This is a genomic window from Streptacidiphilus jiangxiensis, assembly GCF_900109465.1.
In the GTDB taxonomy this organism is placed as follows: domain Bacteria; phylum Actinomycetota; class Actinomycetes; order Streptomycetales; family Streptomycetaceae; genus Streptacidiphilus; species Streptacidiphilus jiangxiensis.
On record NZ_FOAZ01000005.1, the window covers coordinates 242,368 to 300,038 of the forward strand.

At 72.9% G+C, this 57,671-nt stretch carries 45 protein-coding genes and 1 pseudogene (2 of these 46 only partly in view); 31 read left to right on the forward strand and 15 right to left on the reverse strand.

The annotated features are described in order from the left end of the window. Positions 1–749, forward strand: the 3' portion of a protein-coding gene (groL, locus tag BMY61_RS12435; RefSeq protein WP_042451833.1) for a chaperonin GroEL. The gene continues 886 nt to the left of window position 1, outside the view; the window shows 749 of its 1,635 coding nt (coding positions 887–1,635); its start codon lies off the left edge, out of view; it ends in the stop codon at positions 747–749. A 66-nt stretch (positions 750–815) separates the two neighbouring features. On the opposite strand, the gene BMY61_RS12440 is transcribed toward groL, so the two are convergent. After that, positions 816–1,469: an MOSC domain-containing protein gene (locus BMY61_RS12440; RefSeq protein ID WP_042451835.1), complete on the reverse strand. Its 654-nt coding sequence runs from the start codon at positions 1,467–1,469 to the stop codon at positions 816–818. A 173-nt stretch (positions 1,470–1,642) separates the two neighbouring features. Between BMY61_RS12440 and BMY61_RS12445 the strand changes: the two genes are divergently transcribed. Next, positions 1,643–2,530, forward strand: coding sequence for a LysR family transcriptional regulator (locus BMY61_RS12445; RefSeq protein WP_042451837.1), 888 nt, complete (start codon positions 1,643–1,645; stop codon positions 2,528–2,530). 55 nt (positions 2,531–2,585) lie between these two features. Here BMY61_RS12445 and BMY61_RS12450 read toward each other — a convergent pair whose 3' ends face one another. Further along, the gene (locus BMY61_RS12450) at positions 2,586–2,903 is read right to left on the reverse strand and encodes a WhiB family transcriptional regulator (RefSeq protein WP_042365498.1); all 318 of its coding nucleotides are present in this window, start codon (positions 2,901–2,903) and stop codon (positions 2,586–2,588) included. A 464-nt stretch (positions 2,904–3,367) separates the two neighbouring features. Here BMY61_RS12450 and BMY61_RS12455 point away from each other — a divergent pair, with 464 nt between their 5' ends. The 16 genes from BMY61_RS12455 (at position 3,368) to BMY61_RS12530 (ending at position 25,974) form a co-directional block, all read left to right on the forward strand. Continuing rightward, a complete protein-coding gene (locus BMY61_RS12455; RefSeq protein WP_030251459.1) occupies positions 3,368–3,979 on the forward strand; it encodes a response regulator transcription factor in 612 nt (203 codons plus the stop codon). 186 nt (positions 3,980–4,165) lie between these two features. Then, positions 4,166–4,795 (forward strand): sigma-70 family RNA polymerase sigma factor, encoded by a 630-nt coding sequence (locus tag BMY61_RS12460; RefSeq protein ID WP_042451839.1) that lies wholly within the window; start codon positions 4,166–4,168, stop codon positions 4,793–4,795. A gap of 238 nt (positions 4,796–5,033) precedes the next feature. Beyond that, positions 5,034–6,536: an IMP dehydrogenase gene (guaB, locus tag BMY61_RS12465; RefSeq protein ID WP_042451840.1), complete on the forward strand. Its 1,503-nt coding sequence runs from the start codon at positions 5,034–5,036 to the stop codon at positions 6,534–6,536. A 229-nt stretch (positions 6,537–6,765) separates the two neighbouring features. Continuing rightward, entirely contained in the window at positions 6,766–7,878 is a 1,113-nt protein-coding gene (locus BMY61_RS12470) for a GuaB3 family IMP dehydrogenase-related protein (protein WP_042451843.1), read from the forward strand. Positions 7,879–8,137: 259 nt separating this feature from the next. Then, positions 8,138–9,847 (forward strand): glycerol-3-phosphate dehydrogenase/oxidase, encoded by a 1,710-nt coding sequence (locus BMY61_RS12475; RefSeq protein ID WP_042451844.1) that lies wholly within the window; start codon positions 8,138–8,140, stop codon positions 9,845–9,847. Between the two features lie 415 nt (positions 9,848–10,262). Continuing rightward, positions 10,263–11,978 carry a serine/threonine-protein kinase gene (locus tag BMY61_RS12480; protein ID WP_042451846.1) on the forward strand — a complete coding sequence of 572 codons (1,716 nt, stop codon included), beginning with the start codon at positions 10,263–10,265 and terminating at the stop codon, positions 11,976–11,978. A gap of 4 nt (positions 11,979–11,982) precedes the next feature. Beyond that, positions 11,983–13,251, forward strand: coding sequence for a protein kinase family protein (locus tag BMY61_RS12485; RefSeq protein ID WP_052438981.1), 1,269 nt, complete (start codon positions 11,983–11,985; stop codon positions 13,249–13,251). A 179-nt stretch (positions 13,252–13,430) separates the two neighbouring features. Then, on the forward strand, positions 13,431–15,455 hold the full coding sequence (locus BMY61_RS46080; protein ID WP_236656205.1) for a serine/threonine-protein kinase: 2,025 nt from the start codon (positions 13,431–13,433) through the stop codon (positions 15,453–15,455). A gap of 71 nt (positions 15,456–15,526) precedes the next feature. Then, positions 15,527–16,927 carry a dihydrolipoyl dehydrogenase family protein gene (locus tag BMY61_RS12495; protein ID WP_042451848.1) on the forward strand — a complete coding sequence of 467 codons (1,401 nt, stop codon included), beginning with the start codon at positions 15,527–15,529 and terminating at the stop codon, positions 16,925–16,927. A gap of 127 nt (positions 16,928–17,054) precedes the next feature. Continuing rightward, positions 17,055–18,677: a succinic semialdehyde dehydrogenase gene (locus BMY61_RS12500; protein WP_042451851.1), complete on the forward strand. Its 1,623-nt coding sequence runs from the start codon at positions 17,055–17,057 to the stop codon at positions 18,675–18,677. A gap of 89 nt (positions 18,678–18,766) precedes the next feature. After that, positions 18,767–20,575 (forward strand): GMC family oxidoreductase, encoded by a 1,809-nt coding sequence (locus BMY61_RS12505; protein ID WP_042451853.1) that lies wholly within the window; start codon positions 18,767–18,769, stop codon positions 20,573–20,575. Between the two features lie 148 nt (positions 20,576–20,723). Beyond that, positions 20,724–21,374: a TMEM175 family protein gene (locus BMY61_RS12510; protein WP_052438986.1), complete on the forward strand. Its 651-nt coding sequence runs from the start codon at positions 20,724–20,726 to the stop codon at positions 21,372–21,374. Between the two features lie 1,059 nt (positions 21,375–22,433). Beyond that, positions 22,434–22,817: a chorismate mutase gene (locus BMY61_RS12515; protein WP_082015249.1), complete on the forward strand. Its 384-nt coding sequence runs from the start codon at positions 22,434–22,436 to the stop codon at positions 22,815–22,817. Positions 22,818–22,907: 90 nt separating this feature from the next. Then, positions 22,908–24,503 carry a glutamine-hydrolyzing GMP synthase gene (gene guaA, locus BMY61_RS12520; RefSeq protein WP_042451858.1) on the forward strand — a complete coding sequence of 532 codons (1,596 nt, stop codon included), beginning with the start codon at positions 22,908–22,910 and terminating at the stop codon, positions 24,501–24,503. Between the two features lie 102 nt (positions 24,504–24,605). Continuing rightward, positions 24,606–25,403 (forward strand): class II aldolase/adducin family protein, encoded by a 798-nt coding sequence (locus BMY61_RS12525; RefSeq protein WP_042451859.1) that lies wholly within the window; start codon positions 24,606–24,608, stop codon positions 25,401–25,403. Between the two features lie 70 nt (positions 25,404–25,473). After that, complete coding sequence (locus BMY61_RS12530; RefSeq protein WP_042451860.1) at positions 25,474–25,974, forward strand: DoxX family membrane protein; 501 nt, start codon at positions 25,474–25,476, stop codon at positions 25,972–25,974. Here BMY61_RS12530 and BMY61_RS12535 read toward each other — a convergent pair. Together BMY61_RS12535 and BMY61_RS12540 are read right to left on the reverse strand one after the other, a co-directional pair. After that, a complete protein-coding gene (locus BMY61_RS12535; protein ID WP_042451863.1) occupies positions 25,917–26,153 on the reverse strand; it encodes a hypothetical protein in 237 nt (78 codons plus the stop codon). The two genes, BMY61_RS12530 and BMY61_RS12535, sit on opposite strands and share 58 nt — an antisense overlap. Next, the gene (locus tag BMY61_RS12540) at positions 26,150–27,502 is read right to left on the reverse strand and encodes a PspC domain-containing protein (protein ID WP_161791296.1); all 1,353 of its coding nucleotides are present in this window, start codon (positions 27,500–27,502) and stop codon (positions 26,150–26,152) included. The genes BMY61_RS12535 and BMY61_RS12540 overlap by 4 nt, the downstream gene beginning before the upstream one ends. Positions 27,503–27,705: 203 nt before the next feature. On the opposite strand from BMY61_RS12540, the gene BMY61_RS12545 reads away from it, so the two are divergent. Together BMY61_RS12545 and BMY61_RS12550 are read left to right on the forward strand one after the other, a co-directional pair. After that, positions 27,706–29,049: an ATP-binding protein gene (locus tag BMY61_RS12545; protein WP_042451941.1), complete on the forward strand. Its 1,344-nt coding sequence runs from the start codon at positions 27,706–27,708 to the stop codon at positions 29,047–29,049. Continuing rightward, positions 29,046–29,714: a LuxR C-terminal-related transcriptional regulator gene (locus BMY61_RS12550; protein ID WP_042451868.1), complete on the forward strand. Its 669-nt coding sequence runs from the start codon at positions 29,046–29,048 to the stop codon at positions 29,712–29,714. Before BMY61_RS12545 ends, BMY61_RS12550 begins: the two co-directional genes overlap by 4 nt. Here BMY61_RS12550 and BMY61_RS12555 read toward each other — a convergent pair. The 4 genes and pseudogenes from BMY61_RS12555 to BMY61_RS12570 form a co-directional block, all read right to left on the reverse strand. Further along, entirely contained in the window at positions 29,680–30,351 is a 672-nt protein-coding gene (locus BMY61_RS12555; protein ID WP_143094300.1) for a hypothetical protein, read from the reverse strand. The genes BMY61_RS12550 and BMY61_RS12555 overlap by 35 nt on opposite strands. A 90-nt stretch (positions 30,352–30,441) precedes the next feature. Then, on the reverse strand, positions 30,442–31,359 hold the full coding sequence (locus BMY61_RS12560; protein ID WP_042451871.1) for a PhzF family phenazine biosynthesis protein: 918 nt from the start codon (positions 31,357–31,359) through the stop codon (positions 30,442–30,444). 90 nt (positions 31,360–31,449) lie between these two features. Then, a complete protein-coding gene (locus BMY61_RS12565) occupies positions 31,450–32,508 on the reverse strand; it encodes a C40 family peptidase (protein WP_042451874.1) in 1,059 nt (352 codons plus the stop codon). A 194-nt stretch (positions 32,509–32,702) separates the two neighbouring features. Next, a pseudogene (locus BMY61_RS12570) lies at positions 32,703–33,286 on the reverse strand (RNA 2'-phosphotransferase). Positions 33,287–33,400: 114 nt separating this feature from the next. Here BMY61_RS12570 and BMY61_RS12575 point away from each other — a divergent pair. After that, positions 33,401–33,889 (forward strand): low molecular weight protein-tyrosine-phosphatase, encoded by a 489-nt coding sequence (locus BMY61_RS12575; RefSeq protein WP_169791873.1) that lies wholly within the window; start codon positions 33,401–33,403, stop codon positions 33,887–33,889. 43 nt (positions 33,890–33,932) lie between these two features. After that, positions 33,933–36,560, forward strand: coding sequence for a DNA helicase PcrA (gene pcrA, locus BMY61_RS12580; protein WP_042451876.1), 2,628 nt, complete (start codon positions 33,933–33,935; stop codon positions 36,558–36,560). 27 nt (positions 36,561–36,587) lie between these two features. On the opposite strand, the gene BMY61_RS12585 is transcribed toward pcrA, so the two are convergent. Together BMY61_RS12585 and BMY61_RS12590 are read right to left on the reverse strand one after the other, a co-directional pair. Further along, positions 36,588–37,802, reverse strand: coding sequence for a M23 family metallopeptidase (locus tag BMY61_RS12585; protein WP_052438983.1), 1,215 nt, complete (start codon positions 37,800–37,802; stop codon positions 36,588–36,590). 107 nt (positions 37,803–37,909) lie between these two features. Further along, positions 37,910–38,707, reverse strand: coding sequence for an alpha/beta hydrolase family protein (locus tag BMY61_RS12590; protein WP_042451877.1), 798 nt, complete (start codon positions 38,705–38,707; stop codon positions 37,910–37,912). Between the two features lie 425 nt (positions 38,708–39,132). Between BMY61_RS12590 and icmB the strand changes: the two genes are divergently transcribed. Then, complete coding sequence (icmB, locus tag BMY61_RS12595; RefSeq protein WP_042451879.1) at positions 39,133–39,546, forward strand: coenzyme B12-dependent isobutyryl CoA mutase small subunit; 414 nt, start codon at positions 39,133–39,135, stop codon at positions 39,544–39,546. A 69-nt stretch (positions 39,547–39,615) separates the two neighbouring features. Here icmB and BMY61_RS12600 read toward each other — a convergent pair whose 3' ends face one another. Together BMY61_RS12600 and BMY61_RS12605 are read right to left on the reverse strand one after the other, a co-directional pair. Next, on the reverse strand, positions 39,616–41,301 hold the full coding sequence (locus tag BMY61_RS12600) for a DUF5691 domain-containing protein (protein WP_425314680.1): 1,686 nt from the start codon (positions 41,299–41,301) through the stop codon (positions 39,616–39,618). Further along, the gene (locus BMY61_RS12605; protein WP_075003873.1) at positions 41,238–42,662 is read right to left on the reverse strand and encodes an SWIM zinc finger family protein; all 1,425 of its coding nucleotides are present in this window, start codon (positions 42,660–42,662) and stop codon (positions 41,238–41,240) included. Before BMY61_RS12605 ends, BMY61_RS12600 begins: the two co-directional genes overlap by 64 nt. A gap of 205 nt (positions 42,663–42,867) precedes the next feature. On the opposite strand from BMY61_RS12605, the gene BMY61_RS12610 reads away from it, so the two are divergent. From BMY61_RS12610 to BMY61_RS12620, 3 genes are read left to right on the forward strand one after another with little or no spacing between them, the layout of a single operon-like run. Further along, complete coding sequence (locus BMY61_RS12610) at positions 42,868–44,001, forward strand: ATP-binding protein (RefSeq protein ID WP_042456368.1); 1,134 nt, start codon at positions 42,868–42,870, stop codon at positions 43,999–44,001. 17 nt (positions 44,002–44,018) lie between these two features. Then, entirely contained in the window at positions 44,019–46,670 is a 2,652-nt protein-coding gene (locus BMY61_RS46085; RefSeq protein WP_082015495.1) for a DUF5682 family protein, read from the forward strand. Beyond that, the gene (locus BMY61_RS12620) at positions 46,667–47,848 is read left to right on the forward strand and encodes a VWA domain-containing protein (protein WP_042456371.1); all 1,182 of its coding nucleotides are present in this window, start codon (positions 46,667–46,669) and stop codon (positions 47,846–47,848) included. Before BMY61_RS46085 ends, BMY61_RS12620 begins: the two co-directional genes overlap by 4 nt. Before the next feature lie 18 nt (positions 47,849–47,866). Here the strand turns inward: BMY61_RS12620 and BMY61_RS12625 are convergent, their stop codons facing one another. Beyond that, positions 47,867–48,532, reverse strand: coding sequence for an ATP-binding protein (locus tag BMY61_RS12625; protein WP_052439279.1), 666 nt, complete (start codon positions 48,530–48,532; stop codon positions 47,867–47,869). Between the two features lie 554 nt (positions 48,533–49,086). On the opposite strand from BMY61_RS12625, the gene sucC reads away from it, so the two are divergent. Together sucC and sucD are read left to right on the forward strand one after the other, a co-directional pair. Beyond that, positions 49,087–50,262: an ADP-forming succinate--CoA ligase subunit beta gene (sucC, locus tag BMY61_RS12630; RefSeq protein WP_042456374.1), complete on the forward strand. Its 1,176-nt coding sequence runs from the start codon at positions 49,087–49,089 to the stop codon at positions 50,260–50,262. Positions 50,263–50,279: 17 nt separating this feature from the next. Then, positions 50,280–51,161: a succinate--CoA ligase subunit alpha gene (sucD, locus tag BMY61_RS12635; RefSeq protein ID WP_042456377.1), complete on the forward strand. Its 882-nt coding sequence runs from the start codon at positions 50,280–50,282 to the stop codon at positions 51,159–51,161. An 86-nt stretch (positions 51,162–51,247) separates the two neighbouring features. Here the strand turns inward: sucD and BMY61_RS12640 are convergent, their stop codons facing one another. Further along, the gene (locus tag BMY61_RS12640) at positions 51,248–53,290 is read right to left on the reverse strand and encodes a hypothetical protein (protein ID WP_143094302.1); all 2,043 of its coding nucleotides are present in this window, start codon (positions 53,288–53,290) and stop codon (positions 51,248–51,250) included. Positions 53,291–53,414: 124 nt separating this feature from the next. On the opposite strand from BMY61_RS12640, the gene BMY61_RS12645 reads away from it, so the two are divergent. After that, on the forward strand, positions 53,415–54,956 hold the full coding sequence (locus tag BMY61_RS12645) for a cell division protein PerM (protein ID WP_052439280.1): 1,542 nt from the start codon (positions 53,415–53,417) through the stop codon (positions 54,954–54,956). Positions 54,957–54,999: 43 nt separating this feature from the next. Here the strand turns inward: BMY61_RS12645 and BMY61_RS12650 are convergent, their stop codons facing one another. Next, positions 55,000–55,926: a hypothetical protein gene (locus tag BMY61_RS12650; RefSeq protein WP_052439281.1), complete on the reverse strand. Its 927-nt coding sequence runs from the start codon at positions 55,924–55,926 to the stop codon at positions 55,000–55,002. A gap of 349 nt (positions 55,927–56,275) precedes the next feature. Between BMY61_RS12650 and purN the strand changes: the two genes are divergently transcribed. Then, positions 56,276–56,950, forward strand: coding sequence for a phosphoribosylglycinamide formyltransferase (gene purN, locus BMY61_RS12655; protein ID WP_236656584.1), 675 nt, complete (start codon positions 56,276–56,278; stop codon positions 56,948–56,950). A gap of 75 nt (positions 56,951–57,025) precedes the next feature. After that, positions 57,026–57,671, forward strand: the 5' end (the start) of a protein-coding gene (purH, locus tag BMY61_RS12660) for a bifunctional phosphoribosylaminoimidazolecarboxamide formyltransferase/IMP cyclohydrolase (RefSeq protein ID WP_042456383.1). The gene runs 938 nt beyond the window's last position; the window shows 646 of its 1,584 coding nt (coding positions 1–646); it begins with the start codon at positions 57,026–57,028; its stop codon lies off the right edge, out of view.

Genomic DNA, 57,671 nt, shown 5'->3' on the forward strand with positions numbered 1-57,671 from the left:
CCGGCGCCACCGTCATCGCCGAGGAGGTCGGCCTCAAGCTCGACCAGGCCGGCCTGGACGTGCTCGGCACCGCCCGTCGCGTGACCGTCTCCAAGGACGACACCACGATCGTCGACGGCGCCGGCTCCTCCGAGGAGGTCGCCGGTCGCGTCGCCCAGATCAAGGGCGAGATCGAGGGCACCGACTCCGACTGGGACCGCGAGAAGCTGCAGGAGCGCCTGGCCAAGCTGGCCGGCGGCGTCTGCGTCATCAAGGTCGGCGCGGCCACCGAGGTCGAGCTCAAGGAGAAGAAGCACCGTCTCGAGGACGCCATCTCGGCGACCCGCGCCGCGGTCGAGGAGGGCATCGTCGCCGGCGGTGGCGCCTCCCTGGTCCACGCGCAGAAGGTGCTCGACGGCGGCCTCGGCCTGGCCGGCGACGAGGCCGTGGGTGTCGCGGTGGTCCGCCGCGCCCTGGTCGAGCCGCTGCGCTGGATCGCCCAGAACGCGGGCCTCGAGGGCTACGTCATCACCACCAAGGTGGCCGAGCTCGGCGACGTCCGCGAGGGCTACAACGCCGCCACCGGCGAGTACGGCGACCTGGTCAAGGCCGGCGTCATCGACCCGGTCAAGGTGACCCGCTCCGCGCTGGAGAACGCCGCGTCCATCGCCTCCCTGCTGCTCACGACCGAGACCCTGGTCGTCGAGAAGAAGGAGGAGGAGCCGGCCGCGGCCGGTCACTCCCACGGTGGCCACGGCCACTCGCACTGACGCTGCCTGATCGCGTCGATCACGCGGAAGCCCGGCCCCCCTCGGGGGTGCCGGGCTTCCGGCGTCTCAGACCCCCAACCGCTTCGCGGCCGACTCGCGGTGCCCCTCGGCCAGGCCGGGCAGATCCAGCATCAGGGGGAGCACCTCCGGCGCACGGGAGTGCAGCGCGCGGAAGACGTCCGCCGAGCTGACGCCGTGCTCCGGCGTGTGCACCACGGTGATCGCGTCGCCCGAGCGGATCACGCCGGGCGTGAGCACCCGCAGGTATGCGCCGGGGCGCGCGCGGTCCGTGAACGTCCTGACCCAACGCTCCTGCTCCATCCAGCCGGCGAAGGTCCGGCACGGGATGCGGGTCGCGCTCACCTCCAGCAGCAGCGTCTCGCCGATCCGCCAGCGCTCCCCGATGACCGCGTCGGAGACGGCGAGCCCGGTGGTGGTCAGGTTCTCCCCGAACACCCCGTCCGGCAGCGCGCGGCCGAGCTCCTCGGCCCACACGTCCAGCTCCTCGCGGGCGTACGCGTACACGGCCTGGTCCACCCCGCCGTGGTGCCGCACGTCGCAGATCGCGTCCCCGGCCAGGCCGCTGACGCCCTTGCGCTCGGTCGGCGCGGTGACCTCGACGGGGCCGTCCACGGGCTTCTTCCCGATGGCGGTGACGCCGGGATCGGAGTACTCGGTCGGCTCCGGCCGCCCGACGTTGACGGAGATCAGGGTTCCCATGGCAGACAAGGCTAAGTCGCACCCTCCAGGAGGCACAGCCTCCAGGGGCGCGAGGCGCTACCTGTGCGGCTCCGCCGCGTGGGCGCGACAATCCCCCGGCCGAAGGCCGGGGGAGGGTTCCTCGCGCGGTTCCTCGCGCCCCTGAGGTCGTGCGACGTCCCTAAGCTGGCCCCGTGATCGAGGCCAGACATCTCCGCGTGCTGCGCGCCGTGGAACGCCAGGGCAGCTTCTCCGCCGCCGCGCGCGAGCTCGGGCTGACCCAGCCCGCGATCAGCCAGCAGATGAAGGCACTGGAGCGCTCCCTCGGCACCCCGCTCGTGGTCCGCGTCGGGCGCGGCGTCGCGCTGAGCGAGGCCGGCCGCGTGCTCGCCGAGCACGCCGCGGGCGTGCTCGCGGGGCTCGCCGCCGCGGAGGACGCCGTCGCGGGGATCGCGGGGCTGCGGACGGGCCGGGTGCGACTGGTCTCGTTCCCGACCGCGAGCGCCACGCTCGTGCCCGCCGCGGTGGCCGCGCTGCGCGTGGAGGCGCCGGGGGTGCAGGTGTCGCTGACCGAGGCCGAGCCGCCGGCCTCCGTCGGGATGCTGCGGGCCGTCGAGTGCGAGCTCGTCCTCGCCTTCCGCTACCCGTCCGCCGAGCCGGAGGACTGGAGCGATCTGGCCGTGACGCGGCTGCGCCGGGACCCGCTGGTGGCGCTTCTCCCGGCCGACCACCCGCTCGCGGGGGAACCGGAGCTCGGCGACCTCGCCGCGCTGCAGGCGGACCCGTGGATCGCCGGATGCCCGCAGTGCCGGGGGCACCTGGTGGACCTGTGCGAGGCCGCGGGCTTCACGCCGCGGATCGACTTCGCGACCGACGACTACCCGGCCGTCCTGGGGCTGGTCGCCGCGGGACTGGGCGTGGCCGTGCTGCCGCGGCTCGCCCTCGCGGCCACGCGGACGGACGGGGTCGCCGTCGTCCCGCTGGCCGCGGAGGTGGCCCGGGAGATCGTCGCGCTGACACTGCCGGACCTGGGACGGGTTCCGGCAGTGGCGCTGATGGTGGAGAAGCTCAAGGGCCTGTAGACGAAGCCGACAGGCCCTGGTGGAGCGGTGAAGAAACGTTCCGTCAGCTCTCGTTTCAGTCGACGGGCAGCAGCGAGAGCGGATCGAGGGTGCGGCGGCGGGCCCGCCCCAACAGCTCCTCGCGTTCGTCCTCGGTGAGGCCGCCCCAGACCCCGTAGGGCTCACGTACCGCCAGTGCGTGCGACGCGCACTCCGCGCGCACCGGGCACCGCATGCAGACCTCCTTGGCGGACTGTTCCCGCGAGGTCCGTGCGGCTCCACGCTCTCCTTCCGGATGGAAGAACAGAGAGCTGTCCACGCCGCGGCAAGCGGCGGAGAGCTGCCAGTCCCACAGGTCTGCGTTCGGGCCAGGAAGCCGTGAGTAGTCGGCCATGGTCGTTGATCCCTTGAGTGGTGCTAGCGATTCAGTACGAACTGATGGAAATATGACTCATGCAGATCTAACGGACAAGAGGCCATCAGCGTTGCATAACGTGCCGATAACCATCAAATCCCATGAAAACGGACTAATCCACCACGTGGCGGGGAAGCGTGTCCTGCATGCGGGTGCACTCGTTGGGCCTAACGGCAAGCCCGACGAGGCGCGCGGTCGTCGTACGAGCGGCGCATTTGCGCCGGTGTGCACCGCGAGGTGGATGATCCGTAGCGGGTCAAACACGTAGAGTGGTGGAGGCTGCGGCCAGACCGTAACTCATTCGGGTGACGGTCGTTGGGAGTGCGGAGGCGGCAAACGGCACGGGCGTCGGGGAAGACGCCGGTCCACCGGAGGCCGTGCCGGTGACGATTCGTACCAGCCAGGAGGCTCAAGGTGACGCTCATCAGCAACGGAGGCGGGTCATGACTTCCGTTCTCGTCTGTGACGATTCCCCGCTCGCCCGCGAGGCACTGCGTCGCGCCGTCGCGACGGTGCCCGGAGTCGATCGAGTGACCACGGCCACCAACGGCGAGGAGGTCCTCCGCCGTTGGGTGGCGGACCGCTCCGACCTGGTGCTGATGGACGTCCGTATGCCGGGTCTGGGCGGGGTGGAGACGGTCCGCCGTCTTCTCTCGGCCGACCCGGGTGCGCGCATCATCATGCTGACGGTCGCCGAGGACCTCGACGGCGTGGCGCTCGCGGTCGCCGCCGGCGCCCGTGGCTACCTGCACAAGGACGCCTCCCGCGCCGAGCTGCGGGCCACGGTCACCCAGGCGCTCGCCGACCCGACGTGGCGGCTCGCCCCGCGCCGGCTGCGCTGCGCCGAGATGGGTGCGGCCCCCACGCTGACGGCTCGTGAGATCCAGGTGCTGGAGGGCATGAGTCATGGCCGCAGCAACGCCGAGATCGGCCGTGAGCTGTTCCTCTCCGAGGACACCGTCAAGACGCACGCCCGTCGGCTCTTCAAGAAGCTCGGTGCGTCCGACCGTGCGCACGCCGTGGCACTGGGCTTCCGCTGGGGCCTGGTCCGCTGATCGCCTGACCGGCTTGTGGCCTGCCGGGTGGGAGGGGGCATGGCCCGTTTCCCACCCGAGGGCGCACCATGGATGGTGTGACGCGGAGTCCGGCAGGGCGGGGGTGGTGGCGTGGCGGATAACGTTCCGATGCACAAGTCAGGGTGCGGTGTCACGTTTTCGCCGGTGACCAGGCACCATGGACCAGTGCGTGACGACGAGGCGAGCCCCGGCCAGGGGTCCGGTATGCCCATCGGGCCGCTCCTCGAGCACGCCGTCGGCGGGGATCCGGACGCGGTCGACGCCCTGCTCTCGCAGGTCCACCCGCTGGTACTGCGCTACTGCCGGGCCAAGCTGGTCCGTCTTCCGGGCAACGCCCGGCACCACGTCGACGACGTGGCCCAGGAGGTCTGCCTCGCGGTCCTGTGCGCGCTGCCGCGCTACCGCGACGAGGGCCGCCCGTTCGAAGCCTTCGTCTACAGCATCGCCGCTCACAAGATCGCCGATCTGCAGCGCGCCGCGATGCGCGGCGGTCCCGCGCAGAGCGTCCCGCTGGGGGAGGAACTCCCCGACACGCCGGACGACGCCCTCGGTCCCGAGGAGCGCGCGCTGCTGAGCAGCGACGCCGCGTGGATGCGCGAGCTCCTGGCGCTGCTGCCCGAGCGGCAGCGCGAGCTGGTTCTGCTCCGCGTCGCCGCGGGTCTGACCGCGGAGGAGACGGGCGAGGTCCTCGGCATGACCCCCGGCGCGGTCCGCGTCGCCCAGCACCGTGCGCTGTCGCGTCTCCGCGCGCTGGCGGAGAACGGCCCCGAGGGCCCGGAGGGGCTCTCGGCCTAGCCGGCAGGGGTGCGCGAGGCTCCCGGGTGGCAACTGGAGGATCGTCCCAAGTTCGGGAATGTGACTGCTACCTCAGTTGTTGGAGATGCGCAAGGGTGCCTCGCGAGGCCCGGTAGAATTAGTCAACGGTGCCGAGCTGCTCACCCACGCGGCCCCCGCAAGGCGCCGTGCCGCGTCGGGCGGGTGCGGCCACCAGCTTCCCGCCCCAGGTCCGCGGATCCACTTCGGGAAGGGTGTCATGTCTTACAACGCAGCTGGAGTCCCCGAGAAGTTCGGCATGCTCGGGCTCACCTACGACGATGTGCTGCTGCTGCCGGGCCCCTCCGAGGTCCTGCCCAATGCGGTCAACACCTCCTCGCGTGTCTCGCGCAATGTGCGGGTGAACATCCCGCTGCTCTCCGCCGCCATGGACAAGGTCACCGAGGCCCGGATGGCGATCGCCATGGCCCGTCAGGGCGGCGCCGGCGTGCTGCACCGGAACCTCTCCATCGAGGACCAGGTGAACCAGGTCGACCTGGTCAAGCGCTCCGAGTCCGGCATGGTCACCGACCCGATCACGGTCTCCCCCGACGCCACGCTGGCCGAGGCGGACGCCCTGTGTGCCAAGTTCCGGATCTCCGGTGTCCCGGTCACCGACGGCGAGGGCCGCCTGCTCGGCATCGTCACCAACCGCGACATGGCCTTCGAGCCGGACCGCAGCCGCCAGGTCCGCGAGATCATGACCCCGATGCCGCTGATCACCGGCCAGGTGGGCATCTCCGGCGTCGACGCGATGGCCCTGCTGCGCCGTCACAAGATCGAGAAGCTGCCGCTCGTCGACGGCGACGGCAAGCTCAAGGGCCTGATCACGGTCAAGGACTTCGTCAAGGCCGAGCAGTACCCGAACGCCGCGAAGGACTCCGAGGGCCGCCTCATCGTCGGTGCCGCCGTGGGTGCCTCCGCCGAGGCCCTGGACCGCGCCATCGCGCTGGCCGAGGCGGGCGCGGACTTCATCGTCGTGGACACCTCCCACGGCCACAACCGCAACGCGCTGAACTGGATGTCCAAGATCAAGTCGGCGGTCAAGGCCGACGTGGTCGGCGGTAACGTCGCCACCCGGGACGGCGCCCAGGCGCTGATCGACGCGGGCGTCGACGGCATCAAGGTCGGTATCGGCCCGGGCTCCATCTGCACCACCCGCGTCGTCGCCGGTGTCGGTGTCCCGCAGGTCACCGCGATCTACGAGGCCGCCGTCGCGGCCAACGTGGCCGGCGTGCCGCTGATCGGTGACGGTGGCCTGCAGTACTCCGGCGACATCGGCAAGGCCCTGGCCGCCGGTGCCGACACCGTCATGCTGGGCAGCCTGCTGGCCGGCTGCGAGGAGTCGCCGGGTGAGCTGCTCTTCATCAACGGCAAGCAGTTCAAGTCCTACCGCGGCATGGGCTCGCTGGGCGCCATGCAGTCCCGCGGCCAGGCCAAGTCCTTCTCCAAGGACCGCTACTTCCAGGGCGACGTCACCTCCGACGAGAAGCTGATCGCCGAGGGCATCGAGGGCCAGGTCGCCTACCGCGGCCCGGTCGGCTCGGTCATCTACCAGCTGGTCGGCGGTCTGCGTCAGTCCATGGGCTACGTGGGCGCCGAGTCGGTCGACGCGATGAAGCGCGACGCGCGCTTCGTGCGGATCACCTCGGCCGGTCTGAAGGAGAGCCACCCGCACGACATCCAGATGACGGTCGAGGCGCCGAACTACTCCTCGAAGTAGCCGCCGCAGCAGCCGTCTGCTGGACCGGACGTCTCACGGAGCGGCCGCTCCGGTAGCCCGCGCTGAGGCGCAGCGTAGATTGAGGGCCCGCATCGCGAGGAACGAGCGATGCGGGCCCTCGGCCGTAGCGGAGCCGAAGCGGAGGGCGCATGCCGCGCGCGGCCCCTCCGGCGTTGTGCGAGATACTGGGCGCTGGCAGTCGCTGAGCACAACCGAGGGAGCAGTTCAGGTGACCGAGATCGAGATCGGGCGGGGCAAGCGGGGCCGGCGGGCGTACGCCTTCGACGACATCGCGGTCGTTCCGAGCCGCCGCACGCGGGACCCGAAGGAGGTCTCGATCGCGTGGCAGATCGACGCCTACCGCTTCGAGCTGCCGTTCCTGGCCGCCCCGATGGACTCGGTCGTCTCCCCGGAGCAGGCCATCGCGATCGGCCGCCTCGGCGGTCTCGGTGTGCTGAACCTCGAGGGCCTGTGGACCCGCTTCGAGGACCCGCGCCCGCTGCTGCAGGAGATCACCGAGATCAAGGACGAGGCCGTCGCGACGCGTCGCCTCCAGGAGATCTACCGCCAGCCGATCAAGGCCGAGCTGATCACCCAGCGCCTGAAGGAGATCCGGGAGTCCGGCGTCGTCACCGCCGCGGCCCTGTCGCCGCAGCGCACCGCCGAGTTCTCCAAGGTCGTCGTCGACGCCGGCGTCGACATCTTCGTGATCCGCGGCACGACCGTCTCCGCCGAGCACGTCTCCAGCGCCGCCGAGCCGCTCAACCTCAAGCAGTTCATCTACGAGCTCGACGTCCCGGTCATCGTCGGCGGCTGCGCCACCTACACCGCGGCCCTGCACCTGATGCGCACCGGCGCGGCCGGCGTCCTGGTCGGCTTCGGCGGCGGCGCCGCGCACACCACGCGCACCGTGCTGGGTATCCAGGTCCCGATGGCCACCGCCGTGGCCGATGTCGCGGCGGCGCGTCGCGACTACATGGACGAGTCCGGTGGCCGCTACGTCCACGTCATCGCCGACGGCGGCGTGGGCTTCTCCGGCGACCTGTCCAAGGCGATCGCCTGCGGCGCCGACGCCGTCATGATCGGCGCGGCGCTGGCGCGGGCCACCGACGCGCCCGGCCGCGGCTTCCACTGGGGCAGCGAGGCCGTCCACGAGGAGCTGCCGCGCGGCAAGCGTGTCGACCTCGGCACGGTCGGCACCACCGAGGAGATCCTCCTCGGCCCGTCGCACACCCCGGACGGCACCATGAACCTCTTCGGCGCGCTGCGCCGCGCGATGGCGACCACGGGCTACTCGGAGCTCAAGGAGTTCCAGCGGGTGGAAGTGACTGTCGCCCGATAGTTGCACCCAGCCCAGGGGCGCGAGGCTCTGCCGATTCGCGGCTCCGCCGCGCGGGCGCGAGCAACCACCCACCGCGGACGGCCCTGCTCGCTCGGCGAGTCACCACACAGAGTGGCTTGTCGCGCTCACGCGGCGGAGCCGCATGTCGGCAGAGCCTCGCGCCCCTGAAGGTTCCTGCAACTGACTCCGTGCCTTTAGCCGGATCCCGCCGCACTTTCCGTAGTGTTGATCGGAAGGCCGGGCCATCCGCGGAGGCGTCATGCGAAGCATCAAGCTGGGTCCCACCGAACGCGCGGCAGCGCTCGCGCGGCTCGCGGAGCGCGAACTCGACGTCCTCGTCGTCGGCGGGGGCGTGGTCGGCGCGGGGACCGCGCTGGACGCGGCGACACGCGGCCTGGCGACCGGTCTCGTCGAGGCCCGGGACTGGGCCGCCGGCACCTCCTCCCGGTCCAGCAAGCTGATCCACGGCGGGCTGCGCTACCTGGAGATGCTCGACTTCGCGCTCGTCAAGGAGGCCCTGCAGGAACGCGGTCTCCTGCTGGGGCGCCTGGCTCCGCACCTGGTCAAGCCGGTGCCGTTCCTCTACCCGCTGCAGGGGCGCGGCTGGGAGCGGCCGTACGTCGGCTCCGGCATCGCGCTGTACGACGCGATGTCCGTCTCCTCCGGTCACGGCCGCGGGCTGCCGCTCCACAAACACCTCAGCCGCCGCCAGGCCCTGCGGCAGGCGCCCTCGCTGCGCAAGGACGCACTGGTCGGCGCGGTGCAGTACTGGGACGCGCAGATGGACGACGCGCGTTTCGTGACCACCCTCGTCCGCACCGCCGCCTCCTACGGCGCGCACGTCGCGAACCGGGCCCGGGTCATCGGGTTCCTGCGCGAGGGCGAGCGCGTCGTCGGCGCGCGCGTCGACGATCTGGAGTCGGGCAGTCAGTTCGTCGTCCGGGCCCGCCAGATCGTCAACGCGACCGGCGTGTGGACGGACGAGACGCAGGCGATGGTCGGCGAGCGCGGGCAGTTCCACGTGCGCGCGTCCAAGGGCATCCACCTGGTCGTGCCGCGCGACCGGATCCACTCCTCGACCGGTCTGATCCTGCGGACCGAGAAGAGCGTGCTGTTCGTCATCCCCTGGGGTCGCCACTGGATCGTCGGCACGACCGACACCGAGTGGACCCTCGACAAGGACCACCCGGCCGCCAGCAGCGCGGACATCGCCTACCTGCTCGACCACGTCAACAGCGTGCTGGCGGTACCGCTGACCCGCGAGGACGTCGAGGGCGTCTACGCCGGCCTGCGCCCGCTGCTCGCAGGCGAGTCCGAGGCGACGTCCAAGCTCAGCCGCGAACACGTGGTGCAGCACGCCGCGCCGGGGCTGGTCGTGGTCGCGGGCGGCAAGTACACGACCTACCGGGTGATGGCCAAGGATGCCGTCGACGAGGTGGTGCACGGTCTCGACCAGCGCGTCGCGCCCTGCTGCACCGACACCGTCCCGCTGGCCGGCGCCGAGGGATACCGCGCGTTGTGGAACGCGCGCGGCGAGCTCGCCCGCCGCAGCGGCCTGCACGTCGCGCGCGTGGAGCACCTGCTGAACCGCTACGGGGCGCTGACGGAGGAGGTGCTCCAGCTCATCGCCGAGGAGCCCGGCCTGGCCGAGCCGCTGAGCGGCGCGGACGACTACCTGCGCGCCGAGGTCGTCTACGCGGCCCGCGCGGAGGGCGCCCGCCACCTCGACGACGTGCTGGCGCGCCGGACCCGCATCTCCATCGAGACCTTCGACCGCGGCACCGCGGTCATGGCGGAGGCGGCCGCCCTGATGGGCGCCGAACTGGGCTGGGACAAGGCCCAGATCGACAAGGAGGTCGAGCACTACCGGGTGCGCGTCGCCGCGGAGCGCGAGTCGCAGGAGCAGCCCGACGACCTGACCGCGGACGCGGCGCGTCTGGGGGCGCCGGACATCGTGCCGCTCAAGTAGCCGTGGCGCTCATGTGGCTGTGGTGCTTGAGTGGTCGCGCCGTTTGAGTGGCCGTGGCGCTCATGTGGCCGTGGCGTTTGAGAGATCGCGCCGCTCATGTGGCCGTGCCGCTCGTGTAGCTGTGCCGCTGGAGTGGCGGCGCCGCTCGTGTGGTCGTGCCGCTCACGTGGCTGCGCCGCTCATGTCGCCGTGCCGCTCGTGTAGCCGTACCGCCTGAGTGGCGGCGCCGCTCGAGCGGCGCGAGCAGGGCACCGCGGCGCGGGCAGGTTACCCGGGTTCGGTACCCTGCGCCCGCAGGCGAACCCCGCCTGCCTGATTGTGCGTCCTTCACGGCAGGATGGACCGCGACAGCGCCACGCGGCACGACCCTCCCCCAGCCTTCGGCCGGGGGCACCCCCTTGGAGGGACCTCGCGGATGAGCGACACGCACCCGGACAACACCGGCATGCTCCTCGCCTCGCGGTACCGCCTCGCGGCCGTGCTCGGCCAGGGCGGCATGGGCACGGTGTGGCGCGCCGTGGACGAGTTCCTCGGGCGCGACGTCGCCGTCAAGGAGCTGCGGTTCGCGGCGGGCGTGGACGACGACGAGCAGCACCGGCTCGTGGCACGGACGCTGACGGAGGCCAAGGCCATCGCGCGGATCCGGCACAACGGTGCCGTCACCGTCTACGACGTGGTCGAGGAGGACGGCCGGCCCTGGATCGTCATGGAGCTGGTCGAGTCCCGCTCGCTCAGCGAGGTCATCCGCACGGACGGCGTGCTCCCGCCGCAGCGGGCCGCCGAGGTGGCGCTGGAGCTGCTCGGGGTGCTGGCCGAGGCGCACCGCGTCGGCATCCTGCACCGGGACGTGAAGCCGTCGAACGTGCTGATCGGGTACGACGGCCGGGTCGTGCTGACGGACTTCGGCATCGCCCGGGTCGAGGGGGACCCGTCGGTCACCTCGACGGGCATGCTGGTCGGTGCGCCTTCGTACATCTCACCGGAGCGGGCCCGCGGCCACGTGCCGGGCCCGCCGGCGGACATGTGGTCGCTCGGGGCGACGCTGTACGCGATGGTCGAGGGCGTGCCTCCCTACGACAAGGGATCGGCCCTGTCGACGCTGACGGCCGTCATCACCGAGCCGGTGCCGACACTGAGCGGTGACAAGCTGCTGCAGCCGGTCGTCGCCGGGCTGTTGCACAAGGACCCGGCCCAGCGGCTCGACGCCTCGACCACGCGCCGGATGCTGGGCGGCGTCATCGGCGAGTACGAGCGCCGTGCGCGCGCCACGGCCCACCTGGGGAGCGTGGCGGAGGCTCCGACGCAGTCCGTCCCGGCGCCGGACCCCACCCGGGTCCAGCCGTTGCCGACCGTGCCGTCCGTGCCGACCCGTCCGACGGCGCCGATGGACTCGGCCGCGCCGACGGTCACTCACCAGTACGACCACACCGCGACGGAGGGGCGTTCCGGGCACGCCGGGCGGTCGGGGCGGCCCGCGTCGTCGGGAAGGTCGCGGCGTCCGCTGTTCGTCGCCGCGATCGTCGTCGCGGCCGTGCTGCTGGTCACCGCCGCCGTGGCCGCGCTGCACCACGACAGTGGCACCGGCAGTGGCAGTGCCGCCGGCAGTGGCGGCGGCGCGTCGAGCCAGGACGGCGCCTCCTCGTCGCCGCGCGCCGGCACGGACGCCCCGAGCACGGACCGGAACCCCGCCGCCGGCTTCCACACCGTGACCGGTCCGGGCGGTTCGACCATCGCGATCCCGATCGGCTGGCGGGAGACCGCGCGCACCGCCACCCGGGTCAGCTGGACCGGCGCGGCCGGGACGCTGGTCGTCGACTTCACCCCGCACCCGGCCAAGTCCGGTGCGCTCAAGGCCTGGCAGAACGAGGAGCCGCGGGTCGCCGCCGGTCTGACCGACTACCACCTGGTCCGGCTCGGGGCGGTCCCGTACCGGGGGTGGGACGCCGCCGACTGGGAGTGGACCTTCCGCGCGGGCCTGGTCCAGCGGCACTCGCTGAACCGCGGCTTCGTGGTGGACGCGTCCCACGGCTACGCGATCTACTGGACGGCATCCGAGGCGGCCTGGCAGGGCGCCCGCAACGCCACCCTGATCGACGACTTCTTCAAGAGCTTCCAGCCGGCGGGGGGCTGAACCGATGGCCAAGGCCTCCGGTGGCCGTCTTCTCGCCGAGCGCTACCAGCTGACCGAGCGACGGCGCGGGGGCGCGGTCGAGGCGCGTGACCTGCGCAGTGGCGCGCCGGTGCTGCTGGAGGCGGTGCCGCTGCCGGAGTTGGTGACGCCCTTCGACCAGGACGGTCCGGGCGGTCACGGCCTTCCCGGCGGTCCCGGCGGTTTCGAGGGTGCGGGCGACGGCGTGGTCGACGACGGCGGCGACGCGCGCTCGACCGCGCTGCGGCACGCCGCGACCGCGGCCCGCGCCGTGCCCGACCACCCGCGGCTGAGCCAGGTGTTCCAGGTCTTCGCCGAGGACGGCTACCTGTGGGTGGCGGGGGAGTGGGTGGCCGGTGCGCCGCTCGCCCAGGTGCTGGAACGGGCCCCGCTGTCGCCCTACCGTGCCGCCGAACTGGCCTACGACGTCAGCGCGGGTCTGGAGGTGATCCACCGGGCGGGGCTGGTCCACGGCAATCTGACCCCGGCCACGGTCACCGTCTGCGAGGACGGTGCCGCGCTGCTCGGTGGTCTCGCGGCCGCCGCCGCGCAGGAGGCCCTGTGCGGGGGGCCGGGCGCGGTCGAGGCAGGTGCCTCGGTGCCGACGTCGCTCTGGAGCCCGGCACGGGTGCGGGCCAGGGACGCACGGGCCGTCATCGTCGGTGCGGTGCCGGAACGGTGGGCGCCGGAGCAGCTGGGCATCGTCGGTTCCGCCGGGCTGCCGGTCGGCCCGGCCGTGGACACCTGGGCGTTGGGTGTCCTGCTCTACCGCTCGGTCACCGGCGTGCCGCCGTATCCCGAGGGCGGGGTCGAGGAGCTGTTCGCGGCGGTCCGGGCCGGATTCCGGCCGGACACCCGGCCCGCCGGACCGCTGCGCCCGCTGCTGGACCGGCTGCTCGACCAGGACCCCGCACGCCGTCCCGGCCTCGCCCAGGTGCGGGCCGCGTTGCGCCAGTTGCTGCTGCGTGCGCCCGAGCCGCTGGACCGCGAGGCGCAGCTGGCCGCGCTGCCGCCGGGGGCGGGTCGCGGTGGTGCTGTCGAGCTGCCGACCGGGACGCGTCTGCCCGCGCCGAGACCCGGCGGCTTGCCGGCGCAGCGGTCGCGCGCTTCGAGCGAGATGGTCGACCGGAGACCGGAACGGCACCACCATGCGGCGCCCCGGCGCCGTGGCGCGCTGCTGGGTCCGGTCCTCGTGGGTGCGATTATCCTTGTGGTCCTGGTCACGCTGGCGCTGGCCGCCAACCTGAAGGGCTGAGCGCGCGTAGACCCCGGTCCGGGCGGGGAACGGGACCTTCGCTGCCGAAGCGTCACATCCCGGTCTCAAGGCCGTGCCCGGGACGCTGAGGTGTTCGACGGTAGGGATAGGGTGCGCGTACCGCGGTTCCTGCCGCGGAACGGGAAGCAACGGCAGGATCCGCGACTAGGGGGCAGACGGTGGGTACGGAGGCGGGCCGCGTGCTCGCGGGTAGATACCTGCTGGGCCCGCGCCTGGGGCGCGGCGGCATGGGCACGGTGTGGCGTGCGACGGACCAGATGCTCGACCGCGAGGTCGCGGTCAAGGAGCTCTCCGTCGGACACCTGGCCGAGGAGGATCTGCAGATCGTCCAGTCCCGGATGAAGCAGGAGGCCCGCGCCGCGGCGCGGATCAAGCACCCGGGTGTCATCACCATCCACGACGTCGTCGAGCAGGACGGCAAGCCGTGGATCGTGATGGAGCTGATCGACGGCCGTTCGCTGTCCGAGCTCGTGGAGCAGGAGGGTGTGATCGATCCGCGCGAGGCCGCGCGGATCGGTGCCCAGGTGCTCGCCGCGCTGGAGCGCGCCCACCTGGCCGGCGTGATCCACCGTGACGTCAAGCCCGCCAACGTGCTGTTGGAGCGCGGCACCGGCCGGGTGGTGCTGACCGACTTCGGGATCGCCACCTTCGTCGGCGACTCGGCGCTCACCCGCACCGGCGACCTGGTCGGCTCGCCCGACTACCTGGCGCCCGAGCGCGTCCACGGCGGCCGCCCCGGTCCGGAGTCGGACCTGTGGGCGCTCGGCGCGACGCTGTACGCGGCGGTGGAGGGCCAGTCCCCGTTCCGTCGCGAGTCGCCGCTGACCACGCTGGCGGCCGTCGTCACCGACCCGCTGCCCGAGCCGCGCAACGCCGGCCCGCTGGCGCCGGTACTGCAGGCGTTGATGGCCAAGGAGCCGCAGCAGCGTCCTCCGGCGACGGACGTGCGCCGCATGCTGGAGAACATCGCGGCCGGCCACACCACCAACATCACCCTGGAGTCCCTGGGCGCGAGCCCGCTGCGGACCCCGACCCAGGCCGTTCCGGCCGTCGACCGCCTCGGCGCCGCAGGCAGGGAGACCGACGCGGGCTTCCCCGGCTACACCCCGACCACCCTCGGCACGGCGGTCAACGGCGCGTCGGGCGGCACCGCGGGCGGCACCGCGGGCGGCGGCGCGACGGGCGGCGGTACGGCCGTCGGTGGAGGGGCACTGGGCGGCGGCGCGACGGCGCCCACGGCCCGGGTGCCCGCGCAGAACGCGCCGCACGTCCCGGCCTCCGCCTCCGGCGCGCCCCGTCTGCTCGGCGGGCCGCTCTTCGCGGACGAGGCCGGGTACACCGGCACGCAGGACAACGGATACGGCCGCACGGCGCACGACAACGCCGGGCAGGGTACGTACGCCGGGCAGGGGTCGTACGCCGGCCAGGCTACGCACGGCGGCCAGGATTCGTACGGCGGCCAGGGTACGTACGGCGGCCAGGATTCGTACGGCGGCCAGGGTACGTACGGCGGGCAGGGCGACGGTCTCGCGCAGGGGCCCGCCTCCGCTCGTCCGCGACGTGGGCGGCGCTGGGCCTGGCTGCTGGTGGCCGCGCTGATCGCCGGCGGCGCCGGTGCGGGCGGCACGTACTGGTACAACCACCGGCACAAGTCCGCGAGCCCCTCCGCGACGGACAAGCCGACCTCCGGCGCGTCCGCCACCCCGTCGGACCAGCCGGTCCAGGTCCCGCCGGGCTACCAGCTCACGCACGACCCGTACGGCTTCAGCTTCGGCCTGCCCGTGAGCACCGACCAGCCGTGGGTGCGCACCGCCCCCAAGGGCCCGCTTGCGATCACCTACAGCCCGGGCAACGACCTCTACGAGATCATCTTCGGGTACACCTACGCCAACTCCCGTTCCGCCGTGGAACAGGCGAAGTGGCTGATGTCGCAGCTCCAGGCGAACGACAAGAGCTACAAGCTGTTGCACTACAACACCAACAACTTCAAGAACTCGGTCGGCGCGCAGATCGAGTTCCTCTTCACCACCAAGGCCACCGGGCAGAAGATGCACGGCATCGAGCAGTTCTACAAGGCGCCCAACGGCAACGAGTACGACACCTTCGTGGCCTACCCGGTCGACGACTGGACCACCGGCTACCAGCGCTTCGAGGAGATTCTGCAGACCTTCACCGTGCCATAGGCCGCCGCGCCCGGTACCGTGGTGTGAACCGAGCCGTCCCCCGAAGTTCACCTGTTGACCGGGAGGCCGTCATGCCTGCAACGGTGCGAGAGACCCCGGATGCGGTCGTCATCGGAATGGGCCCGGGAGGCGAGGATCTGGCCGGAAGGCTGGCCGACGCCGGCCTGGACGTCGTCGGGGTCGATGAACGGCTGGTCGGTGGTGAGTGCCCGTACTGGGGCTGCATCCCGTCGAAGATCATGGTGCGTTCGGCCGACCTCGTCGGCGAGGCGCGACGCATCCCCGGCATGGCCGGCATCGCACGGGTGCACCCCGAGTTCCGGCCCGTCGCCCGCCGGGTGCGGCAGGCCACCGACGACTGGAACGACAAGGTCGCCGTCGACCGGTTCACCGGACGCGGCGGCCGCTTCCTGCGTGGCACCGCCCGACTGACCGCCCCCGGTGAGGTCACCGTGCTCGGCGCGGACGAGCGCGAGACCGTACTGAGGCCACGTCAGGCCATCGTGCTGGCAACGGGTTCCGAGCCGGCGGCGCCCCCCGTGCCGGGTCTGGCCGCGACGCCCTACTGGACCAACCGCGAGCTGATCGAGGCCGAGGAGCTGCCCGAGTCGCTGCTGATCATCGGCGGCGGGGCGATCGGACTGGAGCTCGGGCAGGCCTGGCAGCGGCTCGGCTGCGCGGTCACGGTGGTCGAGGCGGGACCGCAGCTGCTGGGCCGCGAGGAGCCGGAGTCCGGCGACCTGCTGACGCAGGTGTTGAGCGCCGACGGCGTGTCCGTGCACACCGGCGTCGAGGTGCAGGGCGTGGAGTACCGCGACGGACGGTTCCAGCTGCTCTGCAAGCGGGGCGAGCGGTTCTCCGCGGACCGGCTGCTCGTCGCGACGGGCCGCAGGATCGCGCTGGACCGGATCGGCGGCGGCGTGCTCGGCCTCGGTTCGGAGGCGCGGGCAGTCCCGGTCGACGAGCGACTGCGCGTGGTCGGCACACAGGGCAGCTGGCCGGTCGGGATCTGGGCGATCGGCGACGTGACCGGCAAGGGCGCGTTCACCCACATGGCCATGTACCAGGCGGACGTCGCGGTGCGTGCGATCCTCGGCCAGGGCGGTGCCCCCGCCCGCTATCACGCGGTGCCGCGGGTGACCTTCACGGATCCCGAGATCGGCGCGGTGGGCCTGACCGAGGCGCAGGCCCGAGCGGAGGGACGCCGGGTCCGCACGGCCCAGACGGAGCTGTCCGCGAGCAGTCGCGGCTACATCCACGGGTCGAACGGCAATGCGGGCTTCGTGAAGCTCGTCGCCGACGGCGACACCCTTGTCGGCGCCACCTCGGCCGGCCCCAGCGGGGGCGAGGTGCTGGGCCTGCTCTCCCTCGCCGTCTCGGCGCGGATCCCGATCGCCGAGCTGGCCGCCACGATCTGGGCCTACCCGACCTTCCACCGCGCGGTCGGCACTGCCGTCGCCGAACTGGCGTGAGCGCCCGGGTCGGAACGACCACGGTGGTTTCACGTGCCACTCGACCGCGCACCAACCGTTCGTAACCGGAGCGCATTCTGTTACTGGTGGGTATCGCAACGGCCCGAAACCGCCTACGCTGCCTGGCATGACTGACATCAGCACCGGCAGCAGCACTGCCGTCCAAGGCAACCCCGTGGCCACCCCCGGCGCGCGGAGCGTCGCCGACGCCGTGCCGCCGCAGCTGGTCGCGCGGCTCGTCAGCGCCGTCGTGACCGGCTCCGAGCCGACGCTGGCGACCAGTCGCTGCCCGTTCACGGGCGACGTGCTGGCGCAGATCCCCGAGTCCTCCCCGGCCGACGTCGCCACCGCGTTCGTCCGGGCCCGCGCCGCCCAGCGCGACTGGGTCAAGCGGCCGGTGCGCGAGCGCGCCGCTGTCCTGCTGCGCTTCCACGACCTGATCCTCAAGCACAAGGACGAGCTGCTCGACCTGGTCCAGGCCGAGACCGGCAAGACCCGCGCCCACGCCTTCGAGGAGGTGCTGGCCTCCGCGATCGAGGCCCGTCACTACGGGCGCGCCGGCGCCGGCTACCTCAAGCCGCGCCGCCGCGGCGGGGTCTTCCCGGTGCTCACCCAGGTCCTGGAGCTGCGCCAGCCCAAGGGCGTCATCGGCCAGATCTCGCCCTGGAACTACCCGCTCGCGCTGTTCACCGGCGACGCGGTCCCCGCGTTCGTCGCGGGCAACGCCGTCGTCACCAAGCCCGACTCGCAGACCGCGCTCACCGCGCTGCGCGCCCGCGAGCTGATGGTCGAGGCGGGCCTGCCGGCCGAGCTGTGGCAGATCGTGATCGGCGACGGCCCGGTGGTCGGCCCCGAGGTCGTCGCCCACGCCGACTACGTCTCCTTCACCGGCTCCACGCGCACCGGCCGCGACGTCGCCCAGCGCGCCGCCGCCCGCCTGATCGGCGCCTCGATGGAGCTCGGCGGCAAGAACGCCATGCTGGTGCTTGCCGACGCCGACCTGGAGAAGGCCGCCGAGGGCGCCGTCCGCGCCTGCTTCTCCTCCGCCGGCCAGCTCTGCATCTCCATCGAGCGGCTCTACGTCGCCTCCTCGATCGCGGACGCCTTCCTGGAGAAGTTCGTCGCCCGCGCCAAGGCCCTCAAGCTCGGCAACAGCCTCTCCTGGGGTGCCGACATGGGCTCGCTGGTCTCCCAGCGCCAGTTCGACACCGTCACCCGCCACGTCGAGGACGCCGTCAAGAACGGCGCCACCGTCCTGGCCGGTGGCAAGCCGCGTACCGACGTCGGTCCGCTCTTCTTCGAGCCGACCATCCTCGACGGCGTCACCACCGAGAGCGCCGTGTGCACCGAGGAGACCTTCGGTCCCGTCGTCTCGATCTACCGCTTCGACGACGAGGAGGAGGCCATCGCCCAGGCCAACGGCACCTCCTACGGCCTCAACTCCAGTGTCTGGAGCAAGAACCTGCGCCACGCCAAGTCCGTCGCGGCCCGGCTGCACAGCGGCACCGTCAACGTCAACGAGGGCTACGCACCCGCGTACGCGAGCGTCGCCGCGCCGATGGGCGGCATGGGCGACTCCGGCATCGGCCGCCGCCACGGCTCGGAGGGCATCCTCAAGTACACCGAGGTGCAGACCGTCGCCGTGCAGCGGCTCATCCAGATGACGCCGTCGTTCGGACTCGACGACGAGGGCTACGCCAAGCTGCTGGGCAAGTCCCTCGGGATGCTCAAGGCCCTGCGCTTCAAGTAGCCGCTCACGTGGACGTTCAAGCTGACGCTCACGTGGACGCCTGTCCACACACGCTTCACCCCACCCTCGTTCGGAAAGCGGGCGCGTAGATGAGTTCTCAGGATCAGGGGCAGCCGACCGCGGACGCCGGTTACGACTACGACGTCGTGATCGTCGGCTCCGGCTTCGGGGGCTCGGTGTCGGCTCTGCGGCTGACGGAGAAGGGCTACAAGGTCGGCGTGCTCGAGGCCGGCCGTCGGTTCACGCCGCAGACGCTGCCGAAGACCTCCTGGGACACCAAGAACTACGTCTGGGCGCCCGCCCTCGGCCTCTACGGCATCCAGCGCATCCACGTGCTCGACAACGTGATGGTGCTCGGCGGCGCGGGCGTCGGCGGCGGCTCGCTCAACTACGCCAACACTCTCTACGTCCCGCCGCAGCCCTTCTTCCAGGACCCGCAGTGGAAGGACATCACCGACTGGTCCGAGGAGCTCGCGCCCTACTACGACCAGGCCCAGCGCATGCTGGGCGTGCGGAAGAACCCCACCGTCACCCCCTCCGACGTGCACCTGAAGTCCGCCGCGGAGAAGCTCGGCTACGGCGACACCTTCCACATGGCCCCGGTCGGCGTCTTCTTCGGGGACGGCAAGGACTGCGGCGGCGACGGCGCGAAGGCGGAGCCGGGCGCGGCCGTGGACGACCCGTATTTCGGCGGCGTCGGCCCCAAGCGCCGCGCCTGCACCGAGTGCGGCGAGTGCATGACCGGCTGCCGCCACGGTGCCAAGAACATGCTGACGGAGAATTACCTCTACCTCGCCGAGAAGGCGGGCGCGGAGATCCTCCCGATGACCACGGTGGCCGCGATCCGTGTCGACGGCGACGGCTACGCCGTCGACACCCGCCGCACCGACTCCCGCTCGAAGAACCCCGCCAAGAACGGCTTCCGGACCGTCCGCGCCAAGCACGTCGTGGTGTCGGCCGGCACCTACGGCACCCAGAAGCTGCTGCACAAGCTGCGCGACGAGGCCGTGCTGCCGGGCATCTCGGCCCGCCTCGGCGAGCTGACCCGCACCAACTCCGAGGCGATCGTCGGGGCGATGACCACCGACAGCCGCTACGGCACGCGCGCCGACTTCACCAAGGGCGTGGCCATCACCTCCTCGGTCCACCCCGACGAGAACACCCACATCGAGCCGGTCCGCTACGGCAAGGGCTCGAACGCGATGAGCCTGATGACGACGCTGCAGGTGCCGGGGGAGGGCCGGGCGCCGCGGCTGCTGCGCGCCGTCGGCCGCTCGATCGTCCGTCCCGACCTGCTGCTGCGGGTGCTGGACAAGCGCCGCTGGTCCGAGCGGACCATCATCGGCCTGGTCATGCAGTCGCTGGACAACTCCGTCGTGGTCTCGCGCCGCAAGAGCGGCCTGCTCAAGGGACAGCTGAGCTCGCGTCAGGGCCACGGCGCCCCGAACCCCAAGTTCATCCCCGCGGCCGAGGTCGCGGCCGGTGCCGTCGCCGCGGAGATCGGCGGCTTCCCCGGCAGCAACGTCGGCGACCTGATGGGCCGCACCCTGACCGCCCACTTCCTCGGCGGCTGCGTCATCGGCGACTCGCCCGAGCGCGGCGTCGTCGACCCCTACCAGCGGCTCTGGGGCTACCCGGGCATCACCGTGGCCGACGGCTCCACCGTCTCGGCCAACCTCGGCGTCAACCCGTCCCTCACCATCACCGCCCAGACCGAGCGGGCGATGGCGTTCTGGCCCAACAAGGGCGAGGCCGACCCGCGCCCGGCCCAGGGCGAGGCGTACCAGCGGGTCGAACCCGTCGCCCCGCACCACGCGGTGGTGCCGGAGAGCGCCTTCGGCGCGCTGCGCCTGCCGCTGCTGGCGGTGCCCAAGGTCCCGGCGCGCGAGAAGGAGTAGCGCCGCCGCTGCGGTCCCGGTGCCGCCCGGGTGAGGGATCGCTGCCGTCCCGGCGAGGGACCGCTCGTCGGGGCCCGCTCGCGCGGGCTGGTCCGGGATGGATGTGATCGACCACCAAGTCGTCCGTGGGGCTCTAGAGTTGCGCCTCGTGAACGAATCCGGGCGCGTCGAGGCCTTCAGCGACGGCATCTTCGCCATCGCCATCACCCTGTTGGTGCTGCAGCTGGCCGTCGACCCGCACACGCAGGTCGACACGGCCGGCCAGGCCTGGCGCGCGCTCGGGCACATCTGGCCGGCCTACGACGCCTACCTGGTCAGCTTCCTCGTCATCGGCATCATGTGGCTGAACCACCACACCGTCTTCGGCTACGTGGCCCGGGTCGACCGAGGGCTGCTCGTGCTCAACCTGATGCTGCTCCTGGTGGTGGCCGCACTGCCGTTCCCGACCGCGCTGGTCTCGGACTGGCTCCAGAAGCCCGGCCCGGCGGAGGTCTCGGTCGCGGTCTTCAGCGGCTTCATGGTCGCCCACGCGCTGACCTTCCAGACCCTGTGGTGGTGGCTGACCCGTACCGGGCACCTCTTCGACAAGCGCGTCGACGTCGAGGCGGCCCGGCGCACCCGGTTGCGGTTCGCGGCGGGGACCGTCGCCTACCCGATCCTGGTCGGCCTGAGCTTCGTCTCCCCGGTGCTCACGCTGGGCCTGCACTTCGCCCTGGCGCTCTACTACGCCTTCAACCAGCTCCCCATCCCGCTCAAGCCCGGCGCCGCGGCGGACGACGAGGGCGCGGTCGCGATCTGAGGTCTGCACGACCGGGCGCGTGGGCGGCCGTGCACGTGTGGCCGGGCGCGTGGGTGGCTGCGCGCGCGGCTGCGTGTGTCGCTGCGTGTGGCAAGGGGCCCCGCGGGGGAAGACGGGGCCCCTTGCTGTCAGCACACGACGTCAGGGCCGCGTCGGTGCTGTGGCAACGGCACCGGGGGAGGGTGCCGTCGGTCGGTTGGCTCTGGTTTGTTCTGCGTGGGGGCGCACACCACGCGTGCGCGCCTGTCCCACTCAAGGTGAGGCTGAATCGCTACTGAACGTCACCGAATGCGGTCGGTGACCAGCCAAGCACGGCTGCCGGGACCGGCCTGCCGCCGGGCGTCTCCGCCGCCTGCAGTCCACCCCCTCACCAGCATCGTGGGGGATATGGCCCGCTCGGCGCAACCAGTTCGACAGACTTCGGCACCGCGGAATTTCGTTACGCTCCGCAAGGATCGGCCCCTGGGGAGAGCCGGTAGTGCGGATCCCGCAGTGCGCCGGGGTGGCGCAACGCCACCCCGGGTGAGCGAGTGGCTGCTGACGGGCGGGGTGCGGCCCCGGTCGGACGGGGGCCGCCGGAATCAAGACCGCTGGAATCAGGGGTGGCCGACTCCGGGCGTCCCCCTCGCCGGCCACCCCGTCTCCGCAGTCGCAACCGGGCCGCTGTCCCCTGCTGTCCGGTCACAGCGTGGCCGCGAGGTCCCACGGCGCGTGCCACAGCACACGCCTCATCGCGTCCACGGACTGGTTTCACTCCCACGCGTGGTCCTGCCTGCCGCACGATCGCCCCCGGAAGGAGGCTGGAACCCGTCCCTGGCGGGGATGCGAACCCCGTACGGTCATGGGGGACAACGATTCTCCTGGCGACGGGTCACGCGCTAGGATCGCAGCATGTTCCAGATGGCCTACTTCTTTACCTATGGCACCGGAGGCTCCGGTCGCCATGGTGATGCCGTCTGAACTGACGCAGACCCCTGAAGGCGCCCCGGGCCGATGGCCCAGGGGCGTCTTCTCGTTTCCGGGCTCTCGGCGTCGGGGCCGGACCCTGGAGAGTTCGCCATGAGCCCCGACACCCTGAGCCCCGACACCCTGAACCCCGCCACCTCGGCGGACGCCACCGTGAACCCCGCCACCTCGGCGGACGCAACCCTCGCCCCGGCCGATGTGGCGGTCGATCCCGCCGCGCTGACCAAGGCGCAGGCCGACGCCGTCATCGCCGGCGCCCGCGCGCGGATCGACGAGCTCGACACCCGGATCCTGGACCTCGTGCGGCGCCGTGTCGCCGTCTCGGCCGAGGTGCAGGCGGCGCGGATCGCCGCGGGCGGTCCGCGGCTGTCGCTGACCCGCGAGATGGAGATCCTGGATCGCTACCGCGCCCAGCTCGGAGCCTCCGGCACCGAGATCGCGATGCTGTTGCTGGAGCTGTGCCGCGGCAGGGTGTGATCACCGACGCGTCCGGATGTGTCGGGGGTCGGCGGCTCGACCGTTAGAATGAGGGTCGACCCCCCATAGCAACCGCCGGAAGGCCGCACTGTGGCATCAGCGACCCCCGACCCCGCGGACAGCGCCGTCGACACCGTTCTGGTCGTCGACTTCGGCGCGCAGTACGCCCAGCTCATCGCACGGCGTGTCCGTGAGGCCCGTGTCTACAGCGAGATCGTGCCGCACAGCATGCCGGTCTCCGAGATGCTCGCCAAGAACCCCAAGGCGATCATCCTCTCCGGCGGGCCGTCCTCGGTCTACGAGCCGGGCGCGCCCACCGTCGACAAGGCCCTGTTCGAGGCCGGCGTGCCGGTCTTCGGCATGTGCTACGGCTTCCAGCTCATGGCCACGGCCCTGGGTGGCACCGTCGACAACAGCGGCGCGCGCGAGTACGGCCGCACCCCGCTCGCCGTCTCGCAGACCGGCTCGACCCTCTTCGAGGGCACGCCCGCCCAGCAGTCGGTGTGGATGTCGCACGGCGACGCCTGCTCCGCCGCGCCCGAGGGCTTCATCGTGAGCGCGTCCACCGGCGTCGTTCCGGTCGCCGCCTTCGAGAACGACGCCAAGCGGCTCTACGGCGTCCAGTACCACCCCGAGGTGATGCACTCCACCCACGGGCAGCAGGTGCTGGAGCACTTCCTGTACCGCGGTGCGGGGCTTGCCCCGACCTGGACCACGCACAACGTGGTCGAGGAGCAGGTGGCCGCGATCCGTGCCCAGGTCGGCACCAAGCGTGCGATCTGCGGTCTCTCCGGCGGTGTCGACTCCGCAGTGGCCGCCGCCCTGGTGGCGCGCGCCATCGGCGACCAGCTGACCTGCGTCTACGTCGACCACGGCCTCATGCGCAAGGGTGAGACCGAGCAGGTCGAGAAGGACTTCGTTGCGGCCACGGGCGTCAAGCTCAAGGTTGTCGACGCCGAGGAGCGCTTCCTCACCGCTCTTGCCGGGGTCACCGACCCCGAGGAGAAGCGCAAGATCATCGGTCGCGAGTTCATCCGCGTCTTCGAGCAGGCCCAGCTGGAGATCATCGCCGAGGCCGGCGCCACCGGCGAGCCGGTCGAGTTCCTGGTCCAGGGCACGCTCTACCCGGACGTGGTGGAGTCCGGCGGCGGCTCCGGCACCGCGAACATCAAGTCGCACCACAACGTCGGCGGGCTCCCGGAGGACCTGGAGTTCAAGCTGATCGAGCCGCTGCGCAAGCTCTTCAAGGACGAGGTCCGGATGGTCGGCCAGGAGCTCGGCCTGCCGGAGGAGATCGTCCAGCGGCAGCCGTTCCCCGGCCCCGGCCTGGGCATCCGCATCGTCGGTGAGGTCACCAAGGACCGCCTCGACCTGCTTCGTGAGGCCGACGCGATCGCCCGCGCCGAGCTGACGGCGGCCGGCCTGGACCGTGAGATCTGGCAGTGCCCGGTCGTCCTTCTGGCGGACGTCCGCTCCGTCGGCGTCCAGGGTGACGGTCGCACCTACGGCCACCCGATCGTGCTGCGCCCCGTCTCCTCCGAGGACGCGATGACCGCCGACTGGTCGCGCCTGCCCTACGAGGTGCTGGAGAAGATCTCCACCCGGATCACCAACGAGGTGCGCGACGTCAACCGCGTCGTCGTCGACGTGACCAGCAAGCCGCCGGGCACCATCGAGTGGGAGTGACCACTCCCTGACGCCACGGGCTCCAGCCGTTCCGGCTGGGGCCCGTTCGCGTGTCCGAGCCGTCCTCTGGTGCATTCCACAACTGAGCGGTAACTTCCGCTCATGACGAACCCAGCGCCGCAGCCGATCCCCCTGGACCAGCTCCACTTCGCCATGCCGCCGACCTTCGCGACGGTGGAGGAGGAGAGGGCGCACCGCAAGGCCCGACTCGTGACGGCTCTTCGGCTCTTCGGCAGGTTCGGATTCGAGGAGGGGGTCGCCGGCCACATCACCGCACGCGACCCCGAGTGGACCGACCACTTCTGGGTCAATCCCTTCGGCATGTCGTTCAAGCTGATCAAGCAGAGCGACCTGCTCCTGGTCAATCACGAAGGTCGGGTCGTCCACGGGCGGCACCACATCAACCAGGCGGCCTTCGCGATCCACTCCGAGGTCCACGCGGCCCGCCCCGACGTCGTCGCCGCCGCCCACAGCCACTCCACCCACGGGCGTGCCTTCTCGGCGCTCGGGCAGCTGCTGGACCCGATCACCCAGGACGTGTGTGCCTTCTACCAGGACCACGCCCTGTTCGACGACTACACCGGGGTGGTGCTCGACCGTGAGGAGGGGCGCCGCATCGGTGCCGCCCTCGGCCCCCACAAGGCCGTGGTGCTGCGCAACCACGGGCTGCTGACCGTCGGCAGTACCGTCGACGCCGCCGCCTGGTGGTTCATCACCATGGAGCGCTCCTGCCAGGTGCAACTGCTGGCGCAGGCCGCCGGCAAGCTTGTGCCGATCGACCACGACAGCGCCGTGCTGACCCGCGATCAGATCGGCAGCGACCTGGCCGGATGGGTCAACTACCAGCCACTCGCGGCAGGCCACGCCGACGCCCTGGCCGGAGCATTCGACGAGGACTGAACCGGCCCTGATGCGGCGGCGTAGTAACCGGGGACCGAGGACCGCGGTACGAGAGAGGCCAGGAGCAGCAGTGACCGGTGGAACGCTGACGCGTGAGCGCTTGAAGGCACAGGGCACCACCTATGCGCTGCTGCCCCTACGGGTCTTCCTGGGGGTGACGTTCATCTACGCCGCCCTCTACAAGTTCAGCGACCCGCACTACCTGCACGGCGTCTCCGACCCCTCCTCGTTCGCCGCCATGACACAGGGGCTGAGGGACGCCAGCCCCATCGGCCCGTTGCTGGGCCTGGCCCTCAAGGCCCCGACGGCTTTCGCGGTCGTCTTCGCCCTCGGCGAGCTGGCCGTGGGCATCGGCACCCTCGTGGGGCTGCTGGGCCGCGTCGCCGCGCTCGGCGGCGCCCTGCTGAACCTGAGTCTCTTTCTCACCGTCAGCTGGCAGACCTACCCGTACTTCCTGGGCAACGACCTGATCTACCTGATGGCCTGGCTGCCGTTGATCCTCGCGGGCACGCCCTACCTGTCGCTGGACGCCTGGCTCCGGTCCCGGCGGGTACGCGAGCGGCGGGAGTAGCCGGCGGAGAACAGAGCGGCCAGGACCAGCCCGGCCGCCTCCAGCGGCAGGACCACCCGGCTCGTCGGGTGGAGGACCCCAGCTGCCTGGAGCAGGTACAGCACCCCCACCACGAGGAAGACCAGGCCGCCGAGCACCGGGAAGAGCTGAATCCGGTGCGGTTTCGGCTGCGACGTCATTGGACCACCTCCAGTTGTCCGAGACCGATCTGGAGATCCAACTGGATCGTGCCGTGCGCGGCCGCCCCACCCGGGTTCAGATCGATGGAGCGTGAGTCGCCTACGCCCGAGACCCGGGTTCCGTCGGGCAGCCTCAGCTCACCCGCCCCGGTCTGGGCGTGGATCTTGACCTCGGGGCTGTCGGCCCCGGCTCCCGGCAGCAGGACTTCGAGCGTCCCTGCTCCCAGACTGACATGGGTGGAGACGGCCTGGCCCGCGGTGGGCCGGACCTGGGTCAGGTCCAAGGTGCCGTCCCCGAACCGCAGCGAGTAGTCGGTCTGCAGCTGAGTCGCCGAGACCGGGGCCCACGTCGTGTGGGACCAGTGCTGCCAGGGGGCGGCGCCGACCGTGACCGTGGCGAGGGAGAGAAGCAGCGCCACCACGGTCAGGCCGGTCGATCGTCGGCGCATGAACCCGTTGACCACGAGCCCCAGCGCCAGCACCACGAGGGCCGAGGCCAGCACGGCCAGGGCGTTCACCTCGTGGTGGGCCTTGCCGACGCCGTACACGACGCCGGCCGTGCCCGCCGCGAGCAGCACCGTGAGCAGGCCCCAGGGACCGCGGACCCGGCGGGGATCGGCGGACCGGGCAGCACCGGCTTCGGGTGCTCCTGGCTCGGGTGCGGGGAAGGGCAGTGGTTCGTACTGCCCGGGGAACGCCCAGGTGGGCGTCCCGCTCGCGGACGTGGCATCGGTGGGGGAGACGTCCCATGGCGGGCTGTCCGCCGGCAGGCCGGGCGTCTCGTCGACCGGGACCGCCGGTGCGGCGGTCTTCAGCAGCGGATCAGGCCGCTGCCACCAGTTCGGTGCGGCCGGGGGCGGCTCGGGCGCGACCGGCACCGCCGGATCGCGCGGCGGCAACTGGTGCCGCTTGGGGTCGTAGCGCAGAGCCGCGAAGGCCAGCGCCGCGATGAGCAGCAGCGGGAACACATGGTCCTTGGCGCCCATGTAGGAGAAGAAGATCCCGGTGCCGAGCACGGTGACCAGCACCGCTCCGAGCGACTGTCCGTCCACCCGGCCCGCCATCAGGCGCTGCAGCTCGTTCTTGCCCGTGCCCTCCATCGGGATCATCAACCAGGCCACGCCGTAGATGAAGAGCCCGACGCCGCCCCAGAGGCAGAGCACGGCGATGACGACGCGAAAGACCAGCGGGTCGATGTCCAGCCGGCGGCCGAGCCCGCCGCAGACACCCGTGACCACCCGGTGGCTGGCGCTGCGCTCCAGCGGCGGGCGGGAGCGCTCGGGCTCCTGGCCGCCGTCGGGAACGGAGTCGCCCTCCGGCTGTGGGTGGGTGCTGGTCGTCGCGTCCATGCCCCCATCCTGCAGGCCGTCGGCGCCTGTGCCCATCCGGCATCTCCCTGGTCGAACCCTGAGCTCAACCCTGACACAGAACGAGTGAGGAACCAGGGCGACCTTCGGGGTCGACCCTGATGCTTTTCGCACGCGTGTCGTGTGACGATCGGTCCGTGGCAGCAACCGACCTCACTCCCGACCGCCCGGACTCGCGGACCGACGTGGCCGCTCCGTCCGTGGCACCGGTCCGCAAGCTGTACCGCCGCCCCGAGGGGCGCGTGGTCGGCGGCGTGGCCAGCGGCCTGGCCGCGCATCTGGGCATCCCGGTGCTCTGGGTGCGCGCCGCGTTCGTGGTGCTGACGCTGGGTCAGGGTCTGGGGCTGGTGCTGTACGCCGCCTTCTGGTTCGTGGTGCCGATGGGCCGGGCCGGAGGGGTCGGTGTCTCCGGGCGTCCGGCGGGGGCTCCCGAATCGGCCGAGGCCGAGGCCGAGGGGCAGCGGGGCGCGCTCCGGCGCGCCCGGGCCGCACTGCAGCAGTTCTTCCGCGGCGAGCCCGAGGGGGCGCCCGAGGCGCTGGGAGCCCCGGGGGCCGGCGCGCGGGACCGCGGCCGGCTGCTGGTCCTGGCCGCCGTGCTGGCGGGCGTGCTGGTCCTGGTCAACGTCCTGACCGCGGGCCAGGACGATCCGTACTTCTGGCCAGTGATCATCTTCGGGGCCGGGCTGGCCCTGGTCTGGCGGCAGGCGGACGACGCCCGCTGGGCCCGGTGGTTCTCCCTGGACGACAGCAACCGCGGCGCGGTCATGCTGCGGCTCGGGGCAGGCGTGGTGCTGGTCGCCGGCGGGGTGATCAGCTTCCTGGTGGTCTCCGGCTCCCTGGCGGAGTTCGGCAAGGTCATGCAGGCCGTGCTGGTGGTGCTGGCCGGTGTGCTGCTGCTGGCCGGCCCCTACCTGCTGCGGATGTGGCAGGACCTGGCCGCCGAGCGTCGCGAGCGCATCCGGGCGCAGGAGCGGGCCGAGGTCGCCGCCCACATCCACGACTCGGTGCTGCACACCCTCACGCTCATCCTTCGCCACGCGGACGACCAGAAGGAGGTCGCCCGCCTGGCCCGGGCCCAGGAACGGGACCTGCGCCAGTGGCTGTACCGCTCCGGCGACCCCAAGGACGAGGGCACTCCGGAGACGCTCGCCGAGTCCGTCCGCAAGGTCGCGGCGGAGGTGGAGGACCTCCACGGGGTCCCCGTCGAGGTGATCTGCGTCGGGGACGCGCCCATGGACGAGAGGCTCGCCGCCCAGCTCCAGGCGGCCCGGGAGGCCATGGTCAACGCCGCCAAGTACGGTGGCGGGGAGCCCGTCTCCGTCTACGCGGAGGTCGAGGGCAGTACGGTGTGGGTGTTCGTCCGTGACCGCGGGCCCGGCTTCGACCTGGACGCGGTGCCGGAGGACCGGATGGGCGTGCGCGGCTCGATCATCGGGCGGATGCAGCGCAACGGCGGGCACGCCCGCGTCCGTCCCGCCCCCGCGGGCGGCACCGAGGTCGAGCTGGAGATGGAGAGGGCGAGCGGATGAGCGGCGCGAACATGGACAAGCCCACGGCGCGGGTCGTGCTCGTCGACGACCACCGGATGTTCCGCACCGGTGTCCGCGCGGAGATCGGCCAGACCGAGCGCACCAACGTCGACGTGGTCGGCGAGGCGGCCGACGTCGAACAGGCTGTCTCCGTCGTCACCTCCACCATGCCCGACGTGGTGCTGCTGGACGTCCACCTGCCGGGAGGCGGGGGCGTCGAGGTGCTGCGCCGCTGCGCCTCGCTGGAGGGCGTGAAGTTCCTGGCGCTGTCGGTCTCCGATGCGGCCGAGGACGTGATCGGGGTGATCCGCGGCGGCGCCCGCGGGTACGTCACCAAGACCATCACCGGTACCGACCTCGTCGACGCCGTCTTCCGGGTCCGGGACGGCGACGCGGTCTTCTCCCCGCGTCTGGCCGGGTTCGTCCTGGACGCGTTCGCCGCCACGGACACCCCGCCGGTCGACGAGGACCTGGACCGGCTCACCCAGCGCGAGCGCGAGGTGCTGCGGCTGATCGCCCGCGGCTACGCCTACAAGGAGATCGGCAAGCAGCTGTTCATCTCCGTGAAGACCGTCGAGAGCCACGTCTCCGCGGTGCTGCGCAAGCTCCAGCTGAGCAACCGTCACGAGCTCACGCGTTGGGCGACCGCTCGCCGGCTGGTGTGACGGAGGGAGTGGCCGGCCCGGGCAGGGCAGTCGGTTCGAGCACGACGGCCGGTTCGAGCGAGGCAGTCGTGGCGGGCGGAGCGGCGGGCCCCGCCGGCTCCAGGCCGAGGTCGACCCGGATGATCCGACGCATGGTGTGCCACAGGTCCCAGACGGCCATCAATCCGTCCCGGATCTCCTCGAACGAGCTCCCCGGCTTTGGCTTGCCGCGCTCCAACGCCTTGATGGCGTCATAGGCGGAGGAGAGGTGGGACATGACCGCCTCGACCGAGACGGCCACCTCGTCCGGGGCCATGATCTGCACCTCGGCCAGCGCCGACAGGTAGACGCCGCGGGTCTCCGCCAGTTCGGCCCGGTCGGTCTCGTCCAGGGTCTTCTCGTGCACGGCGTGCAGGTATGTCATCAACTGGGCGCGGTAGCGGCGGGCCGCTGAGTTGAAGGTGATGTAGGCGCCCTTCTTCTCCCGCAGGAGCGCCTCGGACCAGGCCTGTTCCCGGGCTTCGAGGGCATCGTGGCGCTGGCTCTCCCGTTCCTCCACGCGGGAGCGCGCGGCGAGGCGCTGGCCGATCACCGGTGAGGTGAGTGTGCCCAGCATTCCGACCACGGCCACGAACAGTGCGACCACGTTTGCGTCCATCGTCCCCCCGACCGCGCGGACCCCGAGGCGCCATGATCGCGCTTTCGGGTCCGTTCGACCACCCCGGCGGCCTGCCCGCCGGACGGGTGTTCAGGCGCCCGAGCGCGGGGCCGAGACCCGAGCGGTGCCGCCGACACGCACCAGCGGTGGCTCCGTGCCGGCGGGAGCAGCGATGCTCGCGCTGATCGTGGCCGGGCTGCCCATCCGGTCGCCCATGTCGACGGCGAGGCCCGCGACCAGGCCGCCGCTCGCGTGCTGCAGGGCGGCCAGGCAGGCCGTGCTGTTGGCGTTGGCGATGTCCTCCGGCACGCCGATGGCGGGCGCGAACATGCGGGCCACGTAGCGCTGCCGTGCGGCGGGGCCTCCGGCGGGCACGGCGGCGTAGGCGTAGCACCCGAGCAGGTCGAGATCGCGACAGGCCTGCGCCAGCGCGGGCAGGTCGGGGGCGAGGGCCTCCACCGTGCCCCGACTGGGCACCCGGACCAGCAGGCGCGGCCGTCCCAGGGTGGCGACACGGGCGGAGGCGACCAGCGGCAGGCCCAGGGCGGGCAGCAGGAGACCGAGCTCCTGCGCCGACGGCTCACGCAGCGCCACCGGTCCCACGTCGAACTCGGCCTGAACAAGCCCGCCCTGACGCACCGCCCGGCCGTGCAGGGTTCGCCCGCCCGGGGCCTCCAGCGCCACCTGGTAGGTGGGGGCGCCGGTCTGCTCGGCCAGGTAGGCGAGGGCGGCCACGGTGCCGTGGCCGCAGGCGGGGAGCTCGCCCTCGGCGGTGAAGAACCGCACGGCGGTCCCGCCGTCGCCCGGACGCGTGGCGACGAACACGGCGTGCGAGGTGTCGGCCAGCTCGGGAATCCGGCGCCGCGACTCGTCGTCGAGACGCAGCTCCGGGGTCTCCGCCACGACAGCGGTCGGACTCCCACCGGTCCCGTCGCGCAGGCACGCGTCGACGATCGTGACGGGTATCGCGGCCGTCCGGTCGCGCCCGCGTGGGCGAGGTGTCGTCATACCTCGACCCTAGAGCCTGCCCCCTGGCGTCTGCCGGGCCTCGCGGACAGTGCAGGCCTCCGCGCTGCCGGTCGAAGCCCCGGACAGGGCCTAGCCCGGACGGACCGCCCCCACGATCGGCATCTCGCCGACCGGGGCGTACTCCACCGAGGCGCCCGGATGCGGGGCGTGGATGATCTCGCCACCGCCCACGTACATCGCGACATGGCTGACTCCGGCGTAGTAGAAGACCAGGTCGCCGGGCTGCAGATCGGACAGGGCGATCCGCTGGCCCGCGTTGATCTGCTCGTATGTCGTGCGCGGCAGTGAGACGCCCGCGGCGGCCCATGCCGCCTGGACCAGGCCGGAGCAGTCGTAGGAGGCAGGACCGGTCGCTCCCCAGACGTAGGGCTTGCCGACCTGCGCGCGGGCGAAGGCCACGGCGAGCGCCGCGCGGCCGGTCGCGACCACCGAGCCGAGGTCGGGCGGGGGCTGAACGGTGCTGCCGGACGGGCCGGAGGGGCCCGAGCCGCCGAGAGCGGCGGTGACGGAGGCGCGGGTGGCCGCGTCCAGGCTGCTGAGCAACTGCTGGGCGGCGGCGAGCTTGCGTTGGATCTGCTGTTTGGCGGCGGCCAGTCGCTGCTGCTCGGTCTGCAGGGCCGAGAGCTTGGCCTGAGCGGCGGCGCGCTGCCCGTCGAGGGTCTGCGACTGCGCCGCGAACTCCTGCACCAGGCCGGCCTGCGAGGCCAGGGCCTGGGAGAGGTCGCCGGCGCGCTGCAGGTAGTCGTCCGGGTGGGCGGACATCAGCAGCTGCAGCTCGGGGTCGAGGGTGCCGTTGCGGTACTGGAGCGCGGCCATGCCGCCCAGTCGGCTGCGCAGGGTGTTGAGCTGGTCGTCGGTGGCGGCGGCCTCCTGCTGCAGTCGGTTCGCCTGTGTCTGCAGGGTCTGCGTGGCCGCGACGGCGCCGTCGTACTGCTGGGTGGCCTGCTCCGCCTGCTGGTAGAGCGCGTCGACCTGTGCCTTGACCTGGGCGGCGGTCGGCTTGGGGTCGGCGTGGCCCGGCTGGGTCAACACGACGACCGAGGCCGCTGCGGCCGTCGCCAGGGTGGCGGCGGTGCGGGCCGCGGGGCCCGCCAGCGGGGAGGTCCGGGGTTTTCGATGCGACGCCACGAGGGCGTTCCCTTCGCCGGGAGGACTGGTCGGAGGGCGACGCTAGACCCCGGCGGGTGGTGCCCGCCTGTCGGTTGACGAGGCTGGTCGGAAGTAGACGGAGTGGATCGTTCCGGTCACTACATCTGGACCATTTTGGCTCGGATTTCGATCATTTAATGGCTGATCGATGAATCAATCCGACGATCGGACCGTCATTCGTGAACGGGTTCGAGCAGCGGATGGGGGAGCGGGTCTTCGGTGAGGAACTCCGGCGGGACGCGCTCGGTCAGCCATACCCCGTTCGCGCTCACCCGGAACGTGAACCCGGCTGCGGTCATCGCCGCGGATTCGACGGTGAACACCACCGGGCGGCCGCGTCGCCCACCGACCCGCTCCGCCGTCGCCCGGTCCCGGGAGAGGTGTACCGCATGGCGCTGCATCGGGCGCAGGCCCTCACGCCGGATCGCGGCCACGGCGCCCGGGTGGGTGCCGTGGTACAGCACGGCCGGGGGAGTCGCCGGCTCGTACCCGAGGTCCACCGGGACGGTGTGCCCCTGGCTGGCGCGGAGCCGGAGCCCGTCCGCGCTGAAGGCGAAGCGCTGCTTGTCGTTGTCCGCGACGACCCGTTCCAGTTCCGCGCGGGAGATCCGGTGCCCGTGCGCGGCCGCCGCCTCCAACAGCACCGACACCGCGACCCAGCCGGCCTCGTCCAGGGTCACCCCGATCAGACCGGGTCGTGCCGCAGCACCCGGGACAGGAACTTCGAGCTGCGCACCGTTCTTCTGTTGTCTTCCATGCCGCGACGGTAGGGGTCACCGAGGCCCCTGTCGCGCGACTTTCCCGCTGCCGGACGGCAGGGAGCCTCCGTCGCGGTTACGGGAGGGACGGGGCCACGGGGGAGGAGAGGATCATGGGGTCCGTGATGCGCATCTGCTTCGTCTGCACCGGGAACATCTGCCGCTCGCCCATGGCCGAGCAGGTCATGCGGGAACGCCTCGCCGAAGCCGGGCTGGCCGGCCGGGTCGTGGTCGACAGCGCCGGGACCGGCTCCTGGCACGAGGGTGACCCGGCCGACGAACGGGCCGTGCGCGTGCTGCGGGAGGCCGGGTACGAGAGCGAGCACGTCGCGCGACAGTTCCACGCCGACTGGTTCCGCGACCTCGACCTGGTCGTCGCCCTCGACCGGGGGCACGAGCGGGCGCTGCGGCGGCTGGCACGGACCTCGGCCGAAGCTGACAAGATCCGCCTGCTGCGCTCGTACGACCCCGCCTCGAGTGCGGACGAGCTCGACGTGCCGGACCCCTACTACGGCGACCTGACCGGCTTCGAGGAGGTGCTGCGGCTCTGCGAGGCGGGTTGTGACGGCCTGCTCGCCGAGGTCAGGACCCGCGTCGGGTGAAGCCGTCCCGGGGTGTCGGTCGGGCGTCCTAGACTCGTGGGTGATGAGCAGCCTCTTTGACGACATCCCCCTGCCCGGCCTGGATGCCCCTGCCCCCGCCGCGCCCGCCGAGGACGAGCCCCCCTTCGAGGGCGATGGCCCGGCGTTCGTCGACGCGTACGAGGGCGGCGCGTACGAGGAGGAGATCCCTGACGGGCTCTTCCAGTCCTTCGACCCGTCGGAGCCGGTGCCCGCGTCCTACTACCGCAACGGCGCCGCGCACCCCGTCATCGACCCGGACACGCTGCTCGACGGGATGAACCCGCAGCAGCGCGAGGCCGTGGTCCACGCCGGTTCCCCGCTGCTCATCATCGCGGGCGCCGGCTCCGGCAAGACCCGGGTGCTCACCCACCGCATCGCCCACCTGCTGGCCGCGCGGCACGTCCAGCCCGGCGAGATCCTGGCGATCACCTTCACCAACAAGGCCGCCGGGGAGATGCGCGAGCGCGTCGAGGCGCTGGTCGGGCCGCGCGCCAAGGCCATGTGGGTGTCGACCTTCCACAGCGCCTGCGTGCGGATCCTGCGCCGCGAGAGCAAGCGCCTCGGCTTCACCTCGAGCTTCTCGATCTACGACGCGGCCGACTCGCAGCGCCTGATGGCGCTGGTCTGCCGCGACCTCGACCTCGACCCGAAGCAGTTCCCGCCGAAGTCGTTCACCGCCAAGGTCTCCAACCTCAAGAACGAGCTCATCGACGAGGACACCTACGCGGCCAAGGCCGAGAACCCGATGGAGCGCAAGCTGGCCGAGGCCTACGCGCTCTACCAGCGGCGCCTGCGCGAGGCCAACGCGCTGGACTTCGACGACATCATCATGACCACGGTCAACCTGCTCCAGGCCTTCCCGGACGCCGCCGAGCACTACCGCCGCCGGTTCCGCCACATCCTGGTCGACGAGTACCAGGACACCAACCACGCGCAGTACATGCTGGTGCGCGAGCTCACCGGTGGCGCGAGCGGCCAGGGGCCGAAGAAGACCGTCGACGGCGAGTTCGTGAACCCGGCCGAGGCGCAGCTCGCCGAGATCCCGCCGGCCGAGCTCTGCGTCGTCGGTGACGCGGACCAGTCGATCTACGCCTTCCGCGGCGCGACGATCCGCAACATCCTCGACTTCGAGGAGGACTACCCCAGCGCCACCACGATCCTGCTGGAGCAGAACTACCGCTCCACGCAGACCATCCTGACCGCGGCCAACTCGGTCATCGAGCGCAACAGCAACCGCCGCAAGAAGAACCTGTGGACGGCGGGCGCCGAGGGCGTCAAGATCGTCTCCTATGTCGCGGACGACGAGCACGGCGAGGCCCAGTTCATCGCCGACGAGATCGACAAGCTGAGCGACAAGGGCGACGCCAAGCCCGGCGACGTCGCGGTCTTCTACCGCACCAACGCCCAGTCCCGTGTCTTCGAGGAAGTCTTCATCCGCGTCGGCCTGCCCTACAAGGTCGTCGGCGGTGTCCGCTTCTACGAGCGCAAGGAGGTCCGGGACGTCCTGGCCTACCTGCGGGTGCTGGCCAATCCGGAGGACGCGGTGCCGCTGCGCCGCATCCTCAACGTGCCCAAGCGCGGCATCGGCGACCGCGCCGAGGCGATGATCGAGGCGCTCGCCTCCCGCGAGCGCATCTCCTTCCCGCAGGCGCTGCTGCGCGTGGACGAGGCGTACGGGATGGCCGCGCGCTCCGCCAACGCGGTGAAGAAGTTCAACGACCTGATGGCCAAGCTGCGCGGCGTGGTGGAGTCGGGTGCGGGCCCCGCCGCGATTCTGGAGGCCGTGCTCGAGGAGACCGGCTACCTGGCCGAGCTGCAGACCTCCACCGACCCGCAGGACGAGACCCGCGTCGAGAACCTGCAGGAGCTCGCGGCCGTGGCCCTGGAGTTCGAGCAGGAGGAGCCCGTCGAGGGTCCCGACGGCGAGCCGGTGACCCAGCCCGGGCTGCCGGGCTTCCTCGAGCGGGTCGCGCTCGTCGCCGACTCGGACCAGATCCCCGACGAGGACGGCGAGGGTCGCGGCGTCATCACGCTGATGACCCTGCACACCGCCAAGGGCCTGGAGTTCCCGGTCGTCTTCCTCACCGGTATGGAGGACGGCGTCTTCCCCCACATGCGGGCGATGACCAACGCCAAGGAGCTGGAGGAGGAGCGCCGGCTCGCCTACGTGGGCCTCACCCGCGCCCGTGAGCGGCTCTACCTCTCGCGTGCCGTGCTGCGCAGCGCGTGGGGGCAGCCCTCGTACAACCCGGCCTCCCGCTTCCTGGAGGAGATCCCGGTGACGCTCGTGGACGAGCGACGCACGGCCGCGGCCGCAGGCCCCTCCGGCTTCGGCAGCCGCGCGGGCGGCTCGGGGCTGGGCGGTTCGCGACTGGGCGGTTCGAGCGCGGGCGGCGGTTCCGGCTTCGGCTCCTCGCAGTCCGGACGGCGATCCGGGCCGGCGGCGGGCTGGGGCAAGAGCGCGGGCCGGATGAACGACCGCCCGATGGTGACGCTGGCGGTGGGCGACAGGGTCACCCACGACCGCTTCGGCCTCGGTACGGTGGTGTCGGTCACCGGCCCGGCCGACGACGCCAAGGCGACGATCGACTTCGGCGCCGAAGGCACCAAGCAACTGCTGCTGCGTTACGCGCCGGTCGAGAAGCTGTAGACGGCAGGGGACGGCCCGGGCCCGCGGTCAGCGCGGGTCCAGGCCCCTCGCCAGCAGCCAGGGGAGAGGGTCCACGGCGGGGCCGCCGTCCGGGTGCACCTCGAAGTGGAGGTGCGGGCCGGTGGAGTTACCGGTGTCGCCGGAGTACGCGATTATGTCGCCCACCTTCACGTGGCCGCTGCGCACCCGGTACGAGCTGAGGTGGCAGTACCAGGTGACCGTGCCGTCGGGGGCAGTGAGCTTGACCATGTAGCCGTAGAAGGGGTTCCACTCCGTCGTCACCGTCCCTCCGGTGACCGCGTGGACGGGCGTGCCTTCCGGGACGGGGAAGTCGATGCCGGTGTGCAGTTGCATCCAGTGCGTCCCGGCCTGCCCGAACAGGGCGCTGAGGCCGGTGTGGTACGCGATCGGCAGGGTGTAACGGGGCGCTTCCGCGGCGGTCTTGCGGGCGGCGGCGTTGCGCAACTGCAGCGCCGTGCGCGCCTGGTCGCGTGCCGCGCGCTCGGCGGCGTCGCGGGCCTCCTGCGCGGCGAGGGCCTGCGCCTTGGTCTGGGCGGCCGGGTCGGCCGAGGCCGTGGTGGCGGTGTGGTGCGTACGCAGCGGACCGACGGTCGCGGCGGCCGCTCCGGCGACACCGAGCACGACCACCGACGGCACCGCGATGGTCAGGACCGCGGACCGGCGCCGGGCGGGGCGCCGCCGTGAGCTGCGCGCGGTCCAGCCGTCGTCCTGCCCGTCGTCGGAGTCGGCGTCCGCCCTGGCACCGGCGTCGGCTCCGGTGTCCGCGTCGCCGTCGGCGAGGGGGTCCAGTACGGACGCGGGTTCGGCTGCGGCGTACGCGGACAGGGGAGCGGCCCCGGAGGAAGCCCAGGACCCGTGCCCGGCCGCCTCGGCGAACGACACGTCGGTGACGGTGTCGTAGGCGCTGTAGTCCTGGTGGTAGGCGTACGCCTGGTCCGGGTAGCCGCCGTACTCGGCGACGAGGGTGGGCTCGGGCTGCTGCGCGTAGTACTCGGGCCAGCCGTGTCCCTGCGGCGCCGACGCGGGCACAGGCGTCGCGTAGGCGGTGGCGTACTGCTGGGCGTAGGCGTCGTGGTAGCCGTACTGCGGCTGCTCCGCGTAGCCGTACTGGTACTGCTGGTGGTCCACGTACGGATCCCCGTACGCGGCCGTGTACGGCTGGTGGCTGTAGTCGGGGTGAACCAGTGTCTGCTGGCCGTACCAACTGGTGTCAGCGGTCACGGGATCCTAACCACCTCGACAGCGGGAAAGTGACCGTGACTGTATCCCCACTGGCCGACGGGAAACAAGAGACTCGGCTTTTTGTCCCCCGCACACCACTTGACCGATCACGCGATCTGAGTACTGGTCATACCACCTGTTTCGCATGCACCTTGGGGCTCGTCGAGCCACTCGCGAATCCGTGCGACCACATCGCGGTGAACCGGAAGAGAAAGGTGGCCGGCATTCCGGATCAGTACGTTCTCCGCCTGGAGATCCGGGTGGCGAAGCTGGGCATTGCGAACCGGAACGATCAACGGATCAAGATCTCCCCAGAAGCAGAGAAAGGGTGTGCGGCAGTCGGGGGCAGGGCCGTTGAGCACGGTCAGCACCGCGCTGTCCGGGCGCAATTGGCGGACGATCGGGAGCGGGTGCAGCAGCCGGGCCGTCTCCGTGCCGTGGTGCGGGGTGCCCAGGGTGACCACGGAGCGGACAGCGGCGTCGCCTCCCAGACACTGCACGTAGTAGCGGGCGATGAGGCCGCCGAGACTGTGACCGATGATCGTCACCGGTTCCCCGTCGTAGACACGGCGCAGACGTTCGACGTGGCGGCCCAGCAGTACGGCGGCACGCGGAACGTCGAGGCAGAACGGGCTGTAGTTCAACGCGTGGAGGTGGTCCCGGCCGTCGAGGTGCAGTCGGTGGCGCAGCACCGTGAAGACGGCCCGGTTGTCGAAGAGGCCGTGCAGCAGCAGGATCGGGCCGTGGCCGGCGCCCGGTGGGTGGGCGCAGTGCCGGTCCGTGCGGGAGGGGCGGCGCTCGGGTGTGACACCGCCGGGGTAGAGCAGCAGATGGCCGGTGAGGGCAGCGCCCTCCAGGCCGACGCCGCGGGCCATCGCCGCGGCGCGACGGAACGGGATGCTCACGGCTCCGACCTCCCCTGTGGGCTGAGCGAGGGGCGGCGGCACGGACCGAGGCGAAACGGTCCCATGCGACACGGACCGAGGCGGCACGGCAGGGCACTGCGGCAGGCGCGTGGCGGTGTGCGGCTCCCCGCTGCGCGTCCGTGGACGGTCCAGGGCCGAGGCATGGTGGATGACCTCGAGGCCCTGTGCGGAACGACCCCACGCGCAGTGAACGGCGGACGAACGGGCAAGAACAACGGTCGGCGGAACGAGCGCCGAACATGCGGGTGACGATCGACGAACGGGTGGGTGAACGCGCGAATCGAAATGATTCTCCCCGCCCGTCGTGCCGCGAAACGGCGATCCGACGCCGCTGGCGATAACGTTCCATCACCGGGTGGAAACGCCGGTCGACGCAGCAACTGCAAGGATGCAGGAGGCAGAGAATGGGCGTGTCCGGTCCTATTCGCGTGGTGGTGGCCAAGCCGGGCCTCGACGGTCATGACCGTGGCGCCAAGGTCATCGCGCGGGCGCTGCGCGACGCCGGGATGGAGGTCATCTACACCGGCCTGCACCAGACTCCCGAGCAGATCGTCGACACCGCGATCCAGGAGGACGCCGACGGCATCGGCTTGTCGATCCTCTCCGGGGCGCACATGACGCTCTGCGCCAAGGTCGTCGAGCTGCTGCGGGAGCGCGACGCGGCCGACATCGTCGTCTTCGGTGGCGGCATCATCCCCGACGACGACATCCCGCAGCTCAAGGCGCTGGGCGTGGCAGAGATCTTCACCCCCGGCACGCCGACGCGTGACGTCGTGAGCTGGGTCGAGTCGCACCTGCGCGCGGGCGCCTCGGCCTGACGGGTCCGGCCGGGCAACCGGGCGACCGGACCGTTCAGCCTGACCGGACCGTTCGGGAGGTCGGCGTCGTCAGGCCAGTTCGGCGAGCATCGCCGCGCGGGTGCGCAGTGTCTCCGCGAGCCGTGTCAGCACCTCCGCCCAGGCGGAAGAGGCGACGGCGGCGAGGGCGTCGATCCGCGCGGCGGCCGAGCAGGGCAGTGAACGTTCGGCCACCCCGAGCACCCCGCTGTGGCTCCACGGGTAGGAGCCCGTCTCCGCGGCCTGGGCCAGCGCGTCCAGCACCGCGCCGGACAAGTCGGCCGGCCACGGCGCGGCGCAGGTGACCAGCAGCTGGAACGCGTCCGCCAGCCCCTGCCGGGACACGAAGCGTGCCGTCCAGGCGGCGCGCTCGGCCGCGGGCAGCACGGAGAGCAGCCGGGACGGAGCCCCGCCGGACACCGCACGGCCGAGGACCTGCTCGGGGCGCTCGGCCAGCAGCGCCCGCGCCCAGGCGGCGTCGTGCTGGCGCACGGCCGCTCGCGCCCACCCCTCACGCAACTCGTCGCTCCACGTGGGTGCGGCCGCGCGGGAGAGGACTCGCTGCGGCACCTGCGTCGCGTCCGCCTCCTCGACCAGCTCCGCCCAGAAGGACAGCGGCGTGGCCGCGATGATCTCGCCCAGCCAGAACGCGCGGTCGCCGCGCCCGGTCGGCGAGGTCGCGGCGATCCCGTCGCGCAACATGGACGCGTCGCACAACGCGGGAGGGTCGACCAGCAGGGCGCCGTCGGTGCCGAGGGCGACCGCTCGGCGGGCGCGTTCGGCCATCCGCGCGGCCAGGCCTGAGCCCGGGAGGGTGGACAGCAGCTCCGCGGCCGTGGCCCGGACGTTCTTGGCCCGGTCCGACAACGCGGCCTCGAGGAACGGCTCGTCGTCGGGGCCCAGCCCCTCCTGCAGTGCGTCGAGGAAGAGCAGCCGGTCCTCCGCGCGTTCGGTGGGCCACGTCGTCCGCAGCAGCGCCAGGCCCGCGGCGGGATCGGCCCGGCGCAGCCGGGTCAGGTGGGTGACCCGTTCCGCGAAGAGCCCCTCCTGCCACACCGCGTCCGCAGCCGTCCCCGTGGCGGTCGGCGGTTCGCTCCCCGCGGCGGTCTCCTGTGCGGGGATGCGCAGGACGTAGCGCCAGTCCGGGTTCAGCGCGGAGAGCCAGCGACCGCGCGGGCCGGCGACGACGACCGCGTCGGACCGGAGATCGCTGCGCTGCCGGGCGGCGTCGAGCAGGGCGGGGAGCAGCTCCGGCGGGGCGGCGAAGCCCCGGGCCCGGGCGGTGCCCAGCCACTGCGGCAGCAGTTCGCTGCTGTTCTCCGCGAGCAGGGTGGCGAGACGGCGGGCCGCGGCCTCGGGCAGGGCCGGCCGGCAGTCCTGCGGTGCCGGCTCGGGGAGCGGCGGCGCGGGCGCGGGCCGCAGCCCGGCACGGCGGGCCACCGTCGCGGCGGCCGCGCGGCCCAGCAGATCGGGGCTTGCGCGCCGGTTGGTGCCGAGCAGCGCGTCCTCGACGAGATCGGTCCAGGGGGCCTGGCTCGTTGTCACGGCGGTCCTTTCGAGACGGGCGGTCGCGTCGGGGTCGAGTCGGGCGGTGGGGCGGTGGGGCGGTCGCGTCGGGGTCGAGTCGGGCGGTGGGGCGGGGTGCGGCGGCGGGATCGGTGCGACGCCGCCGGTCACAGGGCGAGCGGACCCGCATCCGTCCAGCAGGTGACGGCGTGGAAGCCGCGGTGGCCGCATTCGCCGAAGACGGTGAGGGGACGGCCGGCCGAGGCGGCCAGCAATCGCCAGGGCGAGGGGGCGAACAGGGGCACGGCACCGGTGGCGTCGACGAGTTGCCAGCCACCCTCGGTCGGGACGGGGGTGGCGTCGGCGATGACGGTGGGCCAGGAGTCGAGCCAGGGATCGCCCGCCAACGCGGCGGCGTACGAGCCGAGCGCGTCGTCGATCGAGACGCCGCGCGGGCGCGCGAACGACGGACGGGTGGGCGCGGAGTGGCGGGTGCCGAGCGCTGCGCGCAGGACGGGCACGGCCGGATGGAAGGCGAGCTCGGCGTCCAGCTCCAGGCCCGTGGGGAGGGAGAGCTCGGGAGCGATGCCGGGGCGGCCGAAGGAGAGGAGCAGGGCGTCCCGACCGGACCCGGCTCCGCGCAGCCAGAGGCGACGCGTCGTCAGGCGGTCGTCGGCGGTGTCGCGGGAGCCGAGGACCAGCCACTGGTCACGGACCAGGGGACCGGCGCGGAGCACCTCGGCGTTGTCGACGGTGAAGCCCACGCGGGAGAGGATCGTCGCGGCGAGCGGCGCCGGAAGCGTCTCGCGGCGCCGGCAGCCGGTGGCGAGCAGGTGGAGCATCGCGTACTCCTCCAGCAGCCGCGTGGGCCACTGGGCGCCCGAGGCGGGCAGCGCCCCGAGATCGCGTGCCCGCGAGGCCAGGCCGGGCGCCTGGGCGTCGACCATGCGGGCGGCGACACCGTCCCAGAAGGCGTAGCCGCGTGCGGGGGCCTCGGCCAGGCCGCCGCGTATCTGGTCGGCGAGGCGGGTCAGCAGTTCCTCCGCGCCGGCCGCGACCCGCGTCTCCCTTCGTGCCCGCCGTGCGGCTGCGGCCGCCTCGTCGCGGGCGGGCCCCGCGGCGGGAGCGGACGAGCCGCCGTCACCGTCGGGCGCTGCGGCTGCGGCTGCGGCTGCGGCTGCGGCGCGGCCGGCCCGCTCCCGACGCCCGGCGAGCCATGACTCGGCCCAGTCCGGGGCGACGGCCGCCACGGCCGGACCCGCCACCGCAGCCGCTCCCGGGGCGACCGCCCCGGCCGACTGCGCGGCGCCCTCGCCGGCGAGGGCGCCGGAGGACCAGAGGAGCAGCAGGCCGAGCGCGTGCTTGCAGGGGAACTTCCGGCTCGGGCAGGAGCAGTGGTAGGCGGGCCCGTCGAGGGCGACGACCGTCTGGTACGGGCGTGAGCCGCTGCCTTTGCAGGCACCCCAGACCGCCTCCGCGCTGGCGCCCGTCTGCGCCCAGGGGGTGGGCCGGGAGAGCTTGGCGGCGGCCTTCTGCGAGGCGGCGTCAGGAGCCAGGGAGAGAACGTGATCGGTAGTCCAGCGATCGTTCATGCGGTCGACGCTACGACCCGCCACTGACAATTCCGGGGGGTCGGGCGACGGCCCGTCAGGTGTGTTCGGCGGCCGTGACGGTGATTGTCAGACCCTCGGTGCAGAGTGGTTCCTGCAGGCGGCGCTCCGAGCCGAGAGCGCCCTCATGACGACGTTGACCTGCTCTTTTTCTGACGCCCTGGTGCCTTCCTCCTTGAGGAGACCTATGTCCACGTCCCAGTCCACGCCCATGCCGTCGGCCCCGACCGGGCCGCCCGACGCGGTGCTGCGACCGCACGCCGAGACGGCCTACGCCGCCGAGCTCGCGGCGCTCGCCGCGGCGGACGACCGGCCGCGCCCCGAGCGCTGGCGGCTCTCGCCCTGGGCGGTCGCCACCTACCTGCTCGGCGGCACCCTGCCGGACGGCACGGTCGTCACCCCCAAGTACGTGGGCCCGCGGCGGATCGTCGAGGTCGCGGTGACCACGCTGGCCACGGACCGCGCGCTGTTGCTGCTCGGCGTGCCCGGCACGGCCAAGACCTGGGTGTCCGAGCACCTCGCGGCCGCCGTCAGCGGAGACTCCACGCTGCTGGTCCAGGGCACCGCCGGCACGCCCGAGGAGGCCATTCGCTATGGCTGGAACTACGCGCGGCTGCTGGCCGAGGGGCCGAGCCGGGACGCGCTGGTGCCCAGCCCGGTGCTGCGCGCGATGGCGGAGGGCTTGACCGCGCGGGTCGAGGAGCTGACCCGGATCCCGGCCGACGTGCAGGACACCCTGATCACCATCCTGTCCGAGAAGACCCTCCCGATCCCCGAGCTCGGGGAGGAGGTGCAGGCGGTCCGCGGCTTCAACCTGATCGCCACGGCCAACGACCGCGACCGCGGCGTCAACGACCTTTCCTCGGCGCTGCGCCGCCGGTTCAACACGGTGGTGCTGCCGCTGCCGGCCACGCTGGACGACGAGGTGGCGATCGTCGCCCGCCGCGTCGCCGAGCTCGGGCGCTCGCTCGACCTGCCGCAGCTGCCCAGCGCACTGACGGAGATCCAGCGGGTGGTCACGGTCTTCCGCGAGCTGCGCGACGGGGTCACCGCCGACGGGCGGACCAAGCTCAAGTCCCCTTCCGGCACGCTCTCCACGGCTGAGGCGATCTCCGTCGTGACCAGCGGGCTGGCGCTCGCCGCGCACTTCGGCGACGGGCAGCTGCGCGCGGCGGACGTGGCCGCGGGCCTGCTCGGCGCGGTGGTGCGCGACCCTGCCACGGATCGGCTGGTGTGGCAGGAGTACCTGGAGTCCGTCGTCCGCGAGCGGGCCGACTGGAAGGACTTCTACCGGGGCTGTCGCGACGCGGCGGCGTTGTGAGAACGGGGGTTGCGGACGTGGCGTCATCGAGGACGGCCCCGTCTCGGGGGGCAACGGTCGCTCTGCTCGGCGTGCGCCATCACGGCCCGGGGTCGGCGCGCGCGGTGGGCGCCGCACTCGCCTCGTTCCGGCCGGACGCGGTGCTGATCGAGGGGCCGCCGGAGGCCGACGCGCTGCTGCCGCTGGCCGCGAGCAAGGAGATGACCCCGCCGGTCGCGCTGCTCGCCCATGTGGTCGACGAGCCCGCCCGTGCCGCGTTCTGGCCCTTCGCGGCCTTCTCGCCCGAGTGGGTCGCGCTGCGGTACGCGCTCGATGCCGAGGTGCCGGTCCGCTTCATCGACCTGCCGGCCGCGCACACCTTCGCGCTCGCCGCGGAGAACGCGGCCGCGCAGGCCGCGGAGCGCGTGGCCCGGAGCAACAACGAGGAGGTCGAGAGCACCGAGAGCGCCGAGAGCACCCCCGTCCCCAGCGACGACGGGGACGCGGCGGAGCTGTGGCGTGCCGAGCGGTTCGATCCGATCGCCGAGCTCGCGCGGGCGGCCGGGCAGGAGGATGCCGAACGCTGGTGGGACGACGTCGTGGAGCACGTGGTCCACGAGGCGCGGGGCAGCGGGGAGGGATCGGACGTCGGGCCGGACGTCGGGGCCGTGCCCGGGGGCCTCGGCGCGGGCGCGCGGGCGCCGGACCCGCTGGCACCGTTCCGGGCGCTCGCGGAGGCCATGACGGCGCTGCGCGAGACGGCCTCCGAGGCTCCCGACGACCTGCGCCGCGAGGCCTGGATGCGCCGTCAGATACGTGCCGCCTCGCGGGCGGGGCACGAGCGCATCGCGGTGGTGTGCGGAGCGTGGCACGTGCCGGCGCTCGACGCCAAGGTCCCCGTCGCGGCGGACAACGCGTTGCTGCGCGGGCTGCCCAAGGCGTCGGTCGAGGTCACCTGGGTGCCCTGGACGCACCGTCGTCTCTCGCAGCAGACCGGCTACGGCGCCGGCGTCGCCTCGCCCGGGTGGTACCAGCACCTCTTCGAGTCGGGTGGCCGCCACGTCGTCGAGGCGTGGTTCACCAGGATGGCCGCGCTGCTCCGGGAGGAGGACCACCCGGTCTCCTCCGCACACGTGATCGAGGCGGTGCGGCTCGCCACGACGCTGGCGGCCGTGCGCGGGCGGCCCCTGCCCGGCCTGGAGGAGACGATCGATGCCGCGCGGGCGGTGCTCTGCGACGACTCGGACGTGCCGCTGGGCCTGATCGAGGAGCGGTTGGTCGTCGGTGACGCCCTCGGTCAGGTGCCGGAGGCGGCGCCGGCGGTGCCGCTGCAACGGGATCTGACGCGGCTTCAACGCTCGCTGCGGCTCAAGCCCGAGGCACGCGTCCGGGTCCTCGACCTGGACCTGCGCAAGGAACTGGACGCGGAGCGGAGCCGGCTGCTGCACCGGCTGGCCCTGCTCGGCATCGACTGGGCGGTGCCGACGGTGTCCCAGACCCGCTCGACCGGCACCTTCCGGGAGTCCTGGGAGCTGGCCTGGGAGCCCGAGCTGGCCGTCCGGGTGGCGGAGGCGGGCGTGTGGGGGACGACGGTCGAGGCGGCCGCGACCGCTCGGACGGCGGCGCGGGCCGTGGAGGCGAGCCGCCTCGGCGCGATCACGGAGTTGGCGGAGAGGTGCCTGTCGGCACGGCTGCCGGACGCCTTGCCGGTGGTGCTGCGCTGTCTGGCGGACCGGGCGGCCTTGGACACCGACGTCGCCCACCTCGCGGAGGCCCTGCCCGCGCTGGTGCGGTCCCTGCGCTACGGGGACGTGCGGGCGACGGGAGCGGGGCTGCTGGCCGAGTTGGCGCACTCCCTGGCGACGCGGATCTGCATCGGTCTTCCGTCGGCCGCCACCGCACTCGACGCGGCGGCGGCGCAGACGCTCGCCGAGCATGTCGCGGCGACCCACACGGCCGTCGGCCTGCTCGCCTCGGCACCGGCCGGTCCTGGGACCGGCGGTCCGGAACCCTGGGGCCCCGCACACGCGGGGTCCGAGCAGTCGGTGTCCGACCAGGCGGCGCCCGGAGACGATCAGGAGCCCATGGGCATCCAGGGCCGCTGGGACGCGTGTCTGCGGGTGCTCGTCGTGCGCGAGTCGGCGGCGGCGGTGGTGCGGGGGCGCGCCGCGCGGCTGCTGCTCGACGACGGTCGGCTGGACGAGGACGAGGCGGCGCGCCTGCTGGGCCTGGCGCTCACCCCCGGTGTGCCGCCCGCCGAGGGAGCCGCCTGGGTGGACGGTTTCCTCGCAGGGAGCGGGGTGCTGCTGGTGCACGACCAGCGGCTGCTCGGGATCGTCGACGCGTGGATCACGGCGATTCCGGCGGCCGCCTTCCCCGACGTGCTGCCGCTGCTGCGACGCACCTTCTCGCGGCTGGAAGCGGGGGTCCGGCGCACGGTCGGCGAGCTGGTACGGGCCGGCGGCCGGGAGGCGGCGGAGGGGGGCGGCGCGGGCGAGTCCCCGCGTGGTTTCGGCGCCGGCCTGGACCTCGTCCGCGCCGAGCCTGCGTTGGCGACGGTGCGGCTGATCCTCGGCTCTCATCCACCCCAAGCCGTCCGGCGGGACGGGCAGGCAGGTCAGGACGGGCACGCGGGGCCGGCGGGCCGCGACGGGCACGCAGGAGACGACGGGCAGGAGGCGACGCGATGAGTGCCACGACCACGGCCGAGACGGCGTCCGTGGACGGACCGGCGCCGGAGCAGGACGAACGGCTGCTGCGTTGGCGGCTGGTGCTGGGAGGGGACGCCGACGGGACCGGCTGCTCGCTGAGCGGCCGGGACGCCGGGATGGACCGCACCCTGGCCGCCGTCTACACGCCCAGGCCCGGGGAGGGCGGATCGCGCAGCGGTGGGCTCGGTGGGTCCGCGCCGCAGGTCGCGCGGTGGCTCGGGGACATCCGCAACTACTTCCCGAGCAGCGTCGTCCAGGTGATGCAGCAGGACGCGATCGAGCGACTGGGGCTCACCCGGCTGCTGATGGAGCCGGAGATGCTGGAGGCGGTCGAGCCGGACGTCCATCTCGTCGGCACGCTGATCTCGCTCGGCAAGGCACTGCCGGAGACCACTCGGGAGACGGCCCGTGCCGTGGTGCGGAAGGTCGTCGCCGATCTGGAGCGCCGGATCGCGACGCGGACCAGGTCCGTCGTCGGCGGCGCGCTGGACCGCAGCGCGCGGACCAGCCGACCGCGCCACCACGAGATCGACTGGGACCGCACCATCCGGGCCAACCTGCGCAACTACCTCCCGGACCGGCGCACGGTGGTGCCCGAGCGGCTGGTCGGCTACGCGCGGGCGCGGCAGGCGCTGAAGAAGGAGGTGATCCTCTGCATCGACCAGTCCGGCTCGATGGCTGCCTCGGTGGTGCACTCCTCGGTCTTCGGGGCGGTGCTGGCCTCGATGCCCTCGCTCCGCACCCGGCTGGTCGTCTTCGACACGGCGGTGGTCGATCTGACGGAGGAGCTGGCCGATCCCGTGGACGTGCTGTTCGGGGTGCAACTGGGCGGCGGGACGGACATCAACCGGGCGCTGGCCTACTGCCAGTCGAAGATCTCCCGACCGGCCGACACGGTGGTGGTGCTGATCAGTGACCTGTACGAGGGCGGGATCCGCGAGGAGATGCTCAAGCGGGTGGCGGCGATGCAGGCGGCCGGGGTGGAGTTCGTCGCGCTGCTGGCGCTGAGCGACGAGGGGGCGCCGGCCTACGACCGGGAGCACGCCGCCGCCCTGGCGGCGCTGGGAGCGCCCGCCTTCGCCTGCACGCCCGACCTGTTTCCGGAGGTGATGGCCGCCGCGCTGCAGAAGCGCCCGCTGCCGGTCCCGGAACAGTAGGCGGGCGGGACGTGGGGGTCAGCGCGGCAGGGGGAAGGCGGCCCAGACCGTCTTGCCCTCCTGGCCGGGGCGTGGCACGGAGCCCCAGGCGGCGGCGAAGGTGGTGATGAGCAGCAGGCCGCGACCGCACTCGTCGTCCTCGGCGGGCCGTTCGACGCGGGGGATGTCGTGCGCGTCCTCGTCGTCGACCTCGACGAAGACCAGCCCGCGCGCGCTCCACAGACGGCAGTGCAGGCGACGGCTGCCGGTGTGCCGGATGGCGTTGCCGACCAGTTCGGACATGCACAGCTCGGTGTCGGCGAGGGTCTCGGGGCGCAGGCGCCACATCGCGGCGGTGATCCGGACGAAGCGGCGGGCGCGGGCCACGGACGCGGCCTCGGCGGCGAAGGTGGCCGCGGCCTGCCGGTCCATCGCCCAGGTGGAGCGTGCGCTGCCCAGCCGGGACAGGTCCGTGGGGAGGTCTGTGTCCGACGCCGGCCCGTCCGACCGCAGCAGGTCGGCCAGCGGCGTGCCCGACGGCGGCGCGTCCGACTGCGGTGGGTCCGACTGCGGTGGGTCCGACTGCGGTGCGTCCGAGCGCAGCGGGTCCGGCAGCAGCGGGGCAGTCGGCGGGAGTGCCGTCGGCAGGAGCGGGGGGAGCGGGTCGGCCGCCCCGGGGCCCGGTGGAGCGGCGGCGGCCGGCATGGGAGGGGCGGGCAGCGGAAGGTTCAGCGGTGAGCCGTCCGGCGGTGTCCGGTGCGGCTCCGGGGCTACCTCGGTCCTACCGGGACCGAGGCCGGGTCTGTGTGTGCTGCTCTGCATCGTGCGTCCGCTTCCGAGGGCACAGGTGGTGGCGGCCCACCGTTCGCTGTGACGTATCCGTTATACCCGCCACGCCCCGGGCATATGGGCCGTTCCGGTGATCCCGATCTTTACCGGGGCCGGGACGTGCGCAGAGACCCGCGACACGGCCGGATCCGCTCCGCGCCCCGGGCGTGTCGGCGGGTGCGGGGAGTGGGGAGATCGGGCCTCGTACCCCCGTTGTGATGGTTATCACCGGCCGGGGAGGGCTCTCGGGTGAACCCTGACCTCTGGACGGGGATAACCTGCGAGACGGACATGCCGCGTGCCACGCCGCCGTGTGCTTCCGTAGCGAAGGCGCCGACGCGAGGCCCCTGCCAGGGCCCGCGTACCCCGCCGAAGCGGTCCGTGCGGCACGCTGGGAAGACAAGCAGTCGCGATCACAAGGACGGACGCGCGTGGACCTCTTTGAGTACCAGGCGAGGGACCTCTTCGCCAAGCACGGTGTACCGGTGCTGGACGGTGAAGTCATCGACACCCCGGAGGCCGCTGCTGCGGTGACCGAGCGCCTGGGCGGCCGTGCCGTCGTCAAGGCTCAGGTGAAGGTCGGCGGCCGCGGCAAGGCCGGCGGCGTCAAGCTGGCCGCCGACCCGGCGGACGCCGTGGAGAAGGCTCGCGCCATCCTCGGGATGGACATCAAGGGCCACACCGTCCACAAGGTGATGCTCGCCCAGACGGCGGACATCAAGGAGGAGTACTACGTCTCCTTCCTCCTCGACCGGACCAACCGGACCTTCCTCGCCATGGCCTCCGTGCAGGGTGGCGTGGAGATCGAGGTCGTCGCCGAGGAGAACCCCGAGGCGCTCGCCAAGATCGCCGTGGACGCGGTCGAGGGCGTGACCCCGGCCAAGGCCGCCGAGATCGTCGCCGCGGCCAAGTTCCCGGCCGAGATCGCCGACCAGGTCGCCGACGTCCTGCAGAAGCTGTGGGTCGTCTTCGTCAAGGAGGACGCCCTCCTCGTCGAGGTCAACCCGCTGGTCAAGACCGGCGAGGGCAAGATCGTCGCCCTTGACGGCAAGGTCTCCCTGGACGAGAACGCCGACTTCCGCCAGCCGGAGCACGAGGCGCTCGAGGACAAGGCCGCCGCCAACCCGCTCGAGGCGAAGGCCAAGGAGAAGGGCCTCAACTACGTCAAGCTCGAGGGCGAGGTCGGCATCATCGGCAACGGCGCCGGGCTCGTCATGAGCACTCTGGACGTCGTCGCCTACGCCGGTGAGAACCACGGTGGCGTCAAGCCCGCCAACTTCCTCGACATCGGCGGCGGCGCCTCGGCCGAGGTCATGGCGAACGGCCTGGAGATCATCCTGGGCGACCCGGACGTCAAGTCCGTCTTCGTCAACGTCTTCGGCGGCATCACCGCGTGCGACGCGGTGGCCAACGGCATCGTCCAGGCGCTGGAGCTGCTCTCCAGCAAGGGCGAGGCCGTCACCAAGCCGCTGGTCGTCCGTCTGGACGGCAACAACGCCGAGCTGGGTCGTCAGATCCTGACCGACGCGAACCACCCGCTCGTGCAGCAGGTGGACACCATGGACGGCGCGGCCGACAAGGCCGCTGAGCTCGCGGCTGCGAAGTAAGGGCTGGGGAACCGAAAATGGCTATCTTCCTCACCAAGGACAGCAAGGTCATCGTCCAGGGCATGACCGGCTCCGAGGGCATGAAGCACACCCGCCGCATGCTGGCCTCGGGCACGGACATCGTCGGTGGCGTGAACCCGCGCAAGGCCGGCACCACCGTTGACGTCGACGGCACCGAGGTGCCCGTCTTCGGCTCGGTCAAGGAGGCCATGGCGGCCACCGGTGCCGACGTCTCCGTCATCTTCGTGCCGCCGGCCTTCACCAAGGCCGCGGTCATCGAGGCGATCGACGCCGAGATCGGTCTCGCCGTCGTCATCACCGAGGGCGTGCCGGTCCACGACACCGCCAACTTCTGGGCCTACAACGGCCAGAAGGGCAACAAGACCCGCATCGTCGGCCCGAACTGCCCCGGCCTGATCAGCCCCGGACAGTCGAACGCGGGCATCATCCCGGCCGACATCACCAAGGCCGGTCGCATCGGTCTGGTGTCGAAGTCCGGCACCCTGACCTACCAGATGATGTACGAGCTGGCCGACATCGGCTTCTCCTCGGCCGTCGGCATCGGTGGCGACCCGGTCATCGGCACCACCCACATCGACGCCCTGCAGGCGTTCCAGGACGACCCCGACACCGACCTGATCGTGATGATCGGTGAGATCGGTGGCGACGCCGAGGAGCGCGCGGCCGCGTACATCAAGGAGCACATCACCAAGCCGGTCGTCGGCTACGTGGCGGGCTTCACCGCGCCCGAGGGCAAGACCATGGGCCACGCCGGCGCCATCGTCTCCGGCTCCTCCGGCACCGCGCAGGCGAAGAAGGAGGCCCTCGAGGCCGCCGGCGTCAAGGTCGGCAAGACGCCGTCCGAGACCGCCCGCCTGGCGCGTCAGCTGATCGGCTGAACCCTGCACTGACGTGCACCGAAGGGCCACCCCGCGAGCGATCGCGGGGTGGCCCTTCGCGTTGCCCGGGCCTGAGGCCCCGGCTCTCAGTGGTGCTTCTTGGCCGGGGGCTGGTGGGGGTGGCCGTGGGGGGAGTGCGAACCGGCGCCCCGGCCGGGGTCGAAAGCGAGCCAGCCGCCGGAACGGCCGGAGTTGCCGGGGGCACCGGAGGTGCCGGAGTTGCCGGAGCTGGTCGAGTGGTGCGAGCCCTTGGCGTCGGAGGCCGGGTTCGGCTTCGGCTTCGGCATGATGCCGGAGCCGGTGGCGTAGGGCGTGAGCCGGAAGGCCGGCAGCAGGTGCGGCTGCACGGCCTCCGGGGCGGCGTTCGCCACGCCGACGGTGGCCGCGGTCGGGTGCTGGATGATCGGCTGTTCCGCCGGGTGCATCGGGGTGCCCCAGAGCAGGGCGCCGCCGAGGAAGGCCGCCATGGCGGCCGTCAGCGCCCCGGCGGCCAGCGTCAGCCCGCCGTCGTGCAGGCGGGCCCGGGCGCGGGTGACACCGGGCGGGGCGTGGAGCGTGGCCCCCTCGCACGCACGCACCGCGGTGGCCTGCAACCGCGCGCCGAGACGGCGGCCGAACCCCGGGGCGTCGGCGTCGGCGCCGACGATGCCCGGCACGGTCCGCGCCAGGGCCCGCCGGGCGCGGGCCACCCGCCCGAAGGTCACCGGCGTGCTGCCCTCGACCTCGGCGGCCGTCTGCGCCCAGTCCAGTCCGATCACGTCGTGCAGCACCAACGCGCGGCGCTGCGGCCGGGGCAGCCGCTGGAGGGCCTTGAGCAACGCGGCGTCCTGGGCGGACAGCGGCAGCTCGGTGTTCTCGACGCCAACACCGCGCAGCCGCCGCTGCGGCAACCGCAACGCGCGCTCCACGCGCGAGCCGACCCCGTGCCAGGGGGAGAGCGCGAGCTCGAAGGCGGAGGCGCGCAGCCAGCCCTCGGGTGAGGAGTCGGCGCTGACGTCCCGCCAGTTCGTCCAGGCGAGCTGGAACGAACGCCGCACGCAGTGGGTCGCGCGGTGGCGACTCGCGGTGAGCAGGTAGGTCTGCCAGGTCAGGCGCGGGGCGACCTTGGCGTAGAGGGCGTCGAAGGCCTCGGCGGTGGCCGGGAGGGTGGTTTCCGCGACGGGTTCCGCAGGTTCCGCGGTGGCGGCGGGGTTCGCGGTGCCGCGCGTCGCGCTGTCGGCGCGCGGGGTCTCGGGAGGGCCGACGGGGACGCCGTTGGCCGCCTCCCGGGCGGGGCCGTGTCCCCGCGACCCGACCTCGACGCTCCGTGTCCCGGCGACGGCGGCGTGACCCGACCCCGCCGTCCCGTGCCGCCCGGGCCCGGCGGGCGCCGGCGCCAGTGACGACAGCGACGGCGCCCCGGCCGTGGCCGGACCGGCGCCCCGTTCGGCGGCTCGTTCCGCCGCCTCGCCCCGAGGCGCGCGGCCCTGCCGGCCCGCCCGGCTGTCAGCGCCCGGCTCGCCACCCGAGCGATCCTCCCGACCTCGGCGCAACCCCGACCCCTCGCCGGTCACGGTCCGCGCGCTGCGCGCAGCGGCCGCGTTGCCCGCGTGGGCCGGGTTGCTCGCGCCGTCCGTGGTGCGTGCGGCGGCCGCGTTGCCCGCGTGGGCCGGGTTGCCCGCGTCGCGCGTGGTGCGTGCGGCGGCCTCGTTGTCCGTCCCAGGCGGGTTGGCCTTGGTGCTCGGGTTGCCCGCGGCGGTTGCGCTGGCTGTGCGGGCCTCGGGGGCGGAGGAGGGCCCGGCGGGGACCGGGGAAGTCGCTGCGGCGGGCCTGTCGTCGGGCTTCGTCGACGGGTTCGGCTCTGCGCGCAGGGCGGGTGACCGATGGGGAGTCGTGGGCGGCCTCGTCGGCACGGTCGCTGACGGAGTGTCGGGCGTCGGGCCCGGAGGGGTCGTGCGCGGCCGGGTGGCGACGCTCGGCGGAGCAGTGCGCGACGGCGCGTCAGGGGCCTTCGCGTGCTGGGTCGACGGGGTGTCCGGGGCCGGCTGCTGCGTGCCCGTGCGGGCACGGGACGCGGCGCGGCGGGCAGCCTGGGCTTGGCGTTTGGTGCGGGAGCGAGGGTTGTTGGGGAAGTCGGCAGGCGGCGTCATGCGAGCCCCGCAGGGGTCGTCGCGGCCACGGTGAGGCTCAGTCGCATATATGAATTGTTGGAGCAAAGAGTGACAACTGCATGTTTTGCGACAGATCGGGCGTGTCTCGTGTCGACCCTGGAGCATGGCGTTCATCGACCGACCCGCTCTCCTCGCCGGTGCCGGCGCGGCCGCAGCGGGGTGGGGCATCGTCGCGGTGCCCGTTCTGCTGCTGTGGGTCGCGACCCCGTACGCCGACGGCGACCTGACGGCGGTGCCGCGGCTCGCGGCGGCGCTGTGGCTGCTCGGGCACGGCGGTCCGCTGGAGTGGGACGGCCCCGCGGGCCATGCGACGCTCGGCGTCGCGCCGCTGCTGGTGACCGTCCTGGCGGCGGGCCTGGTGGGGCATGCCGCCGCGCGGACGGGGCGACGCGGGCCGGTCGTCGCCGGGTACCTCGGCGTCGCCGCCCTGGCGGCGCTGCTGGGGCTCGGCAGTGCGCCGCGGACCGAGCCGGTGCCGGACCTGTGCTGGACGGCGTTGCTCGCGCTGCTCGCGGCGATGGCGGGTGCGCATCGGAGCACGGGGCAGTGGGGCGTGGCGGCCGCCTGGAGGGCGGTCCGGGCGCGTGGTGAGTGGCTCGGCGTCTGGCCGGTCCCGACGCCAGGAGGAGCGCTGGACCGGTGGCTGGAGCGGGCGCGGACCTTCGCACCGCACCGCGACGAGGCGTTGCGTGCGGGGCTGGCCGGGGCGCTGGCCTTGCTGGGCGCCGGGGCGGTGGTCTTCGGGGCGTCGATGCTCGTCCACCTCGGCGCGGTCGGGACACTGGCCTCGCTGCTCGCGCCGGACCTCGTGGGGCGGCTGTCGCTGCTGCTGCTCTGCGTCGTGCTGCTGCCCAACGCCGTGGTCTGGTCGGCCGCCTATGCGCTGGGCACGGGGTTCACGCTGGGCGGTCACGCGGCCGCTGTCGGGACGGGGCCGCTCGCCCCGCTCGCGCTGCCGCTGCTGGCCGACGCGCCGACGCCGGGACGCTCGGTGCTCGGCCTCACGGCGCTGGCGGCGCCGCTCGCGGCGGGCGCGGTGGTCGGCTGGGCGCTGAGCCGCGACGCGCGGACGGGCGGTCGTCCGGCAACGGCTGACGAAGGCGAAGGCGGAGGCGGAGGCGGAGGCGAGGACCCGCGCGGAGGTGGGGACCCGCGCGGAGGTGGGGGGCCGGCGTCGCGCACGGCACTGTCCCTCGCGCTGTGCGTGACGGCGGCCGCCGCCTGCACGGGGCTGCTGGCCGGGATGGCGGCGCTGTGGTCCGGCGGCGCGCTCGGGAACGGCGCCCTGGCCGTGACCGGGCCGCCCGTGGGGTGGACGGCACTGGCAGCGTTCGTGTGGACGGGCGCGGTCGCGACGCCGACGGCCTTCGTCCTGCGCTGGTACCGCTCACGGGCGGCGGCACGACTGCTGGACGTGGCACGTGATCTCGTCCAGGCGGACCCCTTCGCCGACCTCGACGCCGTCCTCCACGCGGACCCAGACCCGGACCCGTACCAGGGCGAGGGCGCGCAGGGCGTGCCGAGCGTGCAGAACGTGCAGAACGTGCAGAACGTGTACCCCACGGATCCGGGTCAGGCTCCCGGACCCGTTCCGGAGCCGGCCCCGGCCGGCCGCTGGTGGCGCTGGGCCCAGGCCTCCAAGTGACGGGCGGTTGCCGCCGGCCGCCATCGGCCGCCGGCAGCCCCTGTCAGCTGCCGTTCAGCTGGGTGAGCCACGCCGGCGGGCGCGGGGTGACCGAGGTCGCGCAGGTGTCGTACGTGGTCTTGGTCAGGGCGTTGGCCTGGCAGTCGTAGTAGCTCTTGTAGTACAGCTGCACGCCGAACACCACGGCGACCAGCGCCAGGCTGACCGCGCCGGCGATGACGCCGCCGAGTGCGGCGGGGACGTGCGGGCGGGTCGGAGCGGGGTTGTAGTAGGCCGGGCGGCCGGGCATGGGCGCCACGCCCGGGGGCAGCGCGCCGGTCGTCGTGGCTGCGGGGGCCTTCACGTCGCCGCGCAGCGCGCTGATGCCCCAGTACAGCGCGAGGGCGCCGAGCAGCAAGGTCACGTAGGGCACGCCGAGGACCATGAAGAAGAAGCCCCACATGCCGCAGAGCAGCGCCAGGCGCGAGCGGCGGAACACCGGGTCGGTGGGGTCGTGGCGGGGGCCGGGCGGCGGGTAGGGGAAGCGGGGCGTGGGCGGCTGCTGGCCCTGGTAGCCCGGGCTCCACGGGTGCGGCGGCGGGACCTGCGCGCGACCGCGTGTCCCGGGCGCCCCCTGCGCCCCCTGTGCACCAGGCGTTCCCTGTCCGTCCTGCGGCTCGGACGCGCCGGGTGCGCCGGGCGTGCCGGGCGTACCGGGGTCGCCCGCGCCGCCCGTCGGGCCCGCGCCGCCGGATGAGCCGGCGTCGCCGGAAGGGGAGCCGTCGCCGGTGCCCGGGCGGGTGTCGTAGGGGCCGCCCTCGCCGGAGCCGCCGGCATTCTGCAGGTCGGCGCGCACGAGGGCGCCGCGCGGCTGCCAGGGGCGGTCCGGGGTGCCCTCGGGCGGCGGCGCGAACGGATCCCGCGCCGGGGTACCGGTCGCGCCGGACGCGCCGGACGTGCCGGTCTGGGTGGTGTCGCCGCTGTGGCCCATGGTCTTCGCCGTAACTCCCGATCGCCTGCTGTCGCACTGTACGCGCGCGCGGGCCTCCCGTGGGAGCCCGCAGGGACACCCTCTCACCTGGCGGGGTCCCGTGGCGTGCGACCCCAGGATGATCGTCGGCTCGCCCGGGTTCGGGGTCCGGCGCGCGTGCCGGTAAAGTTGCTGACGGACGGCGCGCCCCCGAGGTTCCCGTTCGGCTCGCGGGACAACTGCGGGCACCGTTCGGCGGACGCGGATGCCGGTCACAGGATGACACCCCGCGCCGGCCACCCGAATGAGCTCGACGTACCGACCGGGCGCGCCACCGGACGGCGGAGGGCCCGACCTGAAGGACCGAGCTGTGGCTCTTGCGCCCGGTAGTGCACCGCTGGACTTCGCCGCCCCGGCGGCGCCGGCCCGACTCGTCGTCCTCGTCTCCGGTTCCGGCACCAACCTCCAGGCACTGATCGACGCCGCCGCCGATCCGGCGTACGGCGCCGTGATCGTGGCCGTCGGTGCGGACCGCGACGGCATCGCGGGCCTGGAGCGCGCCGAGAAGGCCGGCATCCCGACGTTCGTGCACCGGGTGAAGGACTACCCCGAGCGCACCGACTGGGACGCCGCGCTGACCGCGCAGACCGCGTTCCACGAGCCGGACCTGGTGGTCTCCGCCGGGTTCATGAAGATCCTCGGCGGTGCGTTCATGCAGCGCTTCGAGGGCCGCATCGTCAACACCCATCCCGCTCTCCTCCCCTCCTTCCCCGGCGCGCACGGCGTGCGCGACGCGCTGGCGTACGGGGTCAAGGTCACCGGCTGCACCGTGCACCTGGTGGACGAGGGCGTGGACACCGGACCGATCATCGCCCAGGGCGTGGTCGAGGTCGCCGACTCGGACCACGAGGACGACGGCGAGGCGCTCCACGAGCGCATCAAGAACGTCGAGCGGAACCTGCTCGTCGATGCCGTGGGACGGATGGCCCGCGAGGGCCACCGGGTGGACGGACGCCGGGTGCTGATCCCGGTACCGACCGCCTGACCGTCGCACGGGACAACACATCAACCGCGCCGGCGGGGTGGTCATCTCGCCGGGGCATTGCAGAAGGATTCGGTAATGAGCTCAGGCAGCAACCAGCCGCAGCCCACCTCCGAGAACGTTCGTCCCATCCGTCGGGCGCTCGTCAGCGTCTACGACAAGACCGGCCTCGAGGAGCTGGCCCAGGGCCTGCACGCGGCCGGCGTCGAGCTGGTCTCCACCGGCTCGACCGCGGCGAAGATCGCCGGCGCGGGCGTGCCGGTCACCCCGGTCGAGGAACTGACCGGCTTCCCCGAGTGCCTCGACGGCCGTGTGAAGACCCTGCACCCGCGCGTGCACGCCGGCATCCTGGCCGACCTGCGCCTGGAGTCGCACCGCGAGCAGCTCCAGGAGCTCGGCGTCGCGCCGTTCGACCTCGTGGTCGTGAACCTCTACCCGTTCGCCGCGACCGTCGCCTCCGGCGCGACCCCGGACGAGTGCGTGGAGCAGATCGACATCGGCGGCCCGTCGATGGTCCGCGCCGCCGCCAAGAACCACCCGTCGGTGGCCGTCGTCACCTCGCCCGCCCGCTACGCGGACGTGCTGCAGGCCGTGGCCGACGGCGGCTTCGACCTGGCCACCCGCAAGCGTCTGGCCGGTGAGGCGTTCGCGCACACCGCCGCCTACGACGTGGCCGTGGCCTCCTGGTTCGCGGACGGCTACGCGCCGGCCGACGAGGAGAAGT

What these genes read in the sequence shown, in the direction of transcription:
- icmB (WP_042451879.1), top strand. Translation starts at nt 39,133, where the DNA reads ATGGGCGTGTCCGGTCCTATTCGCGTGGTGGTGGCCAAGCCGGGCCTC.
- BMY61_RS12515 (WP_082015249.1), top strand. Translation starts at nt 22,434, where the DNA reads ATGAGCCCCGACACCCTGAGCCCCGACACCCTGAACCCCGCCACCTCG.
- BMY61_RS12555 (WP_143094300.1), bottom strand. Translation starts at nt 30,351, where the DNA reads ATGGACGCAAACGTGGTCGCACTGTTCGTGGCCGTGGTCGGAATGCTG.
- BMY61_RS12550 (WP_042451868.1), top strand. Translation starts at nt 29,046, where the DNA reads ATGAGCGGCGCGAACATGGACAAGCCCACGGCGCGGGTCGTGCTCGTC.
- BMY61_RS12605 (WP_075003873.1), bottom strand. Translation starts at nt 42,662, where the DNA reads ATGAACGATCGCTGGACTACCGATCACGTTCTCTCCCTGGCTCCTGAC.
- sucD (WP_042456377.1), top strand. Translation starts at nt 50,280, where the DNA reads ATGGCTATCTTCCTCACCAAGGACAGCAAGGTCATCGTCCAGGGCATG.
- BMY61_RS12480 (WP_042451846.1), top strand. Translation starts at nt 10,263, where the DNA reads ATGAGCGACACGCACCCGGACAACACCGGCATGCTCCTCGCCTCGCGG.
- BMY61_RS12535 (WP_042451863.1), bottom strand. Translation starts at nt 26,153, where the DNA reads ATGACGTCGCAGCCGAAACCGCACCGGATTCAGCTCTTCCCGGTGCTC.
- BMY61_RS12560 (WP_042451871.1), bottom strand. Translation starts at nt 31,359, where the DNA reads ATGACGACACCTCGCCCACGCGGGCGCGACCGGACGGCCGCGATACCC.
- BMY61_RS12450 (WP_042365498.1), bottom strand. Translation starts at nt 2,903, where the DNA reads ATGGCCGACTACTCACGGCTTCCTGGCCCGAACGCAGACCTGTGGGAC.
- BMY61_RS12495 (WP_042451848.1), top strand. Translation starts at nt 15,527, where the DNA reads ATGCCTGCAACGGTGCGAGAGACCCCGGATGCGGTCGTCATCGGAATG.
- BMY61_RS12645 (WP_052439280.1), top strand. Translation starts at nt 53,415, where the DNA reads ATGGCGTTCATCGACCGACCCGCTCTCCTCGCCGGTGCCGGCGCGGCC.
- BMY61_RS12640 (WP_143094302.1), bottom strand. Translation starts at nt 53,290, where the DNA reads ATGACGCCGCCTGCCGACTTCCCCAACAACCCTCGCTCCCGCACCAAA.
- BMY61_RS12620 (WP_042456371.1), top strand. Translation starts at nt 46,667, where the DNA reads ATGAGTGCCACGACCACGGCCGAGACGGCGTCCGTGGACGGACCGGCG.
- BMY61_RS12600 (WP_425314680.1), bottom strand. Translation starts at nt 41,301, where the DNA reads ATGCGGCCACCGCGGCTTCCACGCCGTCACCTGCTGGACGGATGCGGG.
- BMY61_RS12650 (WP_052439281.1), bottom strand. Translation starts at nt 55,926, where the DNA reads ATGGGCCACAGCGGCGACACCACCCAGACCGGCACGTCCGGCGCGTCC.
- BMY61_RS12500 (WP_042451851.1), top strand. Translation starts at nt 17,055, where the DNA reads ATGACTGACATCAGCACCGGCAGCAGCACTGCCGTCCAAGGCAACCCC.
- BMY61_RS12540 (WP_161791296.1), bottom strand. Translation starts at nt 27,502, where the DNA reads ATGGACGCGACGACCAGCACCCACCCACAGCCGGAGGGCGACTCCGTT.
- BMY61_RS12455 (WP_030251459.1), top strand. Translation starts at nt 3,368, where the DNA reads ATGACTTCCGTTCTCGTCTGTGACGATTCCCCGCTCGCCCGCGAGGCA.
- BMY61_RS12625 (WP_052439279.1), bottom strand. Translation starts at nt 48,532, where the DNA reads ATGCCGGCCGCCGCCGCTCCACCGGGCCCCGGGGCGGCCGACCCGCTC.
- BMY61_RS12440 (WP_042451835.1), bottom strand. Translation starts at nt 1,469, where the DNA reads ATGGGAACCCTGATCTCCGTCAACGTCGGGCGGCCGGAGCCGACCGAG.
- BMY61_RS12505 (WP_042451853.1), top strand. Translation starts at nt 18,767, where the DNA reads ATGAGTTCTCAGGATCAGGGGCAGCCGACCGCGGACGCCGGTTACGAC.
- BMY61_RS12485 (WP_052438981.1), top strand. Translation starts at nt 11,983, where the DNA reads ATGGCCAAGGCCTCCGGTGGCCGTCTTCTCGCCGAGCGCTACCAGCTG.
- BMY61_RS12525 (WP_042451859.1), top strand. Translation starts at nt 24,606, where the DNA reads ATGACGAACCCAGCGCCGCAGCCGATCCCCCTGGACCAGCTCCACTTC.
- pcrA (WP_042451876.1), top strand. Translation starts at nt 33,933, where the DNA reads ATGAGCAGCCTCTTTGACGACATCCCCCTGCCCGGCCTGGATGCCCCT.
- BMY61_RS12475 (WP_042451844.1), top strand. Translation starts at nt 8,138, where the DNA reads ATGCGAAGCATCAAGCTGGGTCCCACCGAACGCGCGGCAGCGCTCGCG.
- BMY61_RS12575 (WP_169791873.1), top strand. Translation starts at nt 33,401, where the DNA reads ATGGGGTCCGTGATGCGCATCTGCTTCGTCTGCACCGGGAACATCTGC.
- guaB (WP_042451840.1), top strand. Translation starts at nt 5,034, where the DNA reads ATGTCTTACAACGCAGCTGGAGTCCCCGAGAAGTTCGGCATGCTCGGG.
- BMY61_RS12610 (WP_042456368.1), top strand. Translation starts at nt 42,868, where the DNA reads ATGTCCACGTCCCAGTCCACGCCCATGCCGTCGGCCCCGACCGGGCCG.